Here is a 57,671-nt window from a genome sequence, read left to right on the forward strand (position 1 = left end):
TATTACGGCCATGCCAAGAGATAAACTCTGCGAGTTTTGTATCAAGGTAACGACGGTTCGCCAGCTTTGTCAGGCCATCTTCATTTACCTGTTGTGAAAGCCTTTCATTGGCTTGCTCAAGACTTCTTGTTGTATCTTTTAGCTGATGACGCATATGAGCAATTCGCTGCATCGCCTTTAGTTTTGCTGCCAGTACAATTTTGTTTACCGGTTTGACAATGTAATCATCCCCGCCCATGTCAATGGCCTTGGCAATCATTTCCGGCTCGTCGTGACCGCTAAGGAAGATAATCGGCACCCAATCAGGATGTTTGATTCGAATCTGCTCTGCAACCTCAGTGCCACTCATATCCGGCATACTGACATCGAGCAAAAGTAAGTCAGGATCAAACAGCGGATATTTTTCAATGGCCTCATGACCTGAGGCGACGGCTTCGACTACATGCCCCAGTCGCTGTAACCGCATAGCCAGTTGCATTCTTTCTAGATGCACATCATCAACCAGTAATATCCGCATCGCTTCCATTTAAGCATCCTATTGATATATTGACTATTCCTTAAACTATTTATAGCACAGATTAACTCGCCTTTTCGCTATCATCGATAACTTTGTCCAACATGTTGGACATTCGTTAACGCCCTCTAGTTTCAAACAAGCGCATATCCCCTTTTAACCCTCTATAGGCTTTACCGATCAAAAGGCCTAAAAAGGTCTAAACGTGAGCAATTTAACGTGACTACTTCGGTTATTACGCTATCTTATACCCAAGTTACTTAAAGTAGCTTAGGTATATCTGTTGACTTTTAGATAGAGGGCTTTAGGATTCCCTCCCTTAAACAATTCATGCTTTAGGAATTAGCTATGTCTGACATCGAGAAAAAAGAAGATCAAACCATTGAAGAAGTGAAATTCACGCTTGACGATTGTTCACCAGAACTACGTCAAGTTGTTGAGTTTGAAGAAGTACCAGAAGAACTTCTTGACATGCTAATTAACGTTTACAAAGCGTCTGAACCAAGTTCACGTGAAGCTTGGGATCAACTACCAGCAAGCGCACAAAATGTACTGGATAACTTCGAGCAGTTCCACGCGTTGGTCGCTCTAAGCCAGAGTTACTCAGGTGTAGACTTCCTTGGTGAAATGCAAGAAACAGAGAAGCCTTCAGATATGACTGAAGAAGAGTACACCGACTATAAAGCAGTGACGCTTGATCGAGTACTTCACAACTGTGTGAAAGATATGGGTAAGCAATTGAAAAAAGCCCGTCGAAACCCGCCGATGAAGCGTGAGTTTCTGGAAATTTTCAAGAAATAAGCATTTAACAATTCAAAATTGTTTGATACTCGGGAGGGCCTTTATGCCCTCCCTGTTTTTATCTAAGCAGCTTGAACTTACTTGGGTATATATCATTTATTTTTATTCATGATAAAATATGTGCCTTAAATTCATCAGGCGTCACTCCCTAATAACCTTAAACGCCAATCAATCACTACAATATCCAATATGATTTGGTTTCTGAGGTACCAATGCCTGGTCAAAAACAGTTCAAATTTATCAATGGACTTAATTTCATTCCTGCGTTAGGAGTAATTAAGTCAGAGAGTACCAGCCAAAAACTCAACCTATCAGAACAATACATCTTGCTCTATCTTATTGAGCATGCGACCCATCCGGTGACGAAAGACGATTTGCTCAAGGCTGGCTGGCCTGATCGTGTTGTATCTGAAGCATCACTATTTCAAGCTATCCGTAGCCTGCGCGTAAAACTCCAGGAAAAGACTAAAGGCGAGATCATCGAGACCCTGCCCCGTGTTGGTTATCAAATTACCCAAGTCAGCACCGAAAAGTATTCGGACTTATCGACTTCAACAGTCATAAAGAAGACGGTCCCTTTTTTGCCATACTTTTCAATCGCTTTACTTAGCGTTATTTTATTATTATTAGGAGGTTACCTATGGCTGACAGGATACAAGTACCCGGATAAAACCCAGTACGTCATTCGCAACACTATGCTGCAAAATAGCACCGTAACACTGGTATCAACTAGTGAAGAAGGTGTTGTCGAGCTTCAAACGAAACTTGATGAACTTCATCAAAGTTACGTCCAACTAGAGAACACACCAGATTTAAATAATATAAAACTATTCGCTTATAAAGGCCCAAACTCATACTCGCTTGCATGGTGTCGTATCGACGAAAACAAGCAGTGTTTGCCTCAAACTGACTTTTCATACCAAATAAGCACAGAAGGTTGGACAACGTTCACCAGTAAAGTGTTAATGGAATTTCCACTTTCACGGCCCTATCCCATTATTCAGACAGATCTTGCCCGAGAACCAACCTCACAAGTTTACATGAACTTCATTGATCACTCAGGTATCGACTCTCAAGTGGTATATCACTACATCACAAAGGATGATGAAGAAAATAAGTTTAATTTTTCCTACTTAAACTTTATCTCTGAGGAACAAACCGGCTATCACCATGCATTGTCGATCAGCTCTGCGACATTAACTGTGGTTGAGAATGAGTCACCGTTTATTTCGACTATAGAACTCAAGCCAATTATGTATCATTGGGCATACCAAGCAAACGAGTTCATTACTGAACATTTGTCGACGGCACTCACATTGGAAAATAATCTCAAAGAACAATTTCTCAGCAAAAAGGTGAGCTATAACTACTTGATTTATCAACAACCTTATATGGATTTGGTGTTAAATGATCAAGTGGGCATTTTTTGGGTCCATAACAGTGATAAAGATGCCAAAATCTTTAACTACAAACGACAAGCGGCGAAAAAATGAATTCGCCGCTAAAAATGGACATTTTGAAACTGTAACAGGCTAATTCAAAAGACCAAATTCCAGTCTTTACTCATATTGATCTGTTTTATGCCGCCTTTTTCAGTTAGGTGCTGAAGCTTCTCAGTATGTTTATCATACTTATCTTCCCTTTCTTCATCGTCATGATGCAGCCAAAGAGACATACCTCCATAACTCGCTGTATAGTGCAACATATGTTCATCCCCGTTAGAGTTACCTACCGCAATCAACGGGATCAAATCGCCAAAAGTGCGTTGTATTAACTCCACCTTATTGGCCCAGTTATTAAACCAAATAAGCCGTGAAGAGCGGGTAAACACACCTTTTCCCTCTTCAAACGTTAAATCATGTTTGAACGCCGAGCCAAAGACATTTTCAGGGGGGATATTATAAAGATCTTCAGCCAAAGGGCGTAAAAACGCCCCTTCATCTGCAGTGTAAATATACACCTTAAACTGATTGCCCTGTAATAATGATACTAGCTCTTTCATCGGTTTGTACGTGAGGTTTTGATATCCCACTTTATATTTAGGGTGTTTCCAACTACCGAGGAATTCCTCATTCGACGTCGTGTAAGCATGACTAGTCATTCCAACATACGGTGCCCCAACCAACTGCTCAACAATACTATCGAGACCAAAGCTTTCTTGCGAAAACATCTGAGCATAATGAGATGGATCCAATTTCCCCTCTGCTACTGTTGCCCATGGCTGTCTTTCTGCTAATGTCGCGTCTTTCTTTAGTTGCCCCTTCAAGGTATGTAAGACAGCTTGCAAGTGAATATATACCGGCCTCTCATTCCATAGCGTGCCATCATTATCAAAGACAGCAATTCGTTTTTCAGGTGGTTGATACAATTAATTTTGTTTATCTGTAACATTAGCAACATAAGATAAAATACCCTGTTTGATAGCAGTATCATTCCAGCTTGGTAATTGATCTTGAGAAGCAAATACGAATGAAATAGAACACATCAATAACGGAATAATTGAAACGATCCTAGCTATATAGCTCATTACTTGGCCTCGTTAACAGTGAGTATTAAAAAGCTAGTATAGCTTTTCCACGTTATGCCAGTATTTTGATAAACTTAACTCAAACATTAGCGATAAACGCACTGCAAATTGCCTGCGTAAATAACAAGATAAAATACAAATGACATTAAAAAACAATCACTTTAAGCGAACATGGATTTTTGTCCTGCTGCTTTTCCTCTCAGGTTGTGCTGTCTATGCAGGTCTTAATTTAGATCAACAGTTTGGAAAAGCCCAACCGCAGGAAAGAATGGCCGCAGCAGCATCCCCCATGGCAAACCACTATATTGATACCGTCAAACCCATCATCGAAAACCGCTGCGTCGTTTGTCATGCTTGTTACGATGCGCCTTGTCAGTTAAAAATGTCATCTGCAGAAGGTATCGATCGTGGCGCCAGTAAAGAAAAGGTCTATCAAGGTACTCGTCTGCTTGCGGCCAATACAACGAGAATGTTTATTGACGCGCAATCCACCAGCGAATGGCGTGACAAAGGCTTCAATCCAGTCCTGAACGAGCGAGTCCAGTCTGAAGAAGCCAATACCCAGGCGGGTGTTATGGCACGCATGCTGCAGCTTAAGCAAGCACACCCCCTTCCTGAACAAGATGTACTGACCGCTGGTGAATGGGACTTTTCATTAGACCGTGATCAGCAATGCCCTACCATTGAGGAAATGAACACCTATGAACAAAACTACCCTGAGTGGGGTATGCCCTATGGCCTACCGCAAATAAGTGATAAAGACAACCAGGTACTAATGGACTGGCTTTCCAATGGTGCCCTTATGGCAACCTCTCCACAGCCAGATACGAAGACCTTAAAAAAAGTTGCTGACTGGGAAGCCTTCCTAAATGGAAGCAGCCTGAAACAGCAACTTGCCAGCCGCTACATCTATGAACACTTGTTTGTCTCTCACCTTTATTTTTCTGATGAGCCTCAACCAACCTTTTTCAATCTGGTTCGTTCGCGCACTGCACCGGGTAAGCCGATTGACCTTATCGCTACTCGGCGTCCCTATGATGATCCAGATGTCGATCGTGTCTATTACCGTTTCCAACCAGTAAGGGAAACGATTGTCGATAAAACCCACATGCCATACGCGCTCAATAGTGCCAAGCTTACTCGTTTTAATACCTTGTTCATCGACGCTAAATATAACGTGACGTCACTCCCGAGCTACCACACGGATGTTGCTGCCAATCCTCTGATTTCATTCCAACAAATACCGGTTGATAGCCGTTATCGCTTCATGCTAGACAATGCCCAAAACACCATCATGGGTTTTATCAAGGGGCCAGTGTGTCGCGGGCAGCTTGCACTTAATGTTATCAACGATCACTTCTGGGTTTTCTTTGTAGACCCAGCCATGGCAAACACCCCAGCTGTTGATGAGTTTTATCAGTCGCAAGCAAACAACCTGAGGCTTCCAGCCGAAAATGAAAGTAACACTTTACCCGTTGCCAATTGGATTTCTTATTCCAAGCAACAGGGACGCTTCCTTAAAGCAAAGAATGCGTTTCTCAATACCGCTTTCAAAAATGGCGAACACTTAACCACAGAATTAATTTGGGATGGAGACGACTACAACGACAATGCCAGTCTCACCGTGTTCCGCCACTTTGATAGCGCCACTGTCACTAAAGGGCTTGTTGGTAGTCAACCGAAAACTGCTTGGGTAATTGATTATTCGTTACTAGAGCGTATCCACTACCTCTTAGTTGCTGGCTTCGATGTGTACGGCAACTTTGGCCACCAGCTTGTCACACGTATGTATATGGACTTCTTGCGTATGGAGGGTGAGTCAAACTTTCTATCCCTACTTCCGACCAAAGCCCGCCACCAAGAGCTGGCATATTGGTATCAGGGGGCGAATAAACATCTGAGCAATTATCTTCAGGGGGATATCAACGAATTTGATCAGCCGACAGGCATTGAATTCCAAACAACACACCCTAAAAGTGAACTTTTTGGCATGCTGCAGAAGAAGCTAAACGTCGTTTTACCCGACCGTTACGATTTTACTCAATCGATATTTTCCAGAAATAGTTCGTTGGCGCTATATAAATTGAACCGTATAAGCGGAAAGCAAGCGAGCTTGCTACCAGAAATCACTTTCATTATGGTCGAGCCGACTAGGCCTGAACAACAAGCAGAGCTGTTTACCCTAATCCGCAATAGTGCACACAAAAATATCTCCAGCTTGTTTGATGAAGAATCTAACCGGCTCTACGCACAGGATAATGTTACGCTGGTGCGAGGCCTACTAGGAAGCTACCCTAGAGCGTTCTGGCATGTAAAAGAAGCTGAGTTATCATCAGCTGCGAATCAAATAAGTACGATTCAAACAGAAGAAGACTATCGCGCTTTTCTTGATAAATATGGTGTTCGCCGTACCAACCCAGACTTTTGGTCATTCAGTGACAAATTGAACGAGATAAACCAGCGTATGTTCCCAGTCGAAGCCGGGCTACTTGATTATAACCGGATAGAGAATCGGTAATCTAAGATCGATACTTTAATCGCATTGTTCATTAGGCCCCTGTAGGGGCCTTTTTCTATGGCAAGATAATGAATGAATTGTAAATAAATGAAAAGAAACAACAATCGATGTAGCAGGTCTGTTTGAACCGAGTAAAATAGTCATCTCAAAGTCACTACAAGGAAGGAACCAACAATGACTCAACTCCGTCAGCATCCAGTTTGGGATAGCTTTATCCGCGGCTACCATTGGTTACAAGCGATTACTATCGGTGGTTTATGGTATACCGGTACAGAAGGACTGATGGATTGGCACTTTAGTCTTGCGTACTTGCTACTGGCTCTGTTGGCCACTCGGCTGATTTGGGGTGTGATTGGCAGTGAAACGGCACAGTTCCGCCACTTCGTCCGTTCTCCTAGATCAGCGATTCATTATTTAATCGCGACAATACGTGGCAATACCAACGATAACAACACATCATCGCCAGGTCATAACCCAGCAGGTGCTTACATGGTTGTCGCCTTCATGCTTCTGCTTATAATTCAGCTTTCTACCGGCTTATTTGCAAACGATGATATTATTTCAGAAGGTCCTTTCTCTTATCTAGTCAGCGGGGAAACCAGCAGCTTCCTGACTGAAATCCATGCTATTAACTTCAATATCATCCTCGGAGCGATCGGTATACATTTAGCGGCGATAACTCTCTATTTTTTGCGTAAAGATAATCTCATTACCCCCATGCTGACCGGAAAGAAAGTTCTCGACGACGATACCCTTCCGAAATTGGTCAATGGTATTTTGGCTTGGGTGATATTCCTTATTATTGGCGCTATCGTCTATTTCACTCTCGCACAAGATGTCGTGGCATATCTCTTTTGATCAAAAATGCCAGACTCTCGTCTGGCGTTTTTGCTTTTGCAGACCTTTAAATGCTAGCGATATTTATAGTCGCTATGGCAAGACTTACAATTCTTAGCCGCTTCTCCAAATGTACGTTTGGTTGAACGCTCGTCACCCTCTAGCGATACTTTCGCCAAGTTAGCCATGTCACCTTGAAACTTATCTAACTTAGCACTGAAACCATCCCAGTCAGACCAAATTTCAGGCTTCGCTTTTGTCTGGCCTTTATCGGTACCATCAACCTTAAAGGCTTCTTCCGGCATATAAGTCAATTGTGAAATAAATTGAGCACGTTGGCTGAATGTTTGCTGATCCCAATCTTTGCGACCTTTAACCATTTCTGCCAAATCACCAAAATTAGTTGCAATCATCGTAAATGCGGCCTGGCGATATTCAATGGCATCTTCAGGCTTCTCAAACGGCGATGCCGAAACATTAGCCGCAAATATCATACAGCCAGCGATCAATACTTTTTTCATGACTTTCTTTCCCTTTGTTATTATTCCGTTCTGATAACACTAATCATTAAACGCTCACCATAAAGCGAGCGTGTTAAGCATTATGTGGAAATGATACAGAGGGATGCAAACATGTAAATGATTGCGCGCTAAATATTACAAAGATTTACAATCAAAATATTTGACCATTTGTCCTCGGGACTCATCTATTGCGAACACAAAGTCATGGTGTTTTTGGTAGAACTTAATTAGTTTTGGAATTCGAAACAATTGGATACTAAGCCCTCTCAATTTTCGACGTCTTGCTTCTTGTTCCAATGTAGATATTAACTGCGAGGCCAGCCCCAGGTTACGGCATTTGGGTGAGACCCAAAGCGTCCCGAAATACAGCGTTTCAGACTGCGCTGTCGGTTCACGGTAGCAAACGCCTGCAAGATAATCATCACCCTCCTTAATGAACACATAATTATTATCCGTATCTGCCAGACTCTGAATAAATCGTTCATATGTTTCAAATCTAACGTACGGCTGACCGACAAACTCTTGGTATTCAGCGAAAGCATCATTTATCCTAATCCACAGTTGCTTTCGATCGAGATCATTCAACTCAACAACTTCAAGCTGTAGAACACCAGGCAGCATTACTTCGGCATCAGTCTGCATATACACCCCTTCCCAGTAATATAAGCGATTTCTTGAACTAATGAGCACCACATGTGCGAAACACCCATATTAGGTTCAGTCGCTACATTCGCATCATCTAGCAACACACGAACAAGCACTCATACCTGACAAATGTTATGATGGGCGAAAACATAACAAAGAGCAAAGTCATGCTAGGAACACTCAGTAAAATGAAATCTCAACTCGGTGACGTAGTTGAATATCAACTTCCCGTTGGCGATGAGTTACTGCCTCTCAACCCACTGATTGGAAAACACCTTAAGCTTACGCACACGGGTAACATCTATTGTGATGCCTGTGGTAAGAAAACGAAAAAAAGCTACTCGCAAGGTCACTGCTTTCCATGTATGAAAAAGCTAGCCCGCTGTGACATGTGCATCATGAAACCGGAAACCTGTCACTATGCGAAAGGAACCTGTCGTGAGCCAGAATGGGGGGAGTCCAACTGCATGGTTCCGCACTATGTGTACCTTTCTAATACATCGGGACTAAAGGTGGGCATTACTCGTCATACCCAATTACCAACCCGCTGGATTGACCAAGGTGCTACCCAGGCATTACCTATTCTGAAAGTAAAAACACGGCAAATTTCCGGATTAGCAGAAATCGCACTGGCTCAATTAGTGGCTGATAAAACGAATTGGCGTGCCATGCTAAAAGGCGATAACGCCGATATGGTACTTCAAGACGAAGCTCAGCGCCTACTGCCTGAGATAGAGCAACGTATTAACGAGTTGCTTGAATTATATGGGGAGGATGCAGTCGAGAAGCTAGAAGAAGATATCGTTGCTATCCATTACCCAGTTAATGAATACCCGAAGAAAATAGCGTCGCACAATTTTGACAAAGAACCTGTTGTGGAAGGCACGCTAATGGGTATTAAAGGGCAATACCTGATTTTCGATACCGGTGTAATAAACATTCGAAAGTTCACCAGCTACGAAGTTTCAATTGATACAGCAGAAAGCTAATACCAATTTGGAACCGGCAAGACGGATCAAATATTAATGTAGGTTAGTATAAGTACTAGTGACCAACCAAGAATAATCAAACAAAAACGGCTTTTGTCACTTACATGTAGTGACAACAGCCGTTTATATTTATGGCCGAGACTTGGCTATTTTGCTTTGGGTTGAACAAACGTCCTGCTGCTATCGACCACAGCAACATCTCGAATGAAATTCACACCCAACACAATGCCTTTTCCTGCGCTAAGTGCAAACTCAGTCAACTCATTAAGCTCGCCGAGTTTAGCCCTAAGCTTTACAACTGCCTGTGGACTGTCGCTTTTTTTCGACTTAAGCCAACGTTCCACGGGTAATTCAACTTCTTGACCACCAGCTTTAAATTTCACCCAATCTTTACCATCACGCTCAAAAGCCTGTAAGTTACTCACACCTATCGACGAGAGCGTCTTACCATCATCGACCTTAGCCCGAATATGTTGCTGTGCTTGTGCAATCCACAACCACTCCTCATTACCTAAAATCAGCTTGCCATCGTCAGTTTTGGTCACCACTGGCTGAGGCTTAGGTTCGGGCTTCACTTCAGGCTCTGGAAGCGGTTTAACTTCAGGCTCTGGAATAGGGTCTGGGGTAACTGGCGTTCCAGTATCAACAACAGGTGGAGGTATAGGCTGCTCGACATTCCCCCCTCCAATATCCGGTTCTTGGGTTGGTTCTGTCTGCCGCCCAGATTGTTGAGCACAACCCACCAGCAACAATAGCGAAAGATATGTAACCGCTCTTCTCATTAATCTCATCCCTACAACATCAATATACGCAATATGACCAAACATTTTTTATTTCTGTTATATATACCATAGTATGCTCAATTAATGGCACCCTCAAAATATCAGCTTCAGTCATTTAGCAAGATCACATTATAAAACAGAGCCATACTCAGCACTTACCGTTTGATCGAACTGAGACAACTTGTTTTGAATCCAAGCCTCATCATACCACCCCATATTTCGGCTATGCTTAGCATCGTCCCACAAACTAAAATACCAACGCCGCAACTCAAAACCCGGCGGCAATGGCATATCTTGCTGATAACGCTCAGCTAACTGTATTTCTGGCTTGACATCAAACAGGTGGATAATATCCATTTCCCGGTGTTTAAACCCTACATCACAAGGGTCTAGGATAGCAGTAACTTCAAATGACTTGGGGTCAACCAAAATATTGCCAACGTGGCAATCATCATGTATCAGCGAGGACTCTGGTAGCGCTTCAGACAAGATTTTGTCTCTCATCTGCCATAACGATTGATATGCTTGCTTTTGAACTGGGGTAAATGGGGACGCTTCACTGGCAATATAACGGTAAACCGGCTCCATCCAATGAGAAAAAGCTTGGCTTAAGCTTGTGTCGAATTGCCCATTATCGAGCTCAAACCCTCTAGGATCGGAAATACTGTGCAAAGTGTGTAATAACTCAAGGTAAGTCTCGGAAAAGCGCTTTATTGCATGTTTATCATTCGGTATTTGATGCGCCGAAATCCCCTGTAGCCACTCCAGCATAATGTAATCGTAGCCTTCTTCTCGGCCAAAAAATATGACTTCAGGGACAGGACATGGCAATGCTTGTCGCAAGCGATCCAAACCTTTAACTTCTTTTGCTAACCGCCCAATTTCGCGGGAAAATTTAACGACAACCTTACCATTGTCTGACGCCAAAAAAACAACCCAACCATAAAATGTTTCATGGATTTCACTGACTTGAGGAGCCTGTCGAAACATTGTTTTAAAACTAAACTCAGCAATCCTTTTTAGCTGCAATCTACTCAATCTGGCTTCCTTTCTCACTCATTGACTTTAACGGCTAAAGCAATGTTTTTATAAAGATAATATTTGCTTCACCTTGTAACACCATAACCTTTTAGAGGCACTTTTGGGTTCATCATGATCAATAATGAGTTCAAGCTCTCACAAATAATGCTTTTGGCCGAAAGGATAAAAAGAAAGTTTACCAAATCGCTTTAAACCGTTTGATTAGGCAAGAATTGATAGGCGATAGCAAAGCTGTGGCTTACAGATCTACCGCCAAACTCTCATCTTATTGAATGGCAACCCCAAGTACATCCGCCAGCTCTTCTAACTGCTGCTCAGAATCGAGTCGAAAAGACCAATTGACTCCCGACCCCATCGCCGTAATCACATTCGCTCCATTTCCAAGCAAAGTAACGTCATCAGCGGTAGCTTGTAATAATACGCGTGCAGAGCCATCTAACCGAACAACAACTTCATGTTGATTGGCAATAATACGTCCAGCCGAAAATACGATTGTCATTTATCCACCATCTTTTTATGTTTAATTACCGCAATAGTTAGCCGACTGGTACAAACCATACGCCCTCGCGGATCGGTAATATCAATTTGCCATACTTGGGTTGTCGCCCCTAGATGTACTGGCGAGGCTTTACCAATAACATGGCCGCTTCGCATTGCACGCAGATGGTTGGCATTGATATCGAGGCCGACACAATATTTTCCCTCATCAACACACATATTGGCCGCTAACGATCCTAACGTTTCAGCCAGTACCACAGAGGCACCACCGTGTAGCATTCCTAGTGGCTGGTGGGTTCGTGGTTCAACAGGCATCACCGCCGATAAACTGTTGTCATCAAATGCCGAATACTCAATACCTAGGTGTTCGACTAGCGTATTTGCCGAAGTCTCATTTAAACTTGCAAGAGTGAAGGATTTTTTCCAAATACTCATCACGTTATCCAAACAATCTTATTTGGAGAGAATGATACACCAACTGTATAATTCCGCTATTGCGGTTTATACATAAAGTGAAAGGAGTCGTTGATGGATCGCTTTCAACCCCTTGCTATTGCTAGCTTAATTGCCTCAGCCGTAGCACTAACAGCTTGCAGCAGCTCACCGACGGGCAGGCAGCAGGTATTACTGTTCTCTGAACAGGATATGTCCCAGCTAGGGGCACAGTCTTTTGATGCATTAAAAGAACAAGAAAAGGTGCAAACCGATTCAAAAACCAACCAGTATGTTCAATGTGTCACTAACGCTTTGACTACCCGTTTAGGTGGCCCTCAAGCAACGGATCAATGGGAGGTCGTCGTCTTTGACAGTGATCAGGTTAATGCCTTTGCCCTACCAGGAGGTAAGATTGGGGTTTACACTGGCCTCCTAAAGGTAGCGACAAACCAAGATCAGTTGGCAACGGTAATAGGCCATGAAATTGGCCATGTACTTGCCCAACACAGTAACGAACGCCTTTCTCGCTCGCAACTCGCGAACATGGGCATGCAAATATCCAGTGCAGCTATCGGCGGGACAGACTACCATGATGCGGCGATGGCGGGCTTAGGGCTTGGCGTTCAATATGGCGTGTTAATGCCTTATGGGCGAGCACAAGAGTCAGAATCGGATATTATTGGCTTGAGGATAATGGCCGAAGCGGGATTTGATCCTTACGAGAGCATCAACCTATGGAAGAATATGGCGAAAGCATCCGGTGGTAGCCAACCTCCTGAGCTGCTATCAACTCATCCTTCCCACTCAACCCGGATTGATGACTTACGTGCAGAAATCGCCAAGCTGCCGAGTTTTAATACACCAAAGCCTCAATGTAAGATATAACGAGGAGCCCTCTTTTAGGGGGCTTTATATACAATCAGATTAGCCACTACAATAATGCAGCGTAAATGAACCTAGATACCAAATGGCTCGAAGACTTCCTCATGCTGGCAGAGATGCAACACTTCTCCCGTGCAGCCGAAGCTAGACACATCACTCAACCCGCTTTTGGACGCCATATCCGAGCATTGGAAAAAGCGATCGGCCACTCACTGATTGATAGAACAACAACACCGATAAGCCTCACACCTGCAGGTAGGCAGTTTCGAGCCATTGCACAAAACATGGTTTCACAGATGGAAGATGGGGTAAAAATGCTCAACGGTATTGAGCAGCCGCTTCAGAACCCAATACGCATTGCCACACCGCACTCTTTATCTTCACCTACCCTTCTAGACTTAACAGAATACGTCAATCAACAACATGACGTGCACTTTTCAATTGATATCCTTCGGGTAGACTTTGCGGTCGCGTCATTAACTGAGTCTAATTGCGATTTTTTTCTTGGCTTTGAAATTTTGTCATTGCTGCAACCTCCATTTCAAAACATATGCATCGGGCATGGTGATTTTCTTCTTGTATCAGCCACTGACAACCAAGGCAAAGCACTTTACGACCCCTTTGTTCAAGCCTGCCCTATCCTCAAATACAGTGCTGAATCCTACAGTGCAAGGCTTATAGAGCAATACCAGCCACAGTTTGAAACACTCAATACCTATCCGGTATTTGAAAGCTCAATGTGTCAACTCCACAAAGATATGGCATTGAGAGGAAAAGGGTTAGCCTGGCTACCAGATGCTCAGATACGAGAGGAGCTTAACTGTGGCGAGCTTGTTGCTATCGCCCCAGAGCAATTCAGACTGCCCTATCAAATCAGGTTATACCGCAATTCTGCTCCGTTGCGGCATGATGCTCAGCAATTATGGGCGCACCTGCAGCACAACGTTAAAGCAGGCTGGCAAGTCAATCGGCCATGGCAACCCTAGGGGATAAACGCTTATCAAAGCAATCTACGCCGTAGAGCCAAATACGTTTTCCATCACTACTCTAGTGCCGAATCGGCACTAGCATACCAATAATTGCATTTCACATTACGCCTGTTCAGAGAGATACTCTCGCCAAAGGCAATCGTTTGCGCAAGTTGTTGCGTCAAAGAGGTAACTGTGAACTCAACCCCTATTACACTTTCCGAGTTTTATCATCGCTTTCCTAAAGCCGATCTCCATTATCATCTGCTTGGAGGGGTCCGGCTGGAAACCATGCTATCGCTTGCACATAAATATCAGATCCCTCTGACAGAGCTTGAAGCAAAGGCGTATTACCGCGCTCATCAACAAGAGACAGGGATCGTTAAAGGTGGTATTGAAGCACTAACCTTCCTCTACCAGTTAATGCAGCAGCCAAGCGACTATGCCAGAGTATTGAGAGAAGTCGCCGAAGATGCTCATGCCTGTGGTGTAAAGTATATTGAAACGTTTTGGAATCCATCCGATACCGTACTTAGCTACGCTGACGTTAACGCAGCTTTAGCTGATGCCATCGACAATGCCTACCATGACATGGGAATTGTTATTCGGCTCATTCCCTCTATCAACCGTGAGAAGTCACCTGAAGAAGCGGTTGAGATGGTTAATGAAATGATTGCAAGCCCGCACGCTTATGTTCTTGGGATTGGCATTGACTACAAAGAGCATGATGCACCGGTTGAGAAGTTCTGGAAAGCTTACCGCTTAGCAAAACAGCATGGCTACAAACTAACTGCCCACTGCTCCGAATTCGGTTTGCACTGGCGTAACGTTGAAACCGGTATTGAGCTGATCAAGGTTGATCGTATTGATCACGGTTACACCATTGTCGATAACCCGGCTCTAACTCAAAAGTATGCCCAGAAAGGGGTTCCTTTTACCGTTATCCCATCCAACACTTATTACGTCAAACAGTGGCCTAACCATAAGGACTGGTGTGAACATCACCCTATACGGACAATGGCCAAAGCGGGTATGAATATCATTCCATGTACGGATGATTGGCACATTCACAATACCACCAGCGCTAATTGTTACAGGGTCATGGTCGAAGACTTCGGTTTTGATATTGATAGCTTAAAACAAATGATGATCAACAGTATTGAAGCTTGCTGGATGCCAGATGAGACAAAGCAGCAATGGCTGGCTGAATGGAGCTATGAGTTTGATGCACTGAAAGCAAAATTAGTCACAGAGCCGACTATCGCGCCAGACATGAAAATTAGCTACCGACGCTAATCAACTCAATAAATATTAAAATGACATGTAGAGGGAATCCATGGAAACTGTAGCTGACAAACCAGCCTTTAGCATTGCAAAGTGGTTTGACTTTAAAGGTAATAATACCAATCTCAAAACTGAGATCATCGCAGGCCTAACAACCTTTGCGACAATGGCCTATATGGTAGCAGTCGTACCGGGAATGATGAGCAAAGGCGGTATTCCGTTTGAGAGTGCACTCACCGTCACAGTACTGATGACGGTGATCACCACTATCGCCATGGCTCTATACACCAATCGACCTTTTGTGCTTGGCCCTGGGCTTGGCAGCGTCGCCATCTTTTCATTCACCTTATTGGGGAATGACGTACCACTCAGTATTGCTGCTGGTATTGTCTTTGTCAGTGGCGTGCTTTTTATGTTGGTCTCTTTTCTAGGCGTTCGGGACTTTGTCGTTCGTATTATCCCTCACAGCGTAAAAGTATCGGTAGGTGTCGGCATTGGTTTGTTCATCGCCCTACTCGGGTTCAAGCAAGCAGGCGTTGTCATAGCCGATCCTCGCAAGAACGTGCTCATATTCGGTGACCTTGCATCTATTGAAGTCATTACCGCAGTACTAGGCTTTTTCATGGTGCTCTTTTTCGTATCAAGAAAAATTCAAGGCGGAATCATCCTAGCTGTTATTCTCACCACCCTTCTTAGCCTACCTTTGGGAATAACATCCGTACCGGATAACTTTTTCAGTATGCCGGGCAGCATTGCTGATATGACGTTCCAGCTTGATGTATTAGGCGCACTAAGCCCTGCATATCTACCGTTTCTGCTAGCATTCTTTATTCCAGACTTTTTCTCGACACTGGGAGCCATGCTAGGCATAGGGGCACAAGCAGGATATCTTGATAAAGATGGCAATCTGCCAGGCATCGAAAAGAACTTTCACGTTGATTCTAGTGCCACAACATTTGGTGCACTATTCTCATGCCCAGTAATGACAACCTATGTCGAAAGCTCTGCAGGGGTTGAGTCTGGTGGTCGAACAGGGTTCACGGCCTTGGTAACAGCTGGCTGTTTTTGTCTAACATTATTCCTTGCTCCACTCGCGGGTATGATTCCGACAGCCGCCACCGCTCCGGTACTGATGTATATCGGTATTGCCATGATGAGCTCAATGAAGAAAATCAACTACGATGATATCACTGAGTACCTACCGGCATTTGTCTGCGTCGTAATGAGTGTCTTTAGCTTCAACGCCGGTAACGGTATTGCAGCAGCAATGCTGGTGTATGCCTTCCTGAAATTGGCAACCGGTCGATATAAAGAAGATCACTGGTCAGTTTATTTGATTGCTTCATCGATGATTTACTACTTCTACATCATCTCTTCGCACTAACAGTGTTCAGACCAAGAAAAAGACCAGCATTAGCTGGTCTTTTTTCAACAAAGGAAGTTTAAGAACTCTTATTTTTTTAGCTCTTCGAACTTATCGCTTAGGTCACTAGCAGTATCCGATGCTTTACTAGACACATCTTCAAACACATCCTGAACGTCCTCAAACGAGCGAGAATCGGTAAGATCTTCAATTTGATCTTTGTAGGTCACACCGATATAAATTCCGAAACCGACCAAAGCCAGTACAATATATTTCAACATCTCAATTTTCTCTTTACAAACTGAACATATGAGGCAATTCCAACCTCTTTTTTAAATTATACCAATCTGGATAAGTAGTTGATCAAATATTTATGTAGGTTGGTATTATATACCTGTAAAAAAAACAGCTTCCGAAGAAGCTGTTTCAATTCCAAGTTTCTTTAGCGAACTAGACTAATTAAGGACTTGCCCAGCAACCACTCAAGTTCTTTCTGACTATCTTCACCAAAACGTTCAAGGCAAAGAGAGTAAAGCCTATCGATACCGCGCTTGGCAAACTCACTGGTCGTCTCGGAGGAGGCGATATGATGGAACAGCAAACGTAGCGTCGCCTTGAACTTTTCGTCGTCCAATGCCGCAATCCAACTACTCGTAAATCCAGTCAAGCCATTATCTAGATCAAGCTTTTCTACAAATATCCGAAAGATACGGCCGTCGAGAGCAGTGGCAAAATCTTGCTTCTTAGGGAAATGATGGCTAATACCCGTACGAGAGATCCCTGTTTGCTTGCTCAAGGTGGTATACGACATTTTGTCGTATCCCAACGTCAAAATTTGATCCACAACGGCATCCATGATTGTTTGGATGGTAATTTCAGTATCTTCTTTACTACGCTTCGGCATAATGCTTTGACTCTATGATTCTATTTGATCACCCAAAGACCCGCCTAATTCCCAAACGGGCTACGTAACCATATAAGCAAATGTGTTGAAATCCGATTGATGCCACTCAGTCATACTAATAACGAATCGCACAATACAGGATGTCATTCCGTTAATTGATAATATTACCGTTTAGCTGTCAGTTTCAAGTCAAAAAATGACATGAAATGAAAATTTAATTCAGTGTTCGCGTACTGAAACCAACAAGCGGGTAAAACTACCAAACCAAACTCTATTTATGGCTGATTTACACTTATAGCCCAACATTTACAGTACTTTGAACTAGCCATAACTAATATATCATCATGAACATCTTCATTCACTGCACGAAATTAGCACTATTGTAATAGAAACAGGAATTTATGAATAGACCAACAACATTAAAAAAATTGTACACCTGTTTGAATTTTGTTCTATTTTAATCTTTGAAAACTAATTATTTTTTACTGTTTTATTTAAATCGGACGTTTTTACAGAATCTGATTATCGTAAATAACTGCTTGACCAAACAGTGAAAATAGCATTATTTTAACAAAAACATAACACGGAAGGATCGAAGTATGACTCTACCTCTGCAATCGGATCGCTTAAGGGATACTCTGATGACTCAACCACTGCCAACTGAAATGATTCTCAAATGGGCAGAAGAACGCGCAGATGATGTGTATCTTCGCCAGATCATCAACCGACAATTTGTTGATTTTACATATGCAGAGGTTGCCGACAAAGCGCTCAGGCTTGTTAGCGCCCTTCGTGCCCAAGGCTTCAAGCCCGGTGATCGCATCGCCATCATGTCGAAAAACTGTGCGGAATGGTTCATTTCAGACCTTGCACTCATGCTGGGTAGCTATATCAGTGTGCCGATCTTCCCAACGGCAGGTCCAGATACCGTTGAACACTGCTTAACACACAGTGAATCAAAAGCTGTTCTGATCGGTAAATTAGACGACAGCAAGGCCGCCCTTGCAGTGATGGAAAAACACCCAGAAATTCTCTCTATTAGTTTTAATTATCCATCGGCACCTAAATGCAATCACGACTTCAATACCTTGCTTTCGCAATATGAGCCTTCGCAAGAACGACCAAACCACCAGCAAGATGATTTGATGTCCATTGTATATACCTCTGGTACATCCGGTCTCCCTAAAGGTGCGATGCTAAGCTATGGTTCGTTTGCATGGTCTGCGCAGCGTCTTGTGGATCATATTGGTATGCAAGAAGGCGAACGTCTATTTTCTTACCTGCCTCTTGCTCACATTACCGAGCGAGTCTACATCTTCGGCTCTTCAGTGATGTCTGGGATGCAAGTCGCTTTTCCTGAATCACTGGACACGTTTATAGATGATGTGAAAATGCATCGTCCCACATTGTTTATTTCAGTTCCTCGACTTTGGACCCTATTCCAACAGCGAATATTGGAAAAACTCCCACAAGGTAAACTCAACTTATTACTGAAAATCCCATTTATTTCGGGTGTCATCAAGCGCAAGCTTGCCGATGGCCTTGGTCTAAATAAAGCACGAGTACTCGGTTGCGGCTCTGCCCCTGTCTCACCAGCCCTACTTCGCTGGTATGAGAATATTGGTTTGAATATTACCGAAGCCTGGGGGATGACCGAAAGCTTTGCCTACAGTACCCTTAACCATCCATTCCGTAGTGATAAAATTGGTACAGTCGGTAACTCTGGCCCTGGGGTTGAAATCAAAGTTTCTGCCGATGAAGAAATCTTAGTACGCGGCATGGGGTTGTTTTCTGGATACTACAAAAATGAAGATGCAACCAAAGAAATGTTCGATGATGATGGTTGGCTTCATACCGGTGATATTGGCTTCATGGATGAGGAAGGTTACTTAACGATTCAAGGTCGTAAGAACGACACCTTCAAAACTGCGAAAGGGAAATTTGTCTCGCCTGTCCCTATAGAGAAACGTATTTTTGAGCTTGCCAACATTGAGATGATGTGTGTAGTCGGTTCAGGCATGCCAGCGCCCATCTTACTGGCTATACCGCATGACTTCCCGAACTTTGACCGCGAGCGCTACACCCGTACAGCACAGCGTGTCATTGATACTATTAACCAAGAGCTTGAATCTCATGCCAAGATCAGAGGTGTGCTGATGATTAAAGAGCCTTGGAGTGTAGAAAACAATATCTTGACACCGACACTCAAAATCAAGCGTCACTTGCTTGAGAAGAAGTACCATGATGTCGGTGCCAACTGGCCAAAAGATCAACTGGTACAGTGGGAAGAATAACTCAACCCTATCTAGATAGAACTAGCCCCCGCATTTGCGGGGGCTTTTTGTTGTCTATTGATTAGAGCTTATAAATCATAGCTTATAGCGCTGTACTTCCATCTCGAGTTGACCCGCAAGCTCCTTCAAGGAATCGGCTTGACGGGCCGCTTCCATGGCTTCTTGAGCCATTTGATTTGCGACCTCCTGAACACCTTCGGTATTACGGCTAATTTCAGCAGTAACACTTGATTGTTCCTCGGCAGCCGACGCTATCTGAGTCGCCATATCGCTGATCACATTGATCTCGCTGGCAATGCTATTGATACTCTCACCCGCAGCATCAACATCTTGAACGCTGGTATCAGCTAACTGATGACTATCGTTCATCACTGTCACTGCATTATGGGTCGTCGATTGAAGCGTCTCGATCATATTTTGAATTTCTTCTGTCGAAGTGTGTGTACGCTGAGATAGCACCCGCACTTCATCGGCAACCACCGCAAAACCTCGACCTTGCTCTCCTGCACGTGCCGCTTCAATGGCTGCATTGAGTGCCAATAAATTGGTTTGCTCGGCAATCTCACGGATAGTTGAAAGAATGGTACTGATTTTCAAGGCATGTTCATTAAGATCTTCAATAATGGCAGCCGCATTAGTGACTTCATTGGCTAGGTTACCAATCGACTGTTGGCTTTGCCCAACTTGGCGATGACCGTTACCGGCCAAAGATACCGCCTGCTCAGCTGTCTTCGCTGTATTCTCAGCATTACCGGCAATTTCCTGTGTCGCACTCGCCATTTCAGTCACCGCGGTTGCCACCATGGTAATTTCATCTTGCTGCTGACGAATGTTGTGGCTGCGCTGAGTTGAAGCCGTAGCAGAATCCGCCGCATTTCGATTAAGCTCTATGGCAATATCACGCAGTTTAGTCGCCATTAAGTGTTGATGTGACACAAACTGATTGAAGTTTTCGGCTAACTGACCGACTTCATCCTGGCTGTTGACGGGGATACGAGCAGTTAAGTCTCCTTCACCATGGGCAATATCAGCCAAGGCCGCAGAGACCTTGTTCAATTCGCTTAGTTGTTTTGTCAACAATAGGCTGATTAAACCACATACCACGACAAGGATCACAAGCCCGATGAGCAACTCGTCAAATAACATTTCTCTAATCGGCGCTTCTAGAATTGACTTATCCATCACCATCACCAGTGCCCAACCTGAATTTGGCACGTCATGAACAGCAACCGCTCGCTCACGCCCGTCGAAGTCGCTAAGGAAAAAACCATTGCCATTCATCTCATTGCGAAGAGACTGAACATTTAACCCCAGCTCGAAAATCGGTTTCAACTGCATGTCGGAGTTCGGGTGAGCAACAACAACCTGATTTCCCATATCCAGCAACATGGCATAACCATCACCCAGCACCGGAATATTCAGTACATCACGCATCAGATCTCCGAGAGCCAGATCAGCCCCGACAACACCTTGCAACCGTCCACCTTGCATCACTGGCTCGGCTAAAGTTACCACCAGTGTTTGCATTGTGTGGCTCATATATGGCGCAGTCAGCACCGATGCCCTTGCAGCTGTAGCTTCCTTGTACCACCCTCTTTCACGAGGATCATAACCGGCGCGATTTAGCGATGGGTCTTGACGGTGCATATCCCCTTGCTGGTTACCGTAGAAACTCAGGCTAAAATCACCCGATATATGCATTTGTTTAAGATGCTCAACAATATCTGGGGTATTGTTGCTTGCCATGGTTTTAACTACGGCATTCACTGTAGCCTGCTTACTTTCAAGCCAGTCACCAATACCCTTGGTCACCGCAACAGATGTATTTCGACTTTCGCTTTCAATAGACTGCCACGCTTGGTTCTTCATTGACAAGTAGGAGAAACCGCCAAGGGCTATAGCGGTAATAGAAACGGCAACAAAACTTGATAACAACAGTTTTGCTTTTAAGGATAACTGCATAACTTCCCTTTATCTCGAAACAAAATTGGGGGGATTATAAAGTGTGGCACGAATTAAATTCATGATCTTCGCCAAAAAAATCAATTTCATACCAATATAATCAACGACATATGCATTAAAACCCTTAAAAGGAATTTATGTTTATTAGGCGATTTACATCGTCTGTTGTTCTCCTCACAGTTATCACTCTGCTGATATTTCAAGATATGGTGTAAAATCAATTAGCTATACACTCAAGTTACTAGATATATTCATTTTCGGTTCACGTACAATCAGTTACACTTTAATGTATGAATAGAAAAAGCAAATACATCCTGTCGCTGCTCTTTTTAACCTCTTCTGCGGTAGCAAACGTTGAATTGGAGATTGATGGAGATCATGACGATGTCATGCGAGCCGTTCAACAAGGGCTGGTACAGCCGTTCTCGTCTTTACAATCTAAGGTAAGCGAGCAACTCCATGGCCGCATTATTCGTGTCGAGTTGGAAGAAGATGATGACATTTGGATATATGAATTAAAGCTTATCGACCCCAACAATAATATTGTGAGGGTCGAGTATGACGCTCAAACCCTCACAATTCTTGAAATAAAAGGCAGGGGTCTTGAAAACATTATCAAGGTAGACCAATGAAAATACTTGTCGTTGAAGACGAACTAGCCTTGGGCGAACAAATTGTTGAAGGTTTAGAACAAAGCGGCTGGGTAGCCGAACTCTCCTCTGATGGCATTGATGCGTTGTACCGTGCCACTTCTGAACCTTGGGACGGGATTGTCCTCGATTTGGGCTTACCCAAATTGGATGGGCTCACCGTTCTTAGAAGCATCAGAGATGAAAACGTCACTTGCCCAGTCATAATCCTTAGTGCGCGTAACGAACTCACACAGCGTGTTGATGGCCTCAATGCTGGCGCTGATGACTACCTAACAAAGCCGTTCCAGATGGTTGAACTTGTTGCCCGTTTGAGAGCACAAGTACGCCGATCAACCGGCAATGCCTCACCAATCATTCAAGTTGGTGGACTAAGTCTCGACACCCGCACCTCTAAAGTCATGCACAACAGTGAGAGTATCGACCTGACAGCTCTCGAATTTAAAGTGCTTTCCTACATGATGCACAATGCCGATAAAGTTATTTCGCGCACAGAGCTCGTTGAACACATATATAAGCAAGACTTTGACCGAGATTCTAATACCATTGAAGTGTTTATTGGTCGTATTCGCCGAAAAATCGGCGGGGATGTGATAAAAACGGTCAGAGGGCTTGGATATCGTATCAATGCCGATTAGAGCACCACAAACGCCTCTACCCAGCCTTCGCAGCCGCTTGCTAATTGCCGCGGCTGCTTGGCTATTGGCTATAACCCTTGCTGCGGGTTATCTAATGCCATCATTCATCAAGACCTATTTAGTCGACCAGGAAAAACATCAACTATATATCTATCTGGATGAATTAACGGCTCAAATTGATGTAGACAATAATGGCAGTTTGCTCCCACCCAAAACATTATCCAATCCACGATTCCAGCAGCCATATAGCGGATTATATTGGAGTGTAAATGTTGATAACAAAGAGTTGCGTTCTCGCTCTTTGTGGGATACGCGTATTTCCGGCGATAAAGAGTCAGGATTTGTCGGCCCTGATAAGCAATCACTCCTGGTGCTCAACCGGAATATCCTATTGCCCGAGCTTGATGATCCTGTCACGCTCACTGTGGCGATCAACCAAGAGCGGTTACTAAAAACTCTGACCCAACTTACCAGCGGTTTGTGGTTAATCTTACTGATTATGGCTGGTGGTATCCTCTTTTTAATCTGGCTGCAAGTTAGCTGGTCACTCTGGCCTCTACGCCGCTTGCAGAAAAATTTGAAAGAGGTACGCGAAGGGCAAACATCAGAACTTAGCGGGGTTTACCCTGCCGAAATCCGTCCTGTGGTTGACGATCTCAATGCCCTACTCTTCCACTACCAAGAGTTGCTTGAGCGAGCACGTAACCATGCCGGTAACCTGTCGCATGCTCTAAAGACACCGATAGCCGTACTCAATAATGAAGTTGCCCACCTCAATGCGCAGGAGCAGTCTCGGCTTCAACCCACGCTACAGCAACTCCAACAACATATCGACTACCATCTAGGTCGGGCGAGAATGGCTGGCGCTAGCAACATCTTGTCGGCCAAAACCGCTCCCTCAACACGAGTCGATGCAATATCCATGGCGATGGACAAAGTCTATGCCGATCGTGCCGTCGTGCTTGTTAACGAGCTGGACAGCGATTTACTTGTCGCGATTGAGAGTCGAGATCTTGACGAAATCCTTGGGAATCTCATCGAGAACAGTTATAAATGGGCCAAAAGCCTAATTCGAGTCCACCAGCCAGAACAAACAGCAGAGACGGTATTACTGGTTATTGAAGATGATGGATCCGGCATTGACGATGATGCCTACCAAAGCGCAGTTAAGCGAGGCGTTAGGCTTGATGAGACAACACCAGGTACAGGGCTCGGGCTGAACATTGTCAGTGAGCTGGCTCATAGCTATCGCGGTGAATTAAGACTAAGTCGAAGCCCGCTGGGTGGATTAAGGGCTTCAATTACCCTTCCCAAACCGAGAAAGTGATATCACTCGATAGAAGCACTTAGCTGGCGGGCGTTCACTCGCCAGCGTCAAACAGCCTTATGCTGGCCAAAGTGTAAGATTTACTATCCTGACAATCACGCCAAGTACTAGGGAAGCAACCCCCAGCCGGTACCATTTGAACTCTTCGACATCCATGCCAATACGGTTGTAAAACATTTTCAACACACCGGTCCAATCACTTGTTCGGCGCCCGTATATATAAATTCCGTTTGCGACCATGGCTAACCCAGCCAAAATCAGTAGATATTCGGCAACTGTCATTGATGTCTGCAGCATGGTGTATTCCCTTTTTCATCATCTACACTCTGATTTAATGCCATTAGCACCAATAGCTCAATTAGACCAAGGTAGAGGATCGAATCTTCACAGGAAGATATATTTAAGAAAAAAAGCCGGTAACTGTAAAGATTGTATGCTTATTCAAGGCGTTTAGTGTAGAATCCTGCCCCCTGAAATTCTAACGAAGTTATCGAGGCGACATGCAATTACTCGAAGCAAAATTACATAAAATTGACCGTCATAACTACCGCAGCTACTCCAGCTTACGCGGTGAATACCATTTCGTTGACTTCGATTTCTTCATTGATATCATTCAATCGGACCCATTTGCGCCAGCCTCTCGCGTACGTGCACGCCGCAAATGGTCACTGACTGACCTTGAGTGGTTAAAAGAACAATCTCCTGACTACCAACGTGCTGCACGTGATTTCATTGCCCGTCACTTTGCCGAGTTAGCTCAGCAGATAAACGAGATTCAAATCGACCGTCCGGGACAAGTTGTTCTCGACCGTACTGCTGTTGTATTTGATGAAGATGCGCTTGAGCTGCGTTTCCGCGTAAATCTTCCTTCAGACGGCCGCACGATCATTGCCAAGAAGACAACGAACCTGTTGACGTTCACCATGCCGAAAATTATTCGCCGTGCCACTATTGCACGTGAACTGCCAATGGATGAGCTCAAACGTCATTGTGAGATTGTTGAAGATCAAGTTGCTCTTCGTAAGCAACTTACAGACAAAGGTCTAATGGCATTCGTTGCCGATGAGAGTGTACTTCCTCGTTTGGCTGGTAACAGTGATTTGCCGATGGCCGAGGCCATTCCGTTTGTTTCCCCAGAAAACCTAGCGGTTGAACTTGAAGCACCACATCGCGGTAAAATTCGCGGTATGGGTGTTCCTAAGGGCATTACCATGATTGTCGGTGGTGGTTTCCACGGTAAATCAACGCTATTGAACGCGATCGAAAACTCTGTCTACGATCACATTCCGGGTGACGGTCGTGAATATATCGTCACTGAAGAATCGGCCTCTAAAATCCGCGCTGAAGATGGTCGCTGTGTGCATAACGTTGATCTAACGCCATACATCAGCAATCTACCTATGGGTAAAGACACCAGCATGTTCTCGACCCAGAATGCATCTGGTTCAACATCACAAGCGTCATGGTTACAAGAATCGATTGAGTCAGGGTCTAACGCATTATTGATTGATGAAGACACCTCAGCGTCTAACTTCATGATCCGTGATGAGCGCATGCAAGCCTTGATTGCTAAAAATGATGAGCCTATCACACCGCTGGTTGACCGTATTTCACTTCTGCGTGACCAGTTGGGTATATCAGTATTGCTTGTTATGGGCGGCTCTGGTGACTATTTGGATGTTGCAGACACTGTAATCCAAATGCACAACTACCAGGCGGTTGATGTAACAGAAAAAGCGAAAGAAGTGGTTACCTCCCACCCGACTCGCCGTCAGCTTGAAGGTAGCACTGAAATCACCCATCCGCGCACGCGAAAACTAAACCGTGCGGGACTAAAAGCACAGCTAGAAGACGGTAAATTCCGAATTCAGGTCAAAGATAAAACATCGATGCGTTTCGGCCGTGAGTTAGTTGATCTTCAAGCACTAGAACAAGTAGCTGATTCAAGCCAGCTGCATGCCATTGGTTGGCTGTGGTTCCAAATAGCCCAGGGTAAAGGTTGGGAGAGCTCTCCAAGTAAAGCCTTTGCTCAGATGCTAGCCAGTGATGAATGGTTCCGTAGCATGCCAAACTATGGCGACATCGCCAAGCCTCGTGTTATCGAGGTAATGGCTGTCCTAAACCGTATGCGTAAAGCTGAATTTAAGTAATATTAAGAAGGCCGTATATAAAAAAACGATGAGGTTAACCTCATCGTTTTTTTTTGTATTAAATACATGAGTTAATTAATCAAGCACTTAAAAGCGGCGGCTTACCGCAAAGAATAATGTCTCTCGAGGGCCGAAGCCTGCTTCCATTAACACCTCCCAATCACGGTTAAAGGCATAATTGAAACCAGCAACTCCATTCCACTTATCATCCGAGCTTTGACTCACTTCAAATTTACCGTCAGGGGCAAGTTGATCGATAATTTGGTCTAATCCAGACGGTAATCCTAGACTTTTCAGGTCACCCGATAAGTACTGCTGTACATCTTGGTACATTGCGCCAACAAAAACTCGTAGTTCTCGACCGCCATCGTACTCCCAACGGTGTCCAACACGAGGTGCAGCGACAAAGGTTTTAATATTGCCATCAATCGCTGAAATACTTGTATATGTGTAATTCATGTCAACCAAGGCAAACCAACTTCCGACGCCACCAGCTATCGTAGTACCCACGCCATAGGTTCCACCATCCATATCCAGTTCAAACATAGCATTGTCAGGCAAATCTCCACCAGCAGCGTCGAGTAAACGACATAACGCTTTATTTCCAATGCCCGGAACCGATGCATGATCACAGCTCACCGAGTTTATTTTCGCTTTGCTGGTGCCTTGGGTATAACCGAGAATGCCGTAGACGTTCAGAAATGGGAACAGCCACACATCTCCACGTAGCGTAATGTTCGAACCCTTAAAATCTGCATGATTGGCATCTACATCAAGCGCATCCAGCACAGGGTGTCCTGTCAAATTAATGCTGTTTACTGTAATAGGGTTACTCATATCCATATAAGATAATGAGAGGCCATAAGGCTTAGGGATTGTATAACCTCGCTTTTCTGCTTCATCTCCCCATATAGGGAAAAAGGAATCCTGACCATAAGTCAGTGGTGCAACAAATAGGCTAAGTAGCAGTAAAGCTTGTGTTTTCAAAATCATATCTCAGTTAACAATTAAAACACCTTCCATGGTTACTTCTTCGCGCGACATGATGACATTACAATGCTTAACCGGCACTTAATTGAACACGAATCAATTAGGTGTATTTTATCCACTGTCGCATTAACCTAGTTGATATGAAGAGCTATCCTCCTTTCAGCTTTTTGCTTGGATAATAAAACCGTTCACACGCACAATTAAACATGTACAGATTACTTTCGAGCAGTAATATTTTCAATTTCAGTAATATATGCCATATTAGTGAAATTAACTGTAATACTTGAATCACCCAATGCATAAATAAATCGGCATTTTATTTTAAATTAATCAAACACCAGTCAATTGAAGTTCAGCATTAACATATATTATTAACCGTTGGTCATAATAACATTGCACAAACAGGTTTCATTTATGGTGTTACTCGCTTTAACTATCCTCTCGCTAATCGGGGTTGTTGTTTTTTTAATCAAGTTGGGAGTTTTGGCCCAACACCGGGTACACATAAAGCGAGGGCAGTACTCGCGCGATGATTGGCCGAGCGTAACCGTAGTGATCCCTGCACGTAATGAAGAGCATAACCTCAAAGTATCACTTGGCAGCATCCTTGAGCAAGACTACCCAGCAGACAAGCTTGAGGTAATTGTTGTCGATGACTTCTCTGAAGATGCAACTCGCCATGTGGCTGAACAGCTAATGTCAAACAGCCATTTTAATGCACGATGCGTCAATGGTCGCCCACTACCTAAAGGCTGGATCGGTAAGAGCAACGCCTGCATGGCAGGGGCTCTACAAGCGAATGGCGACTATATCTTCTTTATTGATGCCGATACTCAGTCTGATAAAAAGATGCTGAAAAGCATCATGGATTTTACGCTCTGCAAAGAGATAGATTTGCTCTCGTTTAACCCTCGCCAGCTAATGGTATCGGCATCCGAGAAAACCCTCTTACCGGGTTTATTTTTATCTATCGCCTCATTTATGAAATTCCATGAGTCGAATGATCCCGACCAAGAAGAAGCGATTGCCAATGGTCAGGCAATGCTGTTTAAAGCCAGTGCCTATAAAGCCGTAGAGGGACACACAGTCGTCGCCTCTGAAATTTCAGAAGATCTTGCTTTTGCAAAAGCAATGAAAGTTCGTGGGTTTAAAATTTTCTGGGCGTTTGCAGATGATCTGATGAGTACACGAATGTACACCAATGCCGAAGAGATTTGGCATGGCTTCTCTAAGAACATGAATAGAATAGTAGAAGTAAATAACTTCTCAAGTGCTATTTATTTACTCAGTAAATCCCTCTTCATTGCGTGGTCGACGCCAGTATTGCTTATACTGTCGTGGCTAACTTACAGTAACGACCCGACTCAAATAGCCTTAATCGCGCTAGGGGTTAATTTACTCATGCAAGTGGTATTACTTATTACTTATGCCGTACTTGTAGCTCAGTTATTCGTACCAGTCATTTATGCCATTTTTGTTCCATTTGGTATTTCCTTACAGGGCTTACTTGTGATCAACTCATACCGCCTCGCAAAGCAGAAGTCGATCTCTTGGAAGGGGCGAGTGGTAGAATAATGAAAAAGATATTAATGTCATTGATTACCCTCATGTGTTTTCAAGGGATATCAAGTCATGCTTTCGCTCAGGAACCATGGAAAAACGTTCGGGACCGTAAGGATATACAAGTGTATAACCGGGCAATCGAAGGTAGCGACTTCAAAGAGTTCATGGCACAAACAACAGTCAACGCCAGCCTCAGTACCATCATTGCAGTATTTAATGACACTGTATCAGGTATTGACTGGGTTGAGAATGTGGATGAAATGCATACCGAAAAGGTGATCAATGAATCAGAGACAATCACCGTAACACTGAGTAAAGCTCCGTGGCCTGTTTCTGATCGTGATGCTGTGGTACTCAATAAAACGACTCAAAATCCAGAGTCTCTAGTCGTCACTTTAGAACAACGGGGTATACCAGAGTATTTGCCACTTAAAAATGGCGTGGTAAGGGTCAAAAGCTTAACCAGTCGTTGGGTTTTTACCCCAGTAAGCGATTCCGTTACGCATATTCACTATCAAGTCCTTACAGATCCCGGAGGCAAACTACCAGCATGGTTGATCAACATGGTATCCGTCTCGCAGCCTTACAATACGCTACTTGGACTAAAAGACATGGTGAAACTTGAGAAATACCACAATCAACATTACCCACATATTGTTGATTTTAAATAAGTAGTATTTTGGCATTTTCCAGAATCAGTCCCCTTCTCACGAAGGGGAACTGACTAAGAATAAATCGATTTCTATCTTTGGAACTGATTCATCAATCTTTCCAAGCCTTCCAAACGCTCGACTAGCATACGAGTACTTTCAACCGAGATATCACTGGTTTTTTCTGTCTCACTTCCTAATTGGTTGATCTTTTGAATATGCTCTGCAATATCAACACTGACACCCGCTTGTTGCTCTACCGCTGCCGCAATTTGATGACTGCTATCAGTGATTGTATCCAGAACCTGATTGATTTCCTTTAACTGCTCACCCATTGCTAGCGCCTGTTGTCGGCAATGCTCAGACTGCTCACCACCACGATCCACCGCAGCCACTGCCTGGCCAGCAATGTCTTGCAGCTGGGTGATCATTTGGTGAATTTCTCCAGTGGAAGACTGTGTTTTCTGCGCCAACGAGCGTACTTCATCGGCTACCACAGCAAAACCTCTTCCCGCCTCACCAGCGCGGGCAGCTTCAATTGCAGCATTCAATGCCAACAAGTTCGTCTGGTCGGCGATGGTGCCAATGACATCAAGAATACCTTCAATCTGACGGCTACTCTCAGACAAAGCATTGATCACTCGTTTTGAATCATCGAGCTCTTTATGCAATGTATTGACCGATGTGATCGTTTCCTCAACCCTCACCTGTCCACTATTAGCAACCTGTTGTGCCTTTACCGTCATTTCAGAGGCATTTGTTGCATTCTCAGCAACTTCTTTAACGGTTGATGCCATTTGATCGATTGCCACCCCCACCTGTTCTGTCGAAAGGGTCTGCTGCTGCAAATGGGTTTTTATTTGCTGAGTATTAGCGAACTCATCTTCTGCCGACAGAAGAATATCAGCAGAGGTTTCACTGGCCCGTGCAACAATGGCACGCACTTCAGCCTCCCGCATTCTTAGTGCCAATTCAATACCAGAATAATCATCAAATTTTCCGGTATATATCGGTTCCATGAGTGTATTGTCGTAAGCCTCATTAGCAAGCGCCGTCACGGTAGCTAATCGCTTTTGCGCATATACACTTATAAATAGCCCCAAAAGTAACATGACACTTACGGCCATCGTAATCACTGAGGAATAGGCTATTGCTTCATAAATCGCTAATAGGCTGGCAAAAACAAATATCGCATTCAATACGACTCCCAAATTCAGGCGAAAACGGTTACCACTGCGCTTACCTTCCCTAAGTGCATTATACTTGGCTTCCGCACGTTTTACTTCTTCCCTATTAGGCTTACTGCGTACCGATTGATACTCAACGACCTGCCCTTCCTTATTCACGATGGGCGTTACAAATGCAGACACCCAATAGTAATTACCATCCTTGCACTGATTCTTTACTAGCCCCATCCAGCTCTTGCCTGCTTTCACATACTGCCAAAGCTGTGCAAACGCTGCTTTAGGCATATCTGGATGTCGAACAATGTTATGGGGGTTATCGATCAGTTCTTGACTGCTATAGCCAGCAACATCACAAAATGTATTATTTGCATAGGTAATGGTGCTGCTGGGATCTGTCGTTGAAATCAAGTTCAACGAGGCTGAATATTCGATCTCCTTTCCTTGGACCGACATACTCTTAAAATGCATATTTTTCGCTGTCATTATTGTCACTTGTTATTTTTATACCGGTATTAACGGAAAACGCCCAACTAAGCAGTTTATCGCTTCCTATAACCCATATTGTGACATTCATTCAAAACTATCAGTTTGATTTATATTAACTAACTGAAAATTATCCACGGATTTGATTGCAAAAAAAGTAGTGTTTGGTGGTAATGTAACAAACAAAAAAACCCGCAAAATTGCGGGTTTTTAATCTAAATAGCTTATCTATTACTTGAAGCGATAGAACACTGTTGCCAGAGGAGGTAAATCAATAGCAATTGATTGCTCAAGACCGTGGCTAGCGACTTGCTGCGTCGCGATAGATGTTTTCACTGGTGCATTACTGCCCCAGTATTTCCCATCATCGGTGTTAAGCAGTAACTCATATTCACCAGCAGCAGGTACACCCAGCAGATATCCTTCTCGAGGTACCGGGGTGAAGTTGCTGACAACAAGTACTTTGTCGCCATTAAGCGCAATCCGCTCATGAGCCAAAATACTATTTCCAGCATCATCCTGAACACGCCACTCAAAACCTGCGGGATCGCAGTCTTGCTCGTGCATCGCCGGCTCAGAGGTATACAGTGCGTTCAAATCTTTGACCACTGACTGCATGCCACTATGACGCGGATACTGTAGCCAATGCCACTCTAGCTGGCCATCATGACACCACTCTGCACTCTGGGCAATTTCTGCGCCCATGAAGTTCAGTTTCTTACCCGGCTGGCCATACATGTAACCCATGAACGCACGCAGGTTAGCTGTTTTCTGCCACTCGTCGCCCGGCATCTTATCAAGCAGTGAGCCTTTACCGTAAACGACTTCATCATGGGATAAAGACAATACGTAGTTTTCACTGAATGCATACACCATTGGGAAAGTAATGGTATTGTGATGGTAGCTACGGTGTACAGGTTCTTCCTGCATGTAGGAAAGGCTATCGTGCATCCATCCCATGTTCCACTTAAAGCCAAAGCCCAAACCACCCATGTCCGTTGGCTTCGTTACGCCAGGATAGGCCGTCGACTCTTCCGCTATGGTCATGGCATTCGGGTAATGACGGTACACTTCCTCGTTAACCCAACGCAGCAAACTCACCGCATCGAAGTTAACATTGCCGCCTTCGTGGTTAGGGATCCACTGATCATGCTCTCGGGAATAATCCAGATACAGCATTGATGCAACGGCATCTACCCGCAAACCATCAATATGGTAATGCTCGAACCAGAACAAAGCATTTGAGACTAGGAAGCGACGAACGTGGTCACGGCCATAGTCGTATATGTAGCTCTTCCAGTCTTGGTGCCAACCGCGACGAGGATCCGGATCGTTAAACAATGCGGTGCCATCGAAGTTAGCCAAACCGTGATCATCCGATGGGAAATGGGCAGGAACCCAATCCAATACCACGCCGATGTTAGCCTGGTGGCACTGATCAACGAAGTATTTAAAATCATCTGGTGAACCAAAGCGGCTCGTTGGTGCAAACAAACCAATTGGCTGATAGCCCCATGAACCATAGAACGGATGCTCGGAAACGGGCATCAATTCTATATGGGTATAACCCATATCACTCAGGTAAGGGATCAGTTCAGCAGCTAGTTCACGATAGTTAAGGAATTCGCCTTGATCGTTTTTACGCCATGAGCCCGCATGCAATTCATAGAATGAAAGTGCTTGCTGATGCTTGGCCGTTACCGGACGGCTCTGCCATGCGCCATCTTGCCAATCGTAGTTTGCTTGATCGTAAACTTTGGACGCGAAAGATGGGTATTGCTCTGATTGGTAACCCCATGGATCCGCTTTGTGAGGTAGCCCCTCACCCGCACTGTCTTTCAACTCAAACTTATAAAGGGTGCCTTCCTCTAATTCAGGAATAAACAGCCCCCATAAACCATCATCCAGACGCTGCATTGGATGGCGACGCCCATCCCACGCATTGAAGTGGCCAACGACACTTACGGCTGAGGCATTCGGTGCAAAGACAAGAAAACGTACACCAGAGACAGATGAATTGCCTCGATTCAGCGTGACTAGCTGGGCACCCATTTCACTGTGCATCAGTGATGGGTCTGCCAGAGCTTCACCTGACTGAATTAAATTATGGAATTGGTAAGGGTCGTAAATCGTTTGTTCGCCTTGCGGCCATTTAACGACAAGTTGATATAGTGCAGTGGTAAAATCGAAATCACCCTCAAGCACAAAACCGCTATCAGCTTCGCGTGCGAGGGTAAAACGTTCACCGTTTTCAGTTATTGCTTCAACAGATTCAGCGCCTGGCACGTACACACGAAGTGCAATGTCAGTCGACTGGTATTGAGGACCTAAAAATGAAAATGGGTCTGAAAATGCAGCTCTCTCGAGCTGCAAATATTCCTTATCACTGCGGGTCACTGTAGATGTGTCCAACGCATTACTCCTGATATTACTTATTTTTCGATGCTTCTGCTCGTGTTTCAGTTAGACGACGTGTCAGTTCAACAATATTCTGGCGAGTGAAAATATCATCTAAAGTCGTCGAAAGTTTACGACGCCAGTTAGGATACTCATCAACAGTACCTGGAATATTGACCGGCTTGTCCATTTCTAACCAATCTTCTAGCTGTAGACTAAGCAAAGCGCTAGAGCCGGCAGCTAGATGGAGTTGCATGGCTTCGCTTAATTGCTGATCCATCGGCACATATGCAGCGTTATGCCCAACCCCTTCAGGAAGATAACCATGCCAAGCCAAACTATCAAGGATTTTTTGTTTGCTTTCAGCACGACTATCAAACAAACCTGCCAGTTGTTCCTGATTCGGGTACAAGCCAAGCTCTTCACCCATTTTCAAATCATCACAGTGCCAGAAGCCGCGAAGTGTCGGCATATCGTGGGTACACAGTGCTGACATTGACTGATCGGCATAATGTTTTGGTGAGTAGAAACCACCATCCTCTGCTGTTTCGAAGAAGAACACTTTATACGAGTGGATACCCGCAGTAGCTAGTTTCTCTACGATTTCATCCGGCACGGTCCCTAGGTCTTCACCGATAACAGTACACTGGTAACGGTGACTTTCTAGCGCCAGAATGGACATCATGTCTTCAACTGGGTAGTACATATAAGCGCCGTCTTGAGCAGACTCACCCTTCGGGATCCACCAAAGGCGTAACAAGCCAAGTACGTGGTCGATACGAAGAGCACCACAGCTACGCATATTTGAACGCAATAGCTGGATGAACGGTTCATAAGCGCGTTCTTTAAGCACTTCTGGGTTCAGCGGTGGCAAACCCCAGTTCTGGCCTAGAGGACCAAGAATATCTGGCGGCGCGCCCACACTTACATCCTGACAAAGTGCACCGTGATCCGCCCACGTTTCAGATCCGGAATCACACACACCTACTGCGAGGTCGCGGTAAAGCCCCATGACCATGCCTTTTTCTTCAGCCAGTTCGTTGACTTCAGCCAATTGCGTATCAGCGAGCCACTGTAGGTACATGAACAGTTGTACCTGTGAGTAGTTTTTCTTGATAAATGTCTGAACAGCAGGATTATCAAAATGACGGTACTGTTCAGGGAAAACAGGCCAGCCCCACGTATTGTCGTCTTCTTTTTTCAGCTCAGCATGCAATGCATCAAACGCCGCTTGATGAAGTAGGCTCTCACCCCCCTCTTCAACAAACTGTAAAAACTGCTTGGCACGTGCTGTGTTATTGTCTAGATGACGCTCGCTGAAAGTCTTAAACAACAGAGGCAGAACCGCCATTTTTAAGCATGACACTTCGCTGTAGTTTACCCAGTTGGTATTGCGTGCTTCATTTAGACGCAGTTGGAACTCGGGGCTGCCAACAAGCTGCTGTGCTTCATCGCACTGTGCAAACTCGGTGACAGAGCTTACATCAATATACATCAGGTTCAGCCAACGACGTGAAGATGGGCTGTATGGGCTCGCACCTTCAGGGTTAGCTGGGAATAAGGAGTGAATTGGGTTCAAACCCACAAAATCACCACCGCGGGAAGCCACGTCTGCAACCAATTGTTTCAGGTCGCCAAAGTCACCAATTCCCCAGTTGTGATTAGTACGAATTGAGTACAGCTGAACGCTGGTACCCCAAAGTTTCTTGTTACTATTTAGGTCGTCCTGCTTGTAACAAGACTCCGGAGCAACGATCAAAGTCATTTCAAATGGAGATTTACGACGCTTACGGAATACCTCTAGCTTATGGTAACCCCATACCAAATCGTCAGGCAGAGCAAACACTAAGGTGCCACCTTCTGCACGCTCGTCTGACACAAGCTGAGACTGCAACCAACCTTCTAGTACTTCACCCTGTTCAGTTTCCAAGCGCCAGCTAAAGTCGCTGATACGTGCGCTTTGACCCAAGTGCATTTCAATATGCATTGGCTCACCGCTGCGTACCACCTTAACCGGTGCTAGCACATCTGGGCGTAGTCTCTTGTTTGCTGATTCGAGTAAAGCTTCATCGCTTTTGGTGTCGTAACCTAGCGCTGCCAACAGTCGACGGATTGTATCACTGTCAACTTGCGCTTCATCCCCCCAAGCACTGACATAGTTATCGGCAATACCTACCATGTCAGCAACTTGTTTTAATACTTGATCGTCTTTCATCGTTCTCTCCGTTAGCGGCCTTGCGGCCGCTACGATGTTAAAGTTGTGCTGATACCAATTCGTACTTGTTACAGCCTAAAGCAGTTACAGTGAAACTGGCTCTAGTTTCCAGATGTTGTTAGCGTAGTCTCGAATACTACGGTCTGAGCTGAACTTGCTCATTAGTGCCGTGTTCAGAATGGCCTTACGAGCCCATGTCTTCTGGTCACGGTATTCCGCATCGATTTTCTCTTGCGTCTTCACGTAATCGGCAAAGTCAGCCAGTACCAGGTATGGGTCACCACCTTCCAGCAAGTTATGGCGAATCGCCGCTAGCTGGCCTGGGTTACCTGGTGTGAATTCATCAGTTTCTAACAAATCCATTGCTGCGCGTAGAAGGCTATCAGCATGGTAATAACGGTAAGGGTCGTAACCCTCTTGTTTTAGTTTTTGTACTTCATCAACCAATAGGCCGAAGATGAAGATATTTTCGTCGCCCACTTCTTCACGCATTTCTACGTTAGCACCGTCCATCGTACCGATAGTCAATGCACCGTTCATCGCGAACTTCATGTTACCCGTACCTGATGCTTCTTTACCTGCTGTTGAGATTTGCTCAGAAACATCAGCCGCTGGGAACAAGATTTCAGCTAGGCTTACGCGGTAATCAGGAATGAATACCACTTTCAGCTTGCCGCCAAGACGTGGGTCGTTGTTCACTTTCTCAGCCACTTTATTGATGGCAAAGATAATGTCTTTAGCCAGTGCGTAGCCCGGAGCCGCTTTCGCGCCGAAGAAGAACACACGTGGATGCATGTCGAACGTTGGATCGTTCAACAAGCGGTGATACAACGCCAGAATGTTCAACAAGTTCAAATGCTGACGCTTGTACTCATGCAGACGCTTGATTTGGATATCAAAGATGGCATCAGTGTCTAGCTCGATACCCATGTTTTCTTCAACCCAATCAGCCAAACGCTGCTTGTTCTCTTTCTTCACGGCCATGTAGCGCTTCTGGAAGGCTGCGTCGTCAGCGAATTTCTCTAGACCAGCGATTTTCTCTAGGTTTGCCGGCCAGTCATTACCCACTTTCTCGCTGATCAGCGCAGAAAGACCTGGGTTACAGTATTTGATCCAACGACGCGGTGTTACACCGTTAGTCACGTTGGTCAAACGGCCAGGGAAGATCTCATTGAACTCAGGGAACAGATCACGTTTCACTAGCTCAGAGTGAAGAGCGGCTACACCGTTTACTGCATAGGTACTTACTACACACAGGTTAGCCATGCGAACCATACGCTGTGGGCCTTCCTGAATGATTGACAGCTTACGGTTCACTTCATTGTTAGCCGGCCAAGTTTGCTCAACCTGCTTCATGAAGCGGTGGTTGATTTCAAAAATGATTTCCATATGGCGAGGCAGCATTTGCTGGATCAGCGCTTCACTCCATGTTTCCAGTGCTTCTGGAAGCAATGTGTGGTTGGTGTAAGCAAATGTCTTTGACGAAATTTCCCACGCTTTTTCCCAGCCTAGCTTGTACTCATCGAGAAGGATGCGCATTAGTTCTGGAATAGCGATAGTTGGGTGGGTGTCATTCAGCTGAATAGTTTCAAGCTCAGACAACGACTCAATAGAGTTACCTGCCGCTTCATGGCGACGAAGGATATCAGCAACCGAACATGCACAATGGAAGTACTGCTGCATCAGACGAAGTGCTTTACCCTGATCGTGGTTGTCGTTCGGGTATAGAACTTTAGTCACGTTACCTGCTTCTAGCGCAGAATACTGTGCACCTACGTAGTCACCATCATTGAAGCGCGCTAGGCTAAATGGTGCGTTCGAACGACATTCCCAAAGACGTAGTGGGTAAACACTCTTGTTGTCGTAACCAACGATTGGTAGATCCCAAGCCACACCTTCAACAGACATAGCCGGAACCCAACGACGGCACTCAACACCATTTTCATCGGTGTAGCCCTCAACGTGACCGTATAGACTTACTTCTTGGCTTAGCTCAGGACGAAGAACTTCCCACGGGTAGCCCTCAATACCACGCCATGCATCCGGTGCCTCTACCTGACGGCCATCAACGAATGACTGGCGGAATAGACCGTATTCGTAGTGCAGGCCGTAACCTACTGCTGGGTATTCTTGTGCTGCTAGTGAATCCATGAAACATGCAGCTAGACGACCTAGACCACCGTTACCTAATGCTGGGTCACGCTCTTCTTCCAATAGGTCGGTTAAGTTCTGGCCCATCTCTTCCATTGCTTCAGCAACGTTTTCGTACAGGCCCATGCTGATTAAGTTGTTGCCTGTTAGGCGTCCGATCAGAAATTCCAGTGAAAGATAGTTCACACTGCGAGCTTTCTGCTCAGAAAGATTCTTTTCAGTGGCCAATAGGTTGCCAGTGCTGATTTCAGCAAGTGCTTTACCCATTGCCAAATACCAACTGCGAGCCGTCGCTGTTTCATCTGTTGATGCGTAAGTTGTTGTTAGGTGTTTTTCTACTGCCGCTTGGAAAGCTGCTTTATTAAATTGTTGTGTCTGACCATTCTTAGGCATGGTTCAATCTCGCTCTAGGATTATTTCCAACTGCTGACAATGTTGCCTGTATTTATCAGCGCTAACATCCTCCCGAATCGGGGAGGAGTAGGGATGAGTGGGAGGGGCGTAGTTATGAATCTCCCCCACTTTCTGTGACAGGATGCAAAATTCTGGGGTGTAGAAAGACTTAAACGCCCGTCCATATGCATTTAAAGTCACAAATACAGACTAACGTTTCATGTGCAATTGAATAGATACAAGTTGATGAAAAATCAGAGATATGTGAACTGTGTCATAAATATAGGGATGAGTTGACAACTTTTGCTGAATTCAACTTAATGCGCTGTCAAAGTTATCGACTAGATCAAATGCCTTACTGCAATTTTTTGAAATGATTAGCAGGATTACATGGCATAAATGCTCAGATAACATAATTCATTCAGAGCTACGCTCCTGAGCGACAATGGAACTGAAACCTTACAATAAGATAGCAAGACTATGTGGATACCATCTAAATTAACTCGTCCGGCACGCCTTCATAATGCGATTCTGCGTCCCCGTTTGCTGGAAACGCTAGAGCAGGCCCCGTTTTACCGTCTTGTGCTGTTTCGATCACCAGCGGGCTATGGCAAAACTACCATGGCAGCCCAATGGTTGAATGAGCACCCGCATACCGGTTGGTTTAATATCGACGAAAATGACAACGATACCTTCCGTTTTGCAAATTACTTACTCCAAAACATCAACAAAGCGACCAACAACGCTTGTTTGAAAACTCAAGCGATGGCTGAGCGCCGTCAGTTTGCATGTCTATCTACTCTATTCAGCGAGCTGTTTGGCGAACTGGCTGACTACCATGAACAGACTTATATCGTTCTAGACGACTATCACCTTATCAACAACGATGATATTCATGACGGCTTACGATTCTTCCTCAAGCACATGCCAGACAATCTTACGTTAGTGGTTACGAGCCGTACTTTGCCGCCACTCGGCACAGCAAACCTGCGCATTCGTGACCTGCTGATTGAGGTTGATAACGATCTGCTCGCCTTCGATGAAGAAGAAACAACCCGCTTTTTCGACAAGCGTATCGGCGAAAACATCGAAGCGAATGTTTTAAGATCACTGCACCAACAAGTGGAAGGCTGGCCTTCTGCACTACAGCTAATCGCACTACACGCCCAGCAAAAGCCTCACAATCTGGTTGAATCTGCCGAATCGATGGCGAGCTTTAACCGTGGCCACCTGTGGGATTATCTTGCGGAAGAAGTGTTCGATCTGCTTGATGGTGAAACCCAGCAATTCCTGTTGCAATGTTCCGTACTTGACATGTTCAATGCGCAACTTGTGACCGACCTGACTGGACGTAGTGATGCCTTGGCTGTTCTTGAGTCACTCAACCGGTTTGGCTTATTCCTCAACACTCTTGAGGGTGATAACAACTGGTATCGCTTCCATAACCTGTTTGCTGAGTTCCTCCGCCATCAGCGCTATTCCCAAATCCCTCAGCAGAGGGCTGAGTTGCATGCGTTGGCAGCCAAGGCTTGGTTGAAACAAAACTCACCACAACAAGCGCTACTTCACGCTCAAAAATGTGAAGATTCTGCGCTTGTTATCCATATCCTGTGCGATTTTGGCTGGGAGATGTTCCACCACGGTGAAATGAAGCTACTTCAAGACGCCTTGGGCAATATCGACACCGAAGAACTCTACGCTCAACCTCGTCTAAACCTACTTCATATGTGGTTGCTGCAAAGCCAGCATCTATACAATGATGTGGGCGATATGATTGTGGAGACGGAAAAAGAGTTCGCTAAGCGTGACATTGAACTTGATGATGCCCTGCAAGGTGAATTCAATGCCCTGCGCGCTCAGGTTGCGATCAACCAAAGCAAACCAGATGATGCCCTGATCCTTTCAGAGCAAGCGCTTGGTCAGCTACCTTCAACAACCTATCGTAGCCGAATCGTTGCAACATCGGTCGTCGGTGAAGTACACCACTGCTTGGGTAATCTAAGCCGTGCGTTACCAATGATGCAACAAACAGAAAAGATGGCACGTCAGTACCATGTCTATCACCAAGCGCTGTGGGCTCTACTTCAACAGGCAGAAATCCTACTGGCTCAAGGTTATGTCCAGAACTCTTATGAGTTGCTAGAACAGGCATTCAAGCTAGTTAAAGAGCAACACTTGCAACAAGTTCCATTACATGAGTTCCTACTTCGACTTCGCGCACAGATCCTCTGGTGCTGGAATCGCCTTGATGAAGCAGAAGAATCCGCACTGAAAAGCCTTGAAGTGCTTGCACCGTATGACGAAACCAAGTCATTGCACGCATATTCCATGCTTGCTCGTATTGCGATTACCCGTGGTGAGCAGGACAAAGCAAGCCGCTACCTTGATCTCTGCAACAGCCTAATGAGCCGCTCTGTCTATCATATTGACTGGCGTGCTAACACTGACTTAGCCAATTTACTGTTTTGGCAAAATACTGGTGACTTGGACAGCATCCGCCAATGGCTAGTTCATGCAGAACAGCCGGAAGCAGCATGTAACCACTTCCAGCAATTGCAATGGCGTAATATTGGCCGTGCTTGTGTCAATATCGGCGAATTTGACCGTGCTGAAATCATCTTCAACATGTTGGATGACAGCTGCAATAAACATAACCTGATCACAGACAAAAACCGTAACCTTGTGGTACAAGCAGTACTAAGTAAACGTCAAGAACATAGGGAATTAGCGCTAGCTCAAATAAAGCAAGCTCTTGAATTAACGAACAGTACTGGCATGGTCGGCATTTTCCTTTGTGATGGAAGCGAGATCTGCGATCTGATCCAAGAGTTGGTTGATACCAAAGCACTTAATGAGCTAGAACTACACCGTGCCCGTCAACTGCTTCGGGAGATGACGAGCAAAGAGCGTAACCGCTCTGTGCACTTTGACGAAAACTTCGTTGAGAAACTGCTCAACTTACCTGATGTTCCAGAGCTTATACGAACCAGTCCGCTGACCCAACGTGAATGGCAAGTACTGGGGTTGATCTATACGGGCTACAGCAATGAGCAAATTGCTTCTGAGCTTGATGTGGCATCTACCACAATCAAAACACATATACGGAACCTGTACCAAAAGCTCAATATTGCCAACCGCCAACAAGCTATTGAAACAGCAGAAAATTTACTCAAATTGATGGGCTTCTAGCCACACCATCTGGTTAAGGATAACCAATGAAAGAATGGAGTAAGGATCGACTCTGGTATCAAGATATGCCATTCAAATTGAATGGCATATCTGTGGGTGCAAGGATGACGGTAATACGGCTTGAAAATGGTAAGCTACTTATCCATTCCCCTATCCAGTTAACGACATCGCTACAGCTTGAGTTAAGCCAACTGGGAGCAATTCAGGCCATCGTAACCCCTAATATGAACCATCATTTATTTCTATCCGAATGGTGGCTTGCTTATCCTGATGCGTATTTCTTTGCGCCTCCAGGCCTTCAAAACAAACGAACCGACCTTGCTTTTGACGATGCCCTCAGTGCCAAGAGCCCTGAAATTTGGCAGCACCAACTGTATCAAACCCTATTGAGAGGAAGTGATCAGATGGAAGAAGTGATCTTCTGCGATCCTCACTCTAACACATTGATCGTCGGTGATACGCTTGCTTGGTTTCGACCTACCTCAAATTTATTCACCATGGCTTTAGCATTGGCCAATGGCTGCTACCAGCACCCTGCCATGCCGCTATACTGGCGTTGGACTTTTCATAATAAAACACGGTTAAGACAATCATTACAGGAAATCCTGACCTGGCCTTTTGACCGCATTATTCTCTCACACGGCCATAACATCGAAACAGATGGCAAAGCATTCTTTCATCGTGCTTTTAAATGGGCATTGTAGGTTGTAAATACACCACTTTTTAACAAATACAATCACGCGTACAATTTAATACGAACATTGTTCAATAAGTTATTGAACGTTGTTTTTATCCTTGTATGATGCTCTGCAATACTTCTTTGCTGTCAAATACTCATGAAAAACATACAACGTACATTACCTGTACTGGCATTTATCCTGAGCTCCTCCCTCGCTAATGCCCAGGTTGCCACAACTGATTTTGACTATATTAGTGGAGGTTTCCATTACACGCATTTAAGTCATGAATTCACAAGCTCTCATTATTTTCACAACGAAACCCAAGGAGAAACCATTGCAGACAGCATGGCGGGCGCCTTCTTGAAAGGAAGCTGGAACTTCACTCATCGCTTATATATAACAGGGAGAGTCGAACTGTCGAAACGCAATCAAGTTTCTCTCGCACATCAAATGGCAGGTATTGGGTTCTATCAACCGCTATCAAAATCTCTTTCGTTCTTTACGACGTTGGGGGTCACCCACCTCAACCTTGAGCAGGGTGAGAATACTGGTCATAAGAACCAACATTACAGTGAATCTGGTGCTAGTGCAGAAGCCGGCTTACGCTTTTCCCCTTGTGATAATTGGATTGTTGAACCCTCGTTTCGTACCGACCAACTAAAGCACACTTTGAATGAATACCGGATAGGCAATATATTTAACGTCTCTAACAACATGAATATAGAAGCTAATTTTTCTTATTCGACCATCGAAAAGTATTCAATGAGTAGCTACCAACTTGGTGTACGTTATGCGTTCTAAATACTGGGCGTTCGTTCAGAATTTGCCTTAAATCAATCTATTATTAACTTTCATTCAGCCTTGCCTTATATGTGATCAACGTCACAACCAGGAGCAATAATAAGCGTATATTTTTATCCATCATTTGTATGAGGAAATGGATATGAATGCTTCTAAATTATACTTAAGGGACTTATTAGGCATCGGCTTGGTTATCTCCGCTATTCTGGTTGTGCTTGGCTTCATCTTTTGCCTTCTGGCTGCGTTGAACTTCTTCACTCATGAAGAAGTACTAGCCAATACGTATTTACATGAAGCATTACCGTTGTTTGTCTTTTTACTACCATCTATTGCTATCGCTCGGTTCATTAGCCGCCCTAGATGGATTCATGATGTTGAAGAATATCAGTTAGAGTCAGCAAAGAAATTCAGCCAATCGCATTGATGCTTTAGCTCCACACCTCCAAGCATGCGATTATATTCAATATAGTTTAGCTCGCTTGGAGTGTTTACTTCCTCCACCCTATTCTCCTCAACTCAATGCTTATAATGACATCTAGATGTAAAACACTGGGCTTAAATTAATACCAAAAGCCAAGGAGTGCATAGCATTGAGCAAAGAAGGCATTTACCGACAGTTACCCGAGCTCATGCAGCTCGAAACCATCATTAATCATTCGATTCCAACTTTAAAACACATTGCTACGTCCGTCGAGGTGATCAACTATTCCGAGCTCGATAATATTCCTCTACCCATATACAAAGTCAGCCTAGGGGCTATTAATAGCCACTCTCCTTGCCTTTTTTTTGTTGGCGGTGTCCATGGTTTAGAGCGCATTGGCAGCCAAGTCGTTATCTCCCTGCTAGGGAGCCTATGCCAGCGTCTTCACTGGGACGAGGCTTTACAACAAAAATTACGCCGTATTAAGCTCATTTTTATTCCGTTATTAAATCCAGTCGGTATGGCAAAGCGTTATCGCTCTAACGGTAACCATATCGATTTAATGAGGAATGCACCGGTGGACAGTAAAGAGTCTACTGCATGGCTTATTGGCGGACATCGAATATCAAAACATATCCCTTGGTACCGTGGTAAGGCGCAACAAGGAATGGAAATTGAGTCACAAGCACTGAGCAATGAAGTCATGTTAGCAACGGAATCCAGCCCTTTTACTCTCGCCCTCGATTGCCATTCAGGGTTTGGTTCCAAAGATCGTCTTTGGTTTCCCTATGCCAAAAGCAAACTTCAGCCTATTAGTCGGGTTGGAGCTATCTACCACTTAAGAGAGCTATTCTTTAATGCCTTTCCCCACCAGAATTATTTGTTTGAACCCCAAACCAAGCATTACACTTGCCATGGGGACTTATGGGATTACTTGTATGATATGTCAGAAAGTCGTCAACAACACCTGCTTCCTATTACACTAGAGATGGGATCTTGGCGATGGGTTCGTAAGAATCCACTGCAAATTATTGACCGTATTGGGCTTTTTCACCCAATAAAACCCCATAGGATCCAGCGTGTACTGCGCACGCACCTGATACTGACTGAGTTTTTAATGAATGCCACCTATTCATACCAGAATTGGTACTTGAGCGATCAAAACGATGCATTTGCCCTGCAAGCTAAATCGCTTTGGTATCCACATGACCTCACCCAAAACAGCAAGAATGTGCCATGAACTCATTAGCTAATGCTTCCCATCGTCCTATTTTATTAATCAGAGGACTACTGAGAGAAACTCGACACTGGGGAAGGTTTACCGAATTATTACAAGCGGACTTTCCTGAGCGAGAGATCATCGCCTTTGATATTGCTGGCAATGGAGCGCGTAACCAAGAACAATCCTCCACCAGTGTTTCGGCAATGGTAGAGGATCTGAAATCCCAGCTATCCGATTATCAAGCATCAACAACAAACACAACACCTACAGACCTCAATGCCGATAGTGTCGATATCATAGCAATCTCTATGGGCGGTATGATTGCATTGGAGTGGATGAGAAAATACCCAAACGATATCCACTCAGCCATACTGATCAATGCCAGTCTCAATAACTATTCTCCTTTCTATAAAAGACTTAGATGGCAACAATACAGGAATATACTTCAGTATTTTTTCCTTCCAGATGAGAAGCGCGAGTCACTGATCTTCGAAATGACAACCCGTCAATCACCGCCTTGTATCATTGAAAGTTGGATCAGATGGCGTAAAGACTATCCAGTTTCTGCCTCGAATGCGTTACGACAACTATATGCCGCTAGCCGCTATCAGTATCACTCAATTCCCAAGCCACCCACACTACTGATTGGCAGTCAACAAGATGCCCTCGTCTCAATTTCATGCAGTAAGGCGTTAGCTAAAGGGTGGAGCATACCTCTCATGATCCACCCTGAAGCAGGTCATGATCTGCCATCCGATGATGCTAACTGGTTACTTGATAAGGTAGAACTGTTCTATCAACGCCAAGCCGTTCAGTTACAAGAAAATGAATGCAATATGAATTAAGCCCTCAGTATTAATTCAATCACAGACTTGCAAACTGTCTTCAGTTAATACAAATGCCGGAGATAGTTATGACAGCTGTAAGTATTGTGATCATCACACTGAATGAAGAAAAACGCATTGGCCGCCTACTGGATGACTTAAGCAAACAAAGTCACCAGTTGTTCGAGGTTATCGTGGTCGATTCCAACAGCGACGATAATACCTGTGAAGTCGCCAGAGGATTCGAACAAGCTATACCCGGCTTGACCGTTCATAAGATGAGTCAACGTGGGACTAGCCTTGGCCGTAATACCGGTGCTCAACTCGCCAAAAATGAAAGGCTATTATTCCTTGATGCTGATGTTCGGCTGAGCCCGACTTTCTTAACCAATGCACTGTATGAATTGGAAAATCGAAAACTCGAAGTTGCCGGTGCCTACATGGAAGCCAAAGATTTGTCGTTCGGTTACAAAATGGGCTATGCGCTATTCAATGCTGGGCTGTTTACCACTTCGTTTTTCTTCCCTACCGCTGTTGGTGCCTGCATGTTTTCGACCAAACGCGTTCACAAAGAGATTGGCGGCTTTGACCCAAGCATCGTGCTTTGCGAAGACTGTGATTATGCCAGCCGTGCCTCTAAAACGTGGCGTTATCGAATGCTCCCTGTTCGTTTCTGGTTTGATCCTCGCCGCCTTGAGCAAGATGGCTTCATTAAAATGGGCCTGACTTATATGAAAGCCAACGTTCGCCGTTTCTTTATGGGCGAGATGCGGAATAAAGAAATGGATTACAAGTTCGATCATTACAAGGATGCTAACTAAGTCATGCAAGACGTCGCTTGGTGGTGGTATTTTGGAGGAAGTTTCCTTGATGCCCTGATAGGACCAAACATATTTTTCCCTGGAGAGCCTTTCTTACTAGCAGCGGGCTATCTGCTTAGCAGCGGTGCTATCTATGGTTTACTGGCTGTACTTGCCGGGGGCTTTATAGGTGACCAAATCAGTTTTTGGATTGGTCGCCGATCTGGCTCTCACGGTCGCCGCTGGCTAGTTCGTAAATTCAATAAAACACAACGTCCTATCGCCAAGACACGCTTTATCCTGCATAAGAGAGGCCCTTGGGTGATCACTGCCTCTCGGCTACTTGGCCCAGTGGCATGGATAATGCCATTTATCGCCGGCAGTTACGCCATGAGCTGGACGACATTTACCCTTTATTCATCCATTGGATTAATACTAGGGGTTGGCCAATTCACCCTTGCAGGTTTTTTTATCGGCAAAGGCATCAATGTCCTACCCAGTTGGCAGACTATCGGGCTATTTTTCCAAGAGCACAGCGTGCTAATTACCGCAAGTCTGCTCTCACTGCTGGTTTCATTGATGTTATATCGAGTCTACCGTTGGCGAAAGTGGCTTTTAATGGCATGTTGCTGGCTTACTGCCTTAGGTTCTGCTAATTATTACCATTTTTTTCATAGCGAGGCCTATAACATAGAGTGGATTTCTCAAGCGCAAGCCGATAGTAATGCTGCACAATTACAAGGCGATAGTGTTGCACTTAATAAATTGGACTATACAGTTTACCCAGGGTTATCCCCAGTATATAAAGCCCAACCCATCAACATTATTTTAGTTGGCGAGCATCCAAGCGTACTAATGGACGACTTAGGTTGGATTGAAAATAAAACCTTCTCCCGTAATAAACTGGATTTATCTCAATACCTTGAGTTAATTTCCCAGCAGAAACCACCGATCTCAGACTTATACTGGAACCAACAGCCACAATTGATGGCTTACCAAATTAAAGGAGATTTAATAAATCGTAGCCATATCCGGTGGTGGTATGCTGGTCAGTCAGAACAAACGAAAGAAGATATTTGGCTTGCATCAATCAGTTACGACGACCGTCTTAAACTTGCCCACTATAAAGGGCTAATAACGGTATTACATGGTATTGACCCCGATATCGATGTAGAACGAGATACCTTGATGAATAACGCAGCCCAGTTAGGTTGGAAACCAGAATTATAAAACTAGGTCAACCCGTCGCTTTTTCCAAATCCAACCATTATTTCAGCGATGGTAATATTTCTATCATCCGTTAAATATAAAAAGCCGCCAAATAATTATGGCGGCTTAGATATTTATTTCAAACGAGTAATCAATATATTACTTCGGCTTAGCAAAAACTTGGGTCCAGTAGTTTCTGTCACTTTCCACAACCGAAGCACCCATCTCTGTAATTTTCGCATTCATTATGTTGGTACAGTGGCCTGAACTAGCCATCCAACCGGACATAACCTGCTCAATGCTTGTCTGACCAGCTGCGACGTTTTCTGCCACAGTGCTCCATTCATAACCTTCATCTGTTACACGAGTGCTCACTGAACTACCATCTGAGCCTGTATGGCTCATTTTCTGCATATTTGCCATATCGCCTGAATGGCGGTCCGCTGCGTCTTGTAAGTCAAGATTCCATTCAAGAGCTGGAACTGCTGGCATTGCTTGACCACCACAGACTTGATCCTCCGCGCGCGCTTGGTTCACCGCATACAGCATCTGCTCTGCAAAGGTATCTCCAGGGCCTGGATCTGGGTCAGTATTACCCTCATCACCACCGCCGCCGGTATTGTTATCATCACCAGGGTTAGTACCGGAATCATTACCATCTTCTGGTAGGTTAACAGGGTTTCCTGAATTATCTGAACCTGATGACGACGAACTAGAACCACCACCACAACCAGCCAATAATAATGCTGACAACGCTAATATGGGTAAAACTTTCATAACATACCTTGCTTTGTATTAGGTGTGTTTTATTAGACTGAATAATATAATATATGTAGTACTAATTTAGTCTAATAAAACACAATAAATAAATTGGCTTCACGCTTTTTACGAAGCACACTATACTTAATCCCCACTTAATCATTCAATATGCAACGATGATATTCTCAACAACCTGACAAACAATTAACAAAGAAAAACTAACCAATAATCGAAAATAACACTCTTAAGGTAATGAAATAAAAGAAATAAAATACAACAAAGGAAAACAAAATGAATGTAGATATGTACAAACAAGCATGTACAATTAAATATTCATTTTTTTCAACAAAAGAAAATTTCATCTTTAAAATAAGTAACAGTGACAAAAACAAAACAATAATATTGTCATTAAAGTTATATTTGTCATTTTTTTATGCTTGATCGAGATCAATTCAAAATAAAAAAGCACCAATAATAATTGATGCTTTTCAATTTAATATTTTCTGACTTCAGCTACATGGTTGCCAAATCTTCTTGAGTAACACTAACACCTTTAATTTGGGCATAAACTTTATCACCAACTGATAAATCAAGTTCGTCCGCTGCCCACTTGGTGATATTGGCCCACAGTTGGGCTTCACCCACTCTCAAACGAACTTCAACCCGCTCCTGCTCATCAACCGGATGAATTTTATCAATCTTTGCTGATAGTATATTCCGAATACTGGTTTGCTCTGATCTAATCTTGGTCAGAGAAACATCATTCGAGTGAACCCGTACCCTAACCCACTCTCCTCGCACGCTCTGCAAGCGGTTTACCCACAAATATGCATCGTGATCGAGCATTACCTGTGTTAATGCATAGTGAGGATGATGATGATTGACTCGAGCGCTAAGTAACGAACTCTGCTCCTTAGCTGGTAGCCAAGGTCGCATCTCAGGCGAGCCCCAGACACTGTTAATATGACCCGAAACCACCACTTTTCCTTGGTGGATCATCGCCATATGATCCGCTAAGCGTAAAATTTCATCCAAGCTGTGGGTAACGTAAACAATCGGGATCTTAACCTCTTTGGCAAGACGCTCGAGATATGGCATTAATTCTTGTTTACGGGGAAGATCGAGTGATGCCAGAGGTTCATCCATTAACAGCATCGACGGATTGGATAGTAATGCACGGCCTATTGCCACACGCTGCTTTTCTCCCCCCGATAAAGAAGCCGGATAGCGGTTCAAGAGTCTTTCTATACCCAAAAGTTGAGTTACTGATTGAAATTGTTCAGGGTTAGCACTCTTACAGCCATAACGCAGATTACCTGCAACAGTGTAATGAGGAAACAATCTGGCATCCTGAAACACATAACCAATTCGCCGCTTTTCCGGAGGCAGGTCAATTCCGGTTTGGTGGTTATACAACACGTGCTGCCCAAGAGAAATAGTTCCTGAATCTGGGGTCGTCAAACCACTCAAAACATTGATCAATGATGTCTTCCCCGCCCCAGAGCGACCAAAGATAGCAGTGATCCCCTCCATCGGTAGTTCAAGCTGGATATCCATATCAAGATCGCCAAGCTTCTGCTTTATATCGATAGTAATCATCTGGCCTCCAATCGCTGTCGAGCAGCCCGCGAGAACCATTCAGAGGCCAGGATCGATGCCAAGGCTATGACAATTGCGATTACACATAATCGCGCAGCTTGATCTTCGGCACCAGGGGTTTCAATAAATGAATACATCGCCAAGGGTATGGTTTGAGTCTCTCCCGGGATATTCGATACAAAAGTAATGGTTGCACCAAACTCACCCAACGCACGGGCAAAGGCCAAGATAGCTCCAGTAAGAATACCCGGTAAGGTAAGCGGCAAGGTAATGGTGAAAAATACTTTTATCGGGCTGGCCCCTAATGTTCGTGCCGCCTGCTCAAGCTTGTAATCAACACTTTCAAGTGCCAAACGAATAGAGCGCACCATTAACGGAAAAGAAACAACCGCAACCGCTAAAACGGCACCTCGCCAACTAAAACTGAATGTCAGGCCAAACCAATCATATAAAGCTTTACCAATTACACCCTGGCGCCCCATTACCACCAGCAATAGATAACCAATGACAACGGGAGGAAGTACTAACGGTAAATGCACAAGACCATCAAGCAAAGACTTACCCACAAATTGGCAACGCGCCAATAACCACGCGCACAAGACGCCAAAGGGTAAACTAACAACCACCGCAACGCTGGCAATTTTTAAGCTAAGCAATAGCGCTTGAACTTCATATTCGGTTAACACTAATTGATATCTCCGGTACTAATGTCCCCGAAACCGAACTCAGTGAAGATGGCAGCAGCCTCTTCTGAATTAAGGAAGTGATAAAAGCTATTTGCACTTTCATTCTGTCGCCCTTTCACCATTGCGACAGGATAGCTGATCGCGGTGTGGCTACCTTCAGGAAATTCACTGACAATTTGTACTTTAGTGGAAATCAGTGCATCCGTTTTATATACCACTCCTAGTAATGCTTCTTGTCTTTCTACCAGCAACAGTGCGCCACGTACATTGTTCGCTCTCGCCAACAAACGTTCTGCCTGTTGCCATAGGCCGATATGTTCCAAGGCTTCTTTTGTGTAGACCCCTGCTGGCACATGATTTGGATCACCAACGGCAAGGCGGGTACCATCCAAAGCTTTACTCAAGTCGAATGAGGAATTCAACGTCATGTTTTGTTGCGGGTAGTCATTTGGTGCCACCATCACCAAGCTGTTATGCAACAAAGGCTTTCTTGTTGAAACCTCAATGACACCTTGCTGTACCAAGTAATCCATCCACTTCTCATTAGCAGAAAGATAAATATCGGCTGGTGCTCCTTGGGCTATTTGGCGGGCTAGCGCTGAAGATGAAGCATATGAAACCGTTGGCTTCTCCCCCGTTTTCAACTCGTAGGCAGACACAACCTCATTCATCGCATTGGTCAACGACGAGGCTGCAAAAACAGTTACCTTTTCAGAGGCAAGACTTGAAAACGACAACACAGATATAGCAATAGCTATTACAGTACTTTTCCAGCACTTCATCTTAAGATCCTAGGAGTAAAAATACCGTTATATAGTAAGGTATATAACGGTAAAACTGAATACCCAGATCGTGATAGATATTTGGGAAAGAAGGTAATAAACCGGAAATGCCCAAAGAAAGCCGGAAGGACTTCTAGATGGCCGAACAATATAATTGGAGTTTAATTTGTTCTTAATCAGCAGCTTAATGATTTAACGATCTGAAAATTCATGGTTATGTCAAACGGGCTTTTTCAAAAACAGGTGATTTAGGCTTCGGTGGTGGTAAATGATAAAAATGAGAGATACAGCTTATTACGCGGTCACGAGAATAAGTCGGCATGTATCGAAAAGTCTAACTTAAAAAGGAGCACTACAAAGCCACCAGTAGGAGGTGGGAAAGCCACAATTGAATCCTTAGTGCATTGTTGCGCCAGCGCGTATTTCATCGGCTGTAATATCAGCTTGGTCTTCTGGTAGCCAGACGATAAAAGCTCCTTTCTCGCCGTAAAACTCATCCCAACCGCCGTTCAACACTTTTAAATCACACAAAGCCTTGATTTCCTCTTTGCTTTTGCCGAGCTTTAGGGCAGCGAGATCAAGTGTGAAAGGTTTAATCCAGTTCGTTTGAAATTGCGTGGCTGACATCTTTGGTTTTCTCGTTGAATTAATAATTATTTAGGGTTGTTTAGCGTGTTACCCCCCCACTTACGGCGAGTTTATGCGGCGTAACAATACCAATTACCTTCATTTAAAATCAACTGACTGACGCTCATATCAGATATAATGTAGCTTCATTCTTAAAAAAAACACAACAAGCCATAATACATGAACATCTACCCACGCGATTTACGATTGTAAAGCATGCTTTTCCAGCCGTCGACCTATGGTGTGTGAAAGAAAACAATACCATCCTTGGCTTAATCGGTGTTCATGATACAAAAACCGAGATGCAGTTCCTACGTGATAGTGCAATAGGAAAAGGTATAGGTTCTTATTTGCCTTAAACGTAGATAAGCCCCTCTTCAGAGACTCTTACTAGAGTTGATTTTAACGAGAGGTTTTGTTCTTTTTTATGTATTTCAATACTATCCAGATGAAATAACCTGCAACGCCGATGATGAGTGCGGAGCGAATGAGAATAGGCGCATCATGCTCAAGTTGAGTAACATGAGGCGCAATACTGGCATACAATCGCCCGGTAAAAAACAACCCCATTATTAACATAAAAATTTTATTCATGTATCCTGCCATTCAAATTGATGCGTTGCACAGAAACAACTATTCGTGTTTATTTCTCTTAACGAAAGCACGTTTTGTTCTGCTCAGAAATAAATAATGCGCTTCTAAAACATGGTCGTCAACGCTACAACTATCTATGGCAGGTAAGCTAACATTTCATTTTTGAGAGTGATTGGCTCAGTTAGTGGAGAGCTAAAAGAAAAAGAATGTGTAAAGGATTCGCAGGCATAAAAGAGTTGATACCAGTATGTAAAGATAATACGCATAAGTCGTGTTGAAAGTAATATTCGTAATCGAGTTATAAAAGCCCTGTAATATCCCTATGCATCCTAGTGTCCTCAATGGGTCCTTATCGACTATTAATACTAAAGGTGTTCTATATTGCGTTCACGACTCATCATGGGGAAACAAACGATTTAGAGCATTGGACTAATCGGTGACAATACTAGAGTTCGAAGTAGTCATCTAAAGCTTTTCTAGCATCTGCTATCGAACAGTTTGTCAGAAAGCATAGCTCGGCAACGGTGATTGCCGGATTATCTTCAACATAGGAAAGTAGAGTGCGCAATTTCTCTGTTTTACCGTAGTCGAAACCTACGCTCTCGATATCGTTATACTTCGAAAGGCGTTTGTGAATTGGCTTTCCGACTGCGACTAATGATTCGCTAGTAGCATTTTGTAGTATGGACTGTAGAGCGTTTAGCTTCGCCAAACTACCCGTGAGTTCTAGGTGCCTTTGATTTGCTTTTCGTTTAACGTCGATACCAATTTCAGCAAGCTTCTCAAGCAAGAAGCAGCGGTCTGTTTTACCAAGAGTAGCAGTGAAGTTTTTTATTTCATACGTAGCAAATTCACTTGCCTCGCCAAGCTCATGTAAGCCAGCGAGGTAGCTTTGGTAGACTCGCTGCCACTTCAAACAATTCTTGGAATCAACTAGTTTACCAAAGTCAGATCTTACCGCTACCAGATCTTTATATTTGCCAATAAGGACGTAATTTCGGCTGCGGCGTACCCGTTTCACAATACAGCCGTACGGCACAATGACTGAATTAATCTCTGAAATACCAGTGGTTGTGATTTTATGCGCCAGGGACGGCAGGTTGATTGTTATACTCGATTTCATCATTAATCACAGATCGTAGGTATGACGAGAAAATAACACCTTTGCCTTGTAGAAACAAACGCTGTGTAATCGCAAAAGAACAACACTCATTCAGTAAAACTTAGAACACAAACACATGCTTTAACACTCTATACAAACACGACCAAGATCACATTTTTCCATTTTTTATAAGGTGTACACTAGGTATTGATAAGTTTGTAAATGGTGAAAGTAAATATGCAGTTATTTGGAACGGTTACCTATGACCATAACAATCATTTACGGCGTTTCTTTTCAAAGCACTCGAAATTCAAAAAAGAGATTGAACTCGATATTGAAGAGAGATTGCCCGTACTTTTAAGTAGTAACAGTTATAAAATCAAACTCGCTCAAAAACTAACCCATAAAGGCGTTAAAATACAAGAGTATAAAATAATACTAACCCCAACATTAAGCTGCCGGGTGGCCTTCATTCAGCAAGGGAATGACATTAAGGTGATTTACATTAGCGACATGATAACTAAACAGCCCTATTGTAATATGCTAGCGAAGACGACCCTAGTTGATTGACTGAGTGATTGATGTTTTGTGGAAGGGTTATCTCGCGCTAACATCACCTATAACAACATATTCTTCTTATGCCAATCCGCACTCAAATGCTTATAATTCCTTTAAAGTAAATTCATTCACACGGATGTCATTATGAAAAACCAACTGGGCAGCGCAATACAATTGTTTTTGGCCGTCGCTATCTTTTATTTGGGTTACACCATCTACTCTTTTACTACAACGATCACTAAAGTTGTCGATACCTACCCCCAAATGATAGCGGATATCAATTCGACAGCGGATAAACTCGAAATCGAACAATGGCTATTACTGGCAAAAACCTTTGAAGAGTTAACGCCGCAGGCACTGTTGTTGGCTAATGATATCCAAACAACAATCGAGGATGTTAACAAGACCGTTGCCTCGGTAGATCAAAAAATCCCACAGATTCTTGATGAAATAAATGCGATACGTAGCGAAACCATTCCTTCCATAGTCCAAACTGTCGCAACGGTAAACACGACAACATTACCTGTAGCATTAAACGAATTGAAGCATTATAGAACAGATGTGATTCCTGCAGTAGTTATCGAAAGTGAGGGTTACAGGAAAACGACTATTCCAGCGATCATTACTGAGTCAGGGCACTTGCGTAATGATGTGCCTATCATACTCGCTAAAACTGATGAAATTGTTGAGAAGAGTGAACAATTGACTCAACAAGTAACGCAAGGCGCAGTTAAAGGCGTCCTGCTTTCTCCTGTAAACCTGATCAGAGATGCAGGTACAGGCCTTATTAGCCTTCCTTCGACATCAAATTCGGAACAAGAGCAAGAATAACAATTCAGCGAATAGCCCAAGATCAAATCTTGGGTTTACTTCTATTTTCTTTTCATTGAGCTAACGATGAATACGATCCCCATCAGGCTTTGAATTGCTATGACGATGAGAAATAAATGCAGCGAGATTTCACAGAAGATGATCTGATTCTTTGATAGGGACGAAGCAGAGGAAATTATAACGTCCCAATAATAGAGGAAAGAAGCAGGAAATAGCGCCAATGTAATAGCAAGTCCCTTGATTAACCAGTGTTTAGCCTGCCACTCAGCAGGCGTATGAATACGATAGCGTCCAGCAGTCCATAAAATCGAAGCTATGATTACCACTAAACTTTCCATACACACCCTACATATCAATAATTCTGAACAAATTCAAAAATATCATTAGGTTTGCTTATCAGAAAGTCACGATTTACTACGAAAGCACAATGTCTTACCGCTACACACTTTTTACCAATACAAATAACTGGAAACAGGTAAATATTAGAAATTACATTTAGAAACACCCGTAACGTTCAGAGTAAATTACTAAAAAATTAATATACTACACAATTTTTGGAATCTCATTTTTCCAATATGGAGAATAAAATACGCCCAAACATCGATTTTCATGTGCTTGTAAAAACCTTTGTTTGAAACTTGGCTGAATAGTTATACTCAGCCAAGTTTACAGTTAGGCTTATGAGCAGTTTCCGGCTTTACGATACCCTGCTGATAATGCTTCTTGCTCAGAGTGGAAATTTACAACATTCTTGGGACTCACTCGATTATAACTTGGACACCCCTCAGGTAGGTGGTACACCTTACTGTTCTTATTGCCCCTTATTAAATGCCCTGAATCTGTGTCAGTGCTATCCTTCGCAACCTCTGTAGACTTTAAGCCTAAGCCACTGTTTTTATGACCAACCTGCCAAACCGCTTTACCTGTAACAAATGGGTTGTCATGTCCCATTTGCTTAGCGATTCGACGGTTTCTCTCAAGCTCCCACTCAGAGACAGGGTACTGTCTGTCCCATGCAACCAACAGACGTTGCTGCTGGGTGGACATCGATAGATTATAACGGTCAAACATATAAAAGTAGGTTCGAGCGACCTGCCCTTTGACTTCGTTCCTCGGTTCCGCCAAACGGCTTTTAAAATCAACTTTAAAGTCACATTGGCCATACTGATTTGACGACACATTGAGCTGGCTGAAATTGTAATTTGAACGGTCACCGTTCACTTCACCAATGGAAGGAGTCAGGTTATGCATATCCGCTTCCATCACCGCAAAAACAGGATCATTTTTTACACAGTTCTTGCGACCGCCTTCTTGCCAGCATTGCCTCGCTCGACCAAAGTTAGAGGCTGGAACAATATGCTCCCACTCAATGCGCTGGGCACGATTTTGGTTCTTACGAACGTCATACCCACAACTGTCCAGGTCAACTCGGCCACCACTTTTCCCCATAAAGGTATAGCTGCAGCCACAGTAAAATGTACCGTTTTCAGTTTGGTCAAAATATACATGTTCTTTGGCTAACACTTTGGCATGGCTAAAGTTATTTGGTGCGGCAATAGTGGAAGAAGTAATAAATAAAGCGAAGAACGCTAAAAGAAATCGTTTTGACATATCCAATGCTACTAAGGTATTGATAGATAGCTTTAGAATGACATAACACTATAAATAATTCGATAAATAGATTATTGATACTATGTGGCACGGTAGCGATTCAGCGCGTTTTTGGTAAGGTATAATCCCTACGGATATGAGCTGCCAAGCAAGTTAAACGGGTAGCATACGGAAATAAACGGTAAGAAAGGTGCCTATGATTGTTACTGCTTTGGTCGACAATTCACGCTTAAACGACCGACCTGATCTTGCTACAGAAAGAGGGTTATCACTTCATATTCAAACCAAAGATAAACAGCTCTTGTTTGATACCGGAAACGGACAAGCTTTTTGCAGCAATGCCAAGTTATTAAATATTGATATCGATAACGTTGATGCTGTCGCAATCTCACATCACCATCATGACCATTGCAATGGGCTACGCCATTTCATAAAACAAAACGCTACAGCCCCGGTTTACCTTCGAGCGAGCGGTGATATGAGTTTCCAGTTTAGAGCTTATGGCTTTAGAAAGGATATCAGTATTGATCGAACGCTATTCGAAGAAGCCCAAACACAGCTTTGCTTGGTCAACATAGCAACAGAAATACTCCCTAACGTTTTTTTGATCACCGATATTACTCAGAATTACGCTCAGCCTAAAGGCAATGAATACCTCTATGCCTGCTCAGAACAAGAATGCTCTCACGACACCTTTGAGCATGAGTTAATGATGGTTATCAGAGAAGAGGATGGCATTGTTGTCTTCACTGGCTGTGCTCACAACGGGGTACTTAATATGGTCGACACGGCGATCTCCTTATTTCCGGGAGCCAGA

At 44.1% G+C, this 57,671-nt stretch carries 53 protein-coding genes and 1 pseudogene (2 of these 54 running past the window's edge); 27 read left to right on the top strand and 27 right to left on the bottom strand.

Features of this window, described 5'->3' with window-relative positions:
- Positions 1 to 526, bottom strand: partial view of a GGDEF domain-containing response regulator gene (locus ACVA58_RS08320; RefSeq protein WP_446509966.1) — the 5' portion only. It extends 422 nt beyond the left edge of the window; 526 of the gene's 948 nt are visible here — the first part of the coding sequence; it begins with the start codon at positions 524 to 526; the stop codon falls past the left edge of the window.
- Between the two features lie 336 nt (positions 527 to 862).
- Between ACVA58_RS08320 and ACVA58_RS08325 the strand changes: the two genes are divergently transcribed.
- Positions 863 to 1,315, top strand: a complete 453-nt coding sequence (locus ACVA58_RS08325) for a DUF3069 domain-containing protein (RefSeq protein WP_255043173.1) — start codon at positions 863 to 865, stop codon at positions 1,313 to 1,315.
- Positions 1,316 to 1,509: 194 nt separating this feature from the next.
- Positions 1,510 to 2,808 carry a winged helix-turn-helix domain-containing protein gene (locus ACVA58_RS08330; protein WP_446509967.1) on the top strand — a complete coding sequence of 433 codons (1,299 nt, stop codon included), beginning with the start codon at positions 1,510 to 1,512 and terminating at the stop codon, positions 2,806 to 2,808.
- Between the two features lie 44 nt (positions 2,809 to 2,852).
- Here the strand turns inward: ACVA58_RS08330 and ACVA58_RS08335 are convergent, their stop codons facing one another.
- A complete protein-coding gene (locus tag ACVA58_RS08335; protein WP_446509968.1) occupies positions 2,853 to 3,683 on the bottom strand; it encodes a haloacid dehalogenase-like hydrolase in 831 nt (276 codons plus the stop codon).
- A 298-nt stretch (positions 3,684 to 3,981) separates the two neighbouring features.
- Here ACVA58_RS08335 and ACVA58_RS08340 point away from each other — a divergent pair, with 298 nt between their 5' ends.
- Positions 3,982 to 6,360, top strand: a complete 2,379-nt coding sequence (locus ACVA58_RS08340; protein WP_446509969.1) for a fatty acid cis/trans isomerase — start codon at positions 3,982 to 3,984, stop codon at positions 6,358 to 6,360.
- A 174-nt stretch (positions 6,361 to 6,534) separates the two neighbouring features.
- Entirely contained in the window at positions 6,535 to 7,218 is a 684-nt protein-coding gene (locus ACVA58_RS08345) for a cytochrome b/b6 domain-containing protein (RefSeq protein ID WP_446509970.1), read from the top strand.
- A 53-nt stretch (positions 7,219 to 7,271) separates the two neighbouring features.
- Here ACVA58_RS08345 and ACVA58_RS08350 read toward each other — a convergent pair whose 3' ends face one another.
- Positions 7,272 to 7,718 (bottom strand): c-type cytochrome, encoded by a 447-nt coding sequence (locus ACVA58_RS08350; protein WP_446509971.1) that lies wholly within the window; start codon positions 7,716 to 7,718, stop codon positions 7,272 to 7,274.
- Between the two features lie 135 nt (positions 7,719 to 7,853).
- Complete coding sequence (locus tag ACVA58_RS08355) at positions 7,854 to 8,360, bottom strand: GNAT family N-acetyltransferase (RefSeq protein ID WP_446509972.1); 507 nt, start codon at positions 8,358 to 8,360, stop codon at positions 7,854 to 7,856.
- 170 nt (positions 8,361 to 8,530) lie between these two features.
- Here ACVA58_RS08355 and ACVA58_RS08360 point away from each other — a divergent pair, with 170 nt between their 5' ends.
- Positions 8,531 to 9,352: a DUF2797 domain-containing protein gene (locus ACVA58_RS08360; protein ID WP_446509973.1), complete on the top strand. Its 822-nt coding sequence runs from the start codon at positions 8,531 to 8,533 to the stop codon at positions 9,350 to 9,352.
- A 146-nt stretch (positions 9,353 to 9,498) separates the two neighbouring features.
- Here the strand turns inward: ACVA58_RS08360 and ACVA58_RS08365 are convergent, their stop codons facing one another.
- From ACVA58_RS08365 to ACVA58_RS08380, 4 genes are all read right to left on the bottom strand, one after another.
- Entirely contained in the window at positions 9,499 to 10,134 is a 636-nt protein-coding gene (locus tag ACVA58_RS08365; protein WP_446509974.1) for a putative ATP-dependent zinc protease, read from the bottom strand.
- A gap of 129 nt (positions 10,135 to 10,263) precedes the next feature.
- Positions 10,264 to 11,172: a phosphotransferase gene (locus ACVA58_RS08370; protein WP_446509975.1), complete on the bottom strand. Its 909-nt coding sequence runs from the start codon at positions 11,170 to 11,172 to the stop codon at positions 10,264 to 10,266.
- 268 nt (positions 11,173 to 11,440) lie between these two features.
- Complete coding sequence (locus tag ACVA58_RS08375; protein ID WP_446509976.1) at positions 11,441 to 11,674, bottom strand: DUF3389 domain-containing protein; 234 nt, start codon at positions 11,672 to 11,674, stop codon at positions 11,441 to 11,443.
- A complete protein-coding gene (locus ACVA58_RS08380; RefSeq protein ID WP_446509977.1) occupies positions 11,671 to 12,108 on the bottom strand; it encodes a hotdog fold thioesterase in 438 nt (145 codons plus the stop codon). Before ACVA58_RS08380 ends, ACVA58_RS08375 begins: the two co-directional genes overlap by 4 nt.
- 93 nt (positions 12,109 to 12,201) lie before the next feature.
- Between ACVA58_RS08380 and ACVA58_RS08385 the strand changes: the two genes are divergently transcribed.
- From ACVA58_RS08385 to ACVA58_RS08400, 4 genes are all read left to right on the top strand, one after another.
- A complete protein-coding gene (locus tag ACVA58_RS08385; protein WP_446509978.1) occupies positions 12,202 to 12,993 on the top strand; it encodes a M48 family metallopeptidase in 792 nt (263 codons plus the stop codon).
- 65 nt (positions 12,994 to 13,058) lie between these two features.
- Positions 13,059 to 13,976, top strand: a complete 918-nt coding sequence (locus ACVA58_RS08390) for a LysR family transcriptional regulator (RefSeq protein WP_446509979.1) — start codon at positions 13,059 to 13,061, stop codon at positions 13,974 to 13,976.
- A 177-nt stretch (positions 13,977 to 14,153) separates the two neighbouring features.
- Positions 14,154 to 15,254, top strand: a complete 1,101-nt coding sequence (locus tag ACVA58_RS08395; RefSeq protein WP_446509980.1) for an adenosine deaminase family protein — start codon at positions 14,154 to 14,156, stop codon at positions 15,252 to 15,254.
- A gap of 40 nt (positions 15,255 to 15,294) precedes the next feature.
- On the top strand, positions 15,295 to 16,626 hold the full coding sequence (locus ACVA58_RS08400) for an NCS2 family permease (protein WP_446509981.1): 1,332 nt from the start codon (positions 15,295 to 15,297) through the stop codon (positions 16,624 to 16,626).
- A 68-nt stretch (positions 16,627 to 16,694) separates the two neighbouring features.
- Here ACVA58_RS08400 and ACVA58_RS08405 read toward each other — a convergent pair whose 3' ends face one another.
- Together ACVA58_RS08405 and ACVA58_RS08410 are read right to left on the bottom strand one after the other, a co-directional pair.
- Entirely contained in the window at positions 16,695 to 16,886 is a 192-nt protein-coding gene (locus ACVA58_RS08405; RefSeq protein ID WP_255043159.1) for a YtxH domain-containing protein, read from the bottom strand.
- Between the two features lie 161 nt (positions 16,887 to 17,047).
- Positions 17,048 to 17,509, bottom strand: a complete 462-nt coding sequence (locus tag ACVA58_RS08410) for a TetR/AcrR family transcriptional regulator (RefSeq protein ID WP_446509982.1) — start codon at positions 17,507 to 17,509, stop codon at positions 17,048 to 17,050.
- 665 nt (positions 17,510 to 18,174) lie between these two features.
- Between ACVA58_RS08410 and ACVA58_RS08415 the strand changes: the two genes are divergently transcribed.
- Positions 18,175 to 19,803: an AMP-binding protein gene (locus tag ACVA58_RS08415; protein ID WP_446510149.1), complete on the top strand. Its 1,629-nt coding sequence runs from the start codon at positions 18,175 to 18,177 to the stop codon at positions 19,801 to 19,803.
- Positions 19,804 to 19,878: 75 nt separating this feature from the next.
- Here the strand turns inward: ACVA58_RS08415 and ACVA58_RS08420 are convergent, their stop codons facing one another.
- The gene (locus ACVA58_RS08420; protein ID WP_446509983.1) at positions 19,879 to 21,765 is read right to left on the bottom strand and encodes a methyl-accepting chemotaxis protein; all 1,887 of its coding nucleotides are present in this window, start codon (positions 21,763 to 21,765) and stop codon (positions 19,879 to 19,881) included.
- A 290-nt stretch (positions 21,766 to 22,055) separates the two neighbouring features.
- Here ACVA58_RS08420 and ACVA58_RS08425 point away from each other — a divergent pair, with 290 nt between their 5' ends.
- From ACVA58_RS08425 to ACVA58_RS08435, 3 genes are read left to right on the top strand one after another with little or no spacing between them, the layout of a single operon-like run.
- Positions 22,056 to 22,397 (top strand): PepSY domain-containing protein, encoded by a 342-nt coding sequence (locus tag ACVA58_RS08425; protein WP_446509984.1) that lies wholly within the window; start codon positions 22,056 to 22,058, stop codon positions 22,395 to 22,397.
- On the top strand, positions 22,394 to 23,053 hold the full coding sequence (locus ACVA58_RS08430) for a response regulator transcription factor (protein ID WP_446509985.1): 660 nt from the start codon (positions 22,394 to 22,396) through the stop codon (positions 23,051 to 23,053). The genes ACVA58_RS08425 and ACVA58_RS08430 overlap by 4 nt, the downstream gene beginning before the upstream one ends.
- Positions 23,043 to 24,380, top strand: coding sequence for an ATP-binding protein (locus ACVA58_RS08435; protein WP_446509986.1), 1,338 nt, complete (start codon positions 23,043 to 23,045; stop codon positions 24,378 to 24,380). Before ACVA58_RS08430 ends, ACVA58_RS08435 begins: the two co-directional genes overlap by 11 nt.
- Positions 24,381 to 24,437: 57 nt before the next feature.
- On the opposite strand, the gene ACVA58_RS08440 is transcribed toward ACVA58_RS08435, so the two are convergent.
- The gene (locus ACVA58_RS08440) at positions 24,438 to 24,677 is read right to left on the bottom strand and encodes a hypothetical protein (RefSeq protein WP_446509987.1); all 240 of its coding nucleotides are present in this window, start codon (positions 24,675 to 24,677) and stop codon (positions 24,438 to 24,440) included.
- A 203-nt stretch (positions 24,678 to 24,880) separates the two neighbouring features.
- Here ACVA58_RS08440 and ACVA58_RS08445 point away from each other — a divergent pair, with 203 nt between their 5' ends.
- Entirely contained in the window at positions 24,881 to 26,530 is a 1,650-nt protein-coding gene (locus tag ACVA58_RS08445) for a P-loop domain-containing protein (RefSeq protein ID WP_446509988.1), read from the top strand.
- Positions 26,531 to 26,617: 87 nt separating this feature from the next.
- Here ACVA58_RS08445 and ACVA58_RS08450 read toward each other — a convergent pair whose 3' ends face one another.
- A complete protein-coding gene (locus ACVA58_RS08450) occupies positions 26,618 to 27,517 on the bottom strand; it encodes a hypothetical protein (RefSeq protein WP_446509989.1) in 900 nt (299 codons plus the stop codon).
- A 417-nt stretch (positions 27,518 to 27,934) separates the two neighbouring features.
- Here ACVA58_RS08450 and ACVA58_RS08455 point away from each other — a divergent pair, with 417 nt between their 5' ends.
- Entirely contained in the window at positions 27,935 to 29,095 is a 1,161-nt protein-coding gene (locus ACVA58_RS08455; protein ID WP_446509990.1) for a glycosyltransferase, read from the top strand.
- A complete protein-coding gene (locus ACVA58_RS08460) occupies positions 29,095 to 29,754 on the top strand; it encodes an START domain-containing protein (RefSeq protein WP_446509991.1) in 660 nt (219 codons plus the stop codon). Before ACVA58_RS08455 ends, ACVA58_RS08460 begins: the two co-directional genes overlap by 1 nt.
- Before the next feature lie 71 nt (positions 29,755 to 29,825).
- On the opposite strand, the gene ACVA58_RS08465 is transcribed toward ACVA58_RS08460, so the two are convergent.
- The 4 genes from ACVA58_RS08465 to ACVA58_RS08480 form a co-directional block, all read right to left on the bottom strand.
- On the bottom strand, positions 29,826 to 31,403 hold the full coding sequence (locus tag ACVA58_RS08465; RefSeq protein WP_446509992.1) for a methyl-accepting chemotaxis protein: 1,578 nt from the start codon (positions 31,401 to 31,403) through the stop codon (positions 29,826 to 29,828).
- Positions 31,404 to 31,634: 231 nt separating this feature from the next.
- Positions 31,635 to 33,815: a 1,4-alpha-glucan branching protein GlgB gene (gene glgB / locus ACVA58_RS08470; RefSeq protein WP_446509993.1), complete on the bottom strand. Its 2,181-nt coding sequence runs from the start codon at positions 33,813 to 33,815 to the stop codon at positions 31,635 to 31,637.
- A 16-nt stretch (positions 33,816 to 33,831) separates the two neighbouring features.
- The gene (malQ, locus tag ACVA58_RS08475; protein ID WP_446509994.1) at positions 33,832 to 36,015 is read right to left on the bottom strand and encodes a 4-alpha-glucanotransferase; all 2,184 of its coding nucleotides are present in this window, start codon (positions 36,013 to 36,015) and stop codon (positions 33,832 to 33,834) included.
- A gap of 84 nt (positions 36,016 to 36,099) precedes the next feature.
- Positions 36,100 to 38,559 carry a glycogen/starch/alpha-glucan phosphorylase gene (locus tag ACVA58_RS08480; RefSeq protein WP_446509995.1) on the bottom strand — a complete coding sequence of 820 codons (2,460 nt, stop codon included), beginning with the start codon at positions 38,557 to 38,559 and terminating at the stop codon, positions 36,100 to 36,102.
- Between the two features lie 480 nt (positions 38,560 to 39,039).
- On the opposite strand from ACVA58_RS08480, the gene malT reads away from it, so the two are divergent.
- From malT to ACVA58_RS08520, 8 genes are all read left to right on the top strand, one after another.
- Positions 39,040 to 41,748: an HTH-type transcriptional regulator MalT gene (malT, locus tag ACVA58_RS08485; RefSeq protein ID WP_446509996.1), complete on the top strand. Its 2,709-nt coding sequence runs from the start codon at positions 39,040 to 39,042 to the stop codon at positions 41,746 to 41,748.
- A gap of 26 nt (positions 41,749 to 41,774) precedes the next feature.
- Positions 41,775 to 42,452 (top strand): DUF4336 domain-containing protein, encoded by a 678-nt coding sequence (locus ACVA58_RS08490; protein ID WP_446509997.1) that lies wholly within the window; start codon positions 41,775 to 41,777, stop codon positions 42,450 to 42,452.
- A gap of 132 nt (positions 42,453 to 42,584) precedes the next feature.
- A complete protein-coding gene (locus tag ACVA58_RS08495) occupies positions 42,585 to 43,229 on the top strand; it encodes a hypothetical protein (RefSeq protein WP_446509998.1) in 645 nt (214 codons plus the stop codon).
- Between the two features lie 142 nt (positions 43,230 to 43,371).
- Complete coding sequence (locus ACVA58_RS08500; protein WP_446509999.1) at positions 43,372 to 43,653, top strand: D-fructose-6-phosphate amidotransferase; 282 nt, start codon at positions 43,372 to 43,374, stop codon at positions 43,651 to 43,653.
- A 166-nt stretch (positions 43,654 to 43,819) separates the two neighbouring features.
- Positions 43,820 to 44,890 (top strand): M14 family zinc carboxypeptidase, encoded by a 1,071-nt coding sequence (locus ACVA58_RS08505; protein WP_446510000.1) that lies wholly within the window; start codon positions 43,820 to 43,822, stop codon positions 44,888 to 44,890.
- Positions 44,887 to 45,717 (top strand): alpha/beta fold hydrolase, encoded by an 831-nt coding sequence (locus ACVA58_RS08510; protein ID WP_446510001.1) that lies wholly within the window; start codon positions 44,887 to 44,889, stop codon positions 45,715 to 45,717. The genes ACVA58_RS08505 and ACVA58_RS08510 overlap by 4 nt, the downstream gene beginning before the upstream one ends.
- A gap of 68 nt (positions 45,718 to 45,785) precedes the next feature.
- On the top strand, positions 45,786 to 46,517 hold the full coding sequence (locus ACVA58_RS08515; protein ID WP_446510002.1) for a glycosyltransferase: 732 nt from the start codon (positions 45,786 to 45,788) through the stop codon (positions 46,515 to 46,517).
- 3 nt (positions 46,518 to 46,520) lie between these two features.
- Complete coding sequence (locus tag ACVA58_RS08520; protein WP_446510003.1) at positions 46,521 to 47,726, top strand: LssY C-terminal domain-containing protein; 1,206 nt, start codon at positions 46,521 to 46,523, stop codon at positions 47,724 to 47,726.
- A gap of 138 nt (positions 47,727 to 47,864) precedes the next feature.
- Here the strand turns inward: ACVA58_RS08520 and ACVA58_RS08525 are convergent, their stop codons facing one another.
- The 7 genes from ACVA58_RS08525 to ACVA58_RS08555 all read right to left on the bottom strand — a co-directional run bounded on the left by ACVA58_RS08525 (position 47,865) and on the right by ACVA58_RS08555 (position 53,878).
- Positions 47,865 to 48,482, bottom strand: coding sequence for a CAP domain-containing protein (locus ACVA58_RS08525; RefSeq protein WP_446510004.1), 618 nt, complete (start codon positions 48,480 to 48,482; stop codon positions 47,865 to 47,867).
- Positions 48,483 to 48,977: 495 nt separating this feature from the next.
- Positions 48,978 to 50,063 (bottom strand): molybdenum ABC transporter ATP-binding protein ModC, encoded by a 1,086-nt coding sequence (gene modC / locus ACVA58_RS08530; protein ID WP_446510005.1) that lies wholly within the window; start codon positions 50,061 to 50,063, stop codon positions 48,978 to 48,980.
- Positions 50,060 to 50,749, bottom strand: a complete 690-nt coding sequence (gene modB / locus ACVA58_RS08535) for a molybdate ABC transporter permease subunit (protein WP_446510006.1) — start codon at positions 50,747 to 50,749, stop codon at positions 50,060 to 50,062. Before modB ends, modC begins: the two co-directional genes overlap by 4 nt.
- Positions 50,749 to 51,531 carry a molybdate ABC transporter substrate-binding protein gene (gene modA, locus ACVA58_RS08540; RefSeq protein WP_446510007.1) on the bottom strand — a complete coding sequence of 261 codons (783 nt, stop codon included), beginning with the start codon at positions 51,529 to 51,531 and terminating at the stop codon, positions 50,749 to 50,751. The genes modB and modA overlap by 1 nt, the downstream gene beginning before the upstream one ends.
- Positions 51,532 to 51,927: 396 nt before the next feature.
- The gene (locus tag ACVA58_RS08545) at positions 51,928 to 52,158 is read right to left on the bottom strand and encodes a hypothetical protein (protein ID WP_446510008.1); all 231 of its coding nucleotides are present in this window, start codon (positions 52,156 to 52,158) and stop codon (positions 51,928 to 51,930) included.
- 402 nt (positions 52,159 to 52,560) lie between these two features.
- Positions 52,561 to 52,752 (bottom strand): hypothetical protein, encoded by a 192-nt coding sequence (locus ACVA58_RS08550; protein WP_446510009.1) that lies wholly within the window; start codon positions 52,750 to 52,752, stop codon positions 52,561 to 52,563.
- A 445-nt stretch (positions 52,753 to 53,197) separates the two neighbouring features.
- Complete coding sequence (locus tag ACVA58_RS08555; protein WP_446510010.1) at positions 53,198 to 53,878, bottom strand: ribosome recycling factor family protein; 681 nt, start codon at positions 53,876 to 53,878, stop codon at positions 53,198 to 53,200.
- Positions 53,879 to 54,091: 213 nt separating this feature from the next.
- On the opposite strand from ACVA58_RS08555, the gene ACVA58_RS08560 reads away from it, so the two are divergent.
- Together ACVA58_RS08560 and ACVA58_RS08565 are read left to right on the top strand one after the other, a co-directional pair.
- Positions 54,092 to 54,424: a hypothetical protein gene (locus ACVA58_RS08560; protein WP_446510011.1), complete on the top strand. Its 333-nt coding sequence runs from the start codon at positions 54,092 to 54,094 to the stop codon at positions 54,422 to 54,424.
- A gap of 132 nt (positions 54,425 to 54,556) precedes the next feature.
- Positions 54,557 to 55,243 carry a hypothetical protein gene (locus ACVA58_RS08565; RefSeq protein ID WP_446510012.1) on the top strand — a complete coding sequence of 229 codons (687 nt, stop codon included), beginning with the start codon at positions 54,557 to 54,559 and terminating at the stop codon, positions 55,241 to 55,243.
- 41 nt (positions 55,244 to 55,284) lie between these two features.
- On the opposite strand, the gene ACVA58_RS08570 is transcribed toward ACVA58_RS08565, so the two are convergent.
- From ACVA58_RS08570 to ACVA58_RS08580, 3 genes and pseudogenes are all read right to left on the bottom strand, one after another.
- On the bottom strand, positions 55,285 to 55,581 hold the full coding sequence (locus ACVA58_RS08570) for a hypothetical protein (RefSeq protein ID WP_446510013.1): 297 nt from the start codon (positions 55,579 to 55,581) through the stop codon (positions 55,285 to 55,287).
- Between the two features lie 340 nt (positions 55,582 to 55,921).
- On the bottom strand, positions 55,922 to 56,194 hold the full coding sequence (locus ACVA58_RS08575) for a sunset domain-containing protein (protein WP_446510150.1): 273 nt from the start codon (positions 56,192 to 56,194) through the stop codon (positions 55,922 to 55,924).
- Positions 56,171 to 56,854: pseudogene (locus ACVA58_RS08580) on the bottom strand (endonuclease); the annotation flags it as partial. The pseudogene ACVA58_RS08580 and the gene ACVA58_RS08575, both read right to left, overlap by 24 nt.
- A gap of 196 nt (positions 56,855 to 57,050) precedes the next feature.
- On the opposite strand from ACVA58_RS08580, the gene ACVA58_RS08585 reads away from it, so the two are divergent.
- A protein-coding gene (locus tag ACVA58_RS08585; protein ID WP_446510014.1) for an MBL fold metallo-hydrolase crosses the window boundary here: on the top strand, positions 57,051 to 57,671 show its 5' portion. It continues 225 nt past the right edge of the window; only the first 621 of its 846 coding nucleotides appear in the window; its start codon is at positions 57,051 to 57,053; its stop codon lies off the right edge, out of view.

It is taken from the genome of Photobacterium sp. DNB22_13_2, assembly GCF_052873915.1.

Coding starts and splice junctions, on each gene's coding strand:
- ACVA58_RS08400 (WP_446509981.1), top strand. CDS start 15,295: ATGGAAACTGTAGCTGACAAACCAGCCTTTAGCATTGCAAAGTGGTTT.
- ACVA58_RS08460 (WP_446509991.1), top strand. CDS start 29,095: ATGAAAAAGATATTAATGTCATTGATTACCCTCATGTGTTTTCAAGGG.
- ACVA58_RS08420 (WP_446509983.1), bottom strand. CDS start 21,765: ATGCAGTTATCCTTAAAAGCAAAACTGTTGTTATCAAGTTTTGTTGCC.
- ACVA58_RS08525 (WP_446510004.1), bottom strand. CDS start 48,482: ATGAAAGTTTTACCCATATTAGCGTTGTCAGCATTATTATTGGCTGGT.
- ACVA58_RS08385 (WP_446509978.1), top strand. CDS start 12,202: ATGGATCGCTTTCAACCCCTTGCTATTGCTAGCTTAATTGCCTCAGCC.
- ACVA58_RS08390 (WP_446509979.1), top strand. CDS start 13,059: ATGAACCTAGATACCAAATGGCTCGAAGACTTCCTCATGCTGGCAGAG.
- ACVA58_RS08555 (WP_446510010.1), bottom strand. CDS start 53,878: ATGATGAAATCGAGTATAACAATCAACCTGCCGTCCCTGGCGCATAAA.
- ACVA58_RS08340 (WP_446509969.1), top strand. CDS start 3,982: ATGACATTAAAAAACAATCACTTTAAGCGAACATGGATTTTTGTCCTG.
- ACVA58_RS08440 (WP_446509987.1), bottom strand. CDS start 24,677: ATGCTGCAGACATCAATGACAGTTGCCGAATATCTACTGATTTTGGCT.
- ACVA58_RS08520 (WP_446510003.1), top strand. CDS start 46,521: ATGCAAGACGTCGCTTGGTGGTGGTATTTTGGAGGAAGTTTCCTTGAT.
- ACVA58_RS08455 (WP_446509990.1), top strand. CDS start 27,935: ATGGTGTTACTCGCTTTAACTATCCTCTCGCTAATCGGGGTTGTTGTT.
- ACVA58_RS08480 (WP_446509995.1), bottom strand. CDS start 38,559: ATGCCTAAGAATGGTCAGACACAACAATTTAATAAAGCAGCTTTCCAA.
- ACVA58_RS08375 (WP_446509976.1), bottom strand. CDS start 11,674: ATGACAATCGTATTTTCGGCTGGACGTATTATTGCCAATCAACATGAA.
- ACVA58_RS08425 (WP_446509984.1), top strand. CDS start 22,056: ATGAATAGAAAAAGCAAATACATCCTGTCGCTGCTCTTTTTAACCTCT.
- ACVA58_RS08510 (WP_446510001.1), top strand. CDS start 44,887: ATGAACTCATTAGCTAATGCTTCCCATCGTCCTATTTTATTAATCAGA.
- ACVA58_RS08575 (WP_446510150.1), bottom strand. CDS start 56,194: ATGGGACATGACAACCCATTTGTTACAGGTAAAGCGGTTTGGCAGGTT.
- ACVA58_RS08350 (WP_446509971.1), bottom strand. CDS start 7,718: ATGAAAAAAGTATTGATCGCTGGCTGTATGATATTTGCGGCTAATGTT.
- ACVA58_RS08445 (WP_446509988.1), top strand. CDS start 24,881: ATGCAATTACTCGAAGCAAAATTACATAAAATTGACCGTCATAACTAC.
- ACVA58_RS08365 (WP_446509974.1), bottom strand. CDS start 10,134: ATGAGAAGAGCGGTTACATATCTTTCGCTATTGTTGCTGGTGGGTTGT.
- ACVA58_RS08515 (WP_446510002.1), top strand. CDS start 45,786: ATGACAGCTGTAAGTATTGTGATCATCACACTGAATGAAGAAAAACGC.
- modA (WP_446510007.1), bottom strand. CDS start 51,531: ATGAAGTGCTGGAAAAGTACTGTAATAGCTATTGCTATATCTGTGTTG.
- ACVA58_RS08490 (WP_446509997.1), top strand. CDS start 41,775: ATGAAAGAATGGAGTAAGGATCGACTCTGGTATCAAGATATGCCATTC.
- modC (WP_446510005.1), bottom strand. CDS start 50,063: ATGATTACTATCGATATAAAGCAGAAGCTTGGCGATCTTGATATGGAT.
- ACVA58_RS08430 (WP_446509985.1), top strand. CDS start 22,394: ATGAAAATACTTGTCGTTGAAGACGAACTAGCCTTGGGCGAACAAATT.
- ACVA58_RS08550 (WP_446510009.1), bottom strand. CDS start 52,752: ATGAATAAAATTTTTATGTTAATAATGGGGTTGTTTTTTACCGGGCGA.
- ACVA58_RS08560 (WP_446510011.1), top strand. CDS start 54,092: ATGCAGTTATTTGGAACGGTTACCTATGACCATAACAATCATTTACGG.
- ACVA58_RS08415 (WP_446510149.1), top strand. CDS start 18,175: ATGATTCTCAAATGGGCAGAAGAACGCGCAGATGATGTGTATCTTCGC.
- ACVA58_RS08355 (WP_446509972.1), bottom strand. CDS start 8,360: ATGCAGACTGATGCCGAAGTAATGCTGCCTGGTGTTCTACAGCTTGAA.
- ACVA58_RS08545 (WP_446510008.1), bottom strand. CDS start 52,158: ATGTCAGCCACGCAATTTCAAACGAACTGGATTAAACCTTTCACACTT.
- ACVA58_RS08405 (WP_255043159.1), bottom strand. CDS start 16,886: ATGTTGAAATATATTGTACTGGCTTTGGTCGGTTTCGGAATTTATATC.
- ACVA58_RS08410 (WP_446509982.1), bottom strand. CDS start 17,509: ATGCCGAAGCGTAGTAAAGAAGATACTGAAATTACCATCCAAACAATC.
- ACVA58_RS08570 (WP_446510013.1), bottom strand. CDS start 55,581: ATGGAAAGTTTAGTGGTAATCATAGCTTCGATTTTATGGACTGCTGGA.
- ACVA58_RS08345 (WP_446509970.1), top strand. CDS start 6,535: ATGACTCAACTCCGTCAGCATCCAGTTTGGGATAGCTTTATCCGCGGC.
- ACVA58_RS08465 (WP_446509992.1), bottom strand. CDS start 31,403: ATGACAGCGAAAAATATGCATTTTAAGAGTATGTCGGTCCAAGGAAAG.
- ACVA58_RS08565 (WP_446510012.1), top strand. CDS start 54,557: ATGAAAAACCAACTGGGCAGCGCAATACAATTGTTTTTGGCCGTCGCT.
- ACVA58_RS08495 (WP_446509998.1), top strand. CDS start 42,585: ATGAAAAACATACAACGTACATTACCTGTACTGGCATTTATCCTGAGC.
- ACVA58_RS08380 (WP_446509977.1), bottom strand. CDS start 12,108: ATGAGTATTTGGAAAAAATCCTTCACTCTTGCAAGTTTAAATGAGACT.
- ACVA58_RS08325 (WP_255043173.1), top strand. CDS start 863: ATGTCTGACATCGAGAAAAAAGAAGATCAAACCATTGAAGAAGTGAAA.
- malQ (WP_446509994.1), bottom strand. CDS start 36,015: ATGAAAGACGATCAAGTATTAAAACAAGTTGCTGACATGGTAGGTATT.
- ACVA58_RS08500 (WP_446509999.1), top strand. CDS start 43,372: ATGAATGCTTCTAAATTATACTTAAGGGACTTATTAGGCATCGGCTTG.
- ACVA58_RS08360 (WP_446509973.1), top strand. CDS start 8,531: ATGCTAGGAACACTCAGTAAAATGAAATCTCAACTCGGTGACGTAGTT.
- malT (WP_446509996.1), top strand. CDS start 39,040: ATGTGGATACCATCTAAATTAACTCGTCCGGCACGCCTTCATAATGCG.
- ACVA58_RS08435 (WP_446509986.1), top strand. CDS start 23,043: ATGCCGATTAGAGCACCACAAACGCCTCTACCCAGCCTTCGCAGCCGC.